The sequence below is a fragment of the Streptomyces sp. AC512_CC834 genome (genome assembly GCF_019049325.1).
Classification (GTDB): Bacteria; Actinomycetota; Actinomycetes; order Streptomycetales; family Streptomycetaceae; genus Streptomyces.
Map to the genome: position 1 here is coordinate 1 of NZ_JAGMUO010000029.1, position 56,001 is coordinate 56,001.

Annotated in this window: 53 protein-coding genes and 1 pseudogene (1 of these 54 only partly in view); 23 read left to right on the forward strand and 31 right to left on the reverse strand. The window is 71.1% G+C overall.

The features are described 5' to 3' along the window. Nucleotides 1-497: 497 nt before the first annotated feature. Nucleotides 498-1,559 carry an aldo/keto reductase gene (locus KUM40_RS11130; protein ID WP_217165630.1) on the reverse strand — a complete coding sequence of 354 codons (1,062 nt, stop codon included), beginning with the start codon at nt 1,557-1,559 and terminating at the stop codon, nt 498-500. Between the two features lie 11 nt (nt 1,560-1,570). Here KUM40_RS11130 and KUM40_RS11135 point away from each other — a divergent pair. Continuing rightward, nucleotides 1,571-2,394, forward strand: a pseudogene (locus tag KUM40_RS11135) (helix-turn-helix transcriptional regulator). Nucleotides 2,395-2,566: 172 nt separating this feature from the next. On the opposite strand, the gene glnA (KUM40_RS11140) reads toward KUM40_RS11135, so the two are convergent. Beyond that, complete coding sequence (gene glnA, locus KUM40_RS11140) at nt 2,567-3,928, reverse strand: type I glutamate--ammonia ligase (RefSeq protein WP_217165762.1); 1,362 nt, start codon at nt 3,926-3,928, stop codon at nt 2,567-2,569. A 290-nt stretch (nt 3,929-4,218) separates the two neighbouring features. Here glnA (KUM40_RS11140) and KUM40_RS11145 point away from each other — a divergent pair, with 290 nt between their 5' ends. The 3 genes from KUM40_RS11145 to KUM40_RS11155 all read left to right on the forward strand — a co-directional run bounded on the left by KUM40_RS11145 (nt 4,219) and on the right by KUM40_RS11155 (nt 7,441). Beyond that, on the forward strand, nt 4,219-4,887 hold the full coding sequence (locus KUM40_RS11145; RefSeq protein WP_217165631.1) for a DUF3105 domain-containing protein: 669 nt from the start codon (nt 4,219-4,221) through the stop codon (nt 4,885-4,887). Next, nucleotides 4,884-5,510 (forward strand): DUF305 domain-containing protein, encoded by a 627-nt coding sequence (locus KUM40_RS11150; RefSeq protein ID WP_217165632.1) that lies wholly within the window; start codon nt 4,884-4,886, stop codon nt 5,508-5,510. The genes KUM40_RS11145 and KUM40_RS11150 overlap by 4 nt, the downstream gene beginning before the upstream one ends. Nucleotides 5,511-5,620: 110 nt before the next feature. Next, complete coding sequence (locus KUM40_RS11155) at nt 5,621-7,441, forward strand: NAD+ synthase (protein WP_217165633.1); 1,821 nt, start codon at nt 5,621-5,623, stop codon at nt 7,439-7,441. 35 nt (nt 7,442-7,476) lie between these two features. On the opposite strand, the gene KUM40_RS11160 is transcribed toward KUM40_RS11155, so the two are convergent. Genes KUM40_RS11160 through KUM40_RS11170 form a run of 3 tightly spaced genes read right to left on the reverse strand, consistent with a single transcriptional unit; the run spans nt 7,477 to nt 8,447 of the window. Then, on the reverse strand, nt 7,477-7,917 hold the full coding sequence (locus KUM40_RS11160) for a VOC family protein (protein ID WP_217165634.1): 441 nt from the start codon (nt 7,915-7,917) through the stop codon (nt 7,477-7,479). A 15-nt stretch (nt 7,918-7,932) separates the two neighbouring features. Then, nucleotides 7,933-8,187, reverse strand: coding sequence for a Txe/YoeB family addiction module toxin (locus KUM40_RS11165; RefSeq protein ID WP_216720198.1), 255 nt, complete (start codon nt 8,185-8,187; stop codon nt 7,933-7,935). Beyond that, the gene (locus KUM40_RS11170; protein WP_217165635.1) at nt 8,184-8,447 is read right to left on the reverse strand and encodes a type II toxin-antitoxin system Phd/YefM family antitoxin; all 264 of its coding nucleotides are present in this window, start codon (nt 8,445-8,447) and stop codon (nt 8,184-8,186) included. Before KUM40_RS11170 ends, KUM40_RS11165 begins: the two co-directional genes overlap by 4 nt. Nucleotides 8,448-8,639: 192 nt before the next feature. Here KUM40_RS11170 and KUM40_RS11175 point away from each other — a divergent pair, with 192 nt between their 5' ends. Further along, on the forward strand, nt 8,640-11,651 hold the full coding sequence (locus KUM40_RS11175) for a bifunctional [glutamine synthetase] adenylyltransferase/[glutamine synthetase]-adenylyl-L-tyrosine phosphorylase (protein WP_217165636.1): 3,012 nt from the start codon (nt 8,640-8,642) through the stop codon (nt 11,649-11,651). 79 nt (nt 11,652-11,730) lie between these two features. On the opposite strand, the gene KUM40_RS11180 is transcribed toward KUM40_RS11175, so the two are convergent. Both KUM40_RS11180 and KUM40_RS11185 read right to left on the reverse strand, forming a co-directional pair. Next, the gene (locus KUM40_RS11180; RefSeq protein ID WP_374227365.1) at nt 11,731-12,615 is read right to left on the reverse strand and encodes a phosphatase PAP2 family protein; all 885 of its coding nucleotides are present in this window, start codon (nt 12,613-12,615) and stop codon (nt 11,731-11,733) included. 84 nt (nt 12,616-12,699) lie between these two features. Further along, nucleotides 12,700-13,734, reverse strand: a complete 1,035-nt coding sequence (locus KUM40_RS11185) for a LacI family DNA-binding transcriptional regulator (RefSeq protein WP_217165638.1) — start codon at nt 13,732-13,734, stop codon at nt 12,700-12,702. Between the two features lie 391 nt (nt 13,735-14,125). Here KUM40_RS11185 and KUM40_RS11190 point away from each other — a divergent pair, with 391 nt between their 5' ends. The 4 genes from KUM40_RS11190 (at nt 14,126) to KUM40_RS11205 (ending at nt 19,314) form a co-directional block, all read left to right on the forward strand. Further along, entirely contained in the window at nt 14,126-15,397 is a 1,272-nt protein-coding gene (locus KUM40_RS11190; RefSeq protein WP_217165639.1) for an extracellular solute-binding protein, read from the forward strand. 129 nt (nt 15,398-15,526) lie between these two features. Continuing rightward, nucleotides 15,527-16,531 (forward strand): carbohydrate ABC transporter permease, encoded by a 1,005-nt coding sequence (locus KUM40_RS11195; protein ID WP_217165640.1) that lies wholly within the window; start codon nt 15,527-15,529, stop codon nt 16,529-16,531. 13 nt (nt 16,532-16,544) lie between these two features. Then, a complete protein-coding gene (locus tag KUM40_RS11200) occupies nt 16,545-17,456 on the forward strand; it encodes a sugar ABC transporter permease (protein WP_217165641.1) in 912 nt (303 codons plus the stop codon). Between the two features lie 175 nt (nt 17,457-17,631). Beyond that, nucleotides 17,632-19,314 carry an alpha-amylase family glycosyl hydrolase gene (locus KUM40_RS11205; protein ID WP_217165642.1) on the forward strand — a complete coding sequence of 561 codons (1,683 nt, stop codon included), beginning with the start codon at nt 17,632-17,634 and terminating at the stop codon, nt 19,312-19,314. Between the two features lie 69 nt (nt 19,315-19,383). Here the strand turns inward: KUM40_RS11205 and KUM40_RS11210 are convergent, their stop codons facing one another. Continuing rightward, on the reverse strand, nt 19,384-19,671 hold the full coding sequence (locus KUM40_RS11210) for a hypothetical protein (RefSeq protein ID WP_217165643.1): 288 nt from the start codon (nt 19,669-19,671) through the stop codon (nt 19,384-19,386). A 121-nt stretch (nt 19,672-19,792) separates the two neighbouring features. On the opposite strand from KUM40_RS11210, the gene KUM40_RS41210 reads away from it, so the two are divergent. The 7 genes from KUM40_RS41210 to KUM40_RS11240 all read left to right on the forward strand — a co-directional run bounded on the left by KUM40_RS41210 (nt 19,793) and on the right by KUM40_RS11240 (nt 27,691). Continuing rightward, complete coding sequence (locus KUM40_RS41210; protein WP_254394937.1) at nt 19,793-20,023, forward strand: helix-turn-helix transcriptional regulator; 231 nt, start codon at nt 19,793-19,795, stop codon at nt 20,021-20,023. 4 nt (nt 20,024-20,027) lie between these two features. Next, entirely contained in the window at nt 20,028-20,504 is a 477-nt protein-coding gene (locus KUM40_RS11215) for a DUF5753 domain-containing protein (protein WP_254394946.1), read from the forward strand. Next, complete coding sequence (locus KUM40_RS11220; RefSeq protein ID WP_217165644.1) at nt 20,480-20,686, forward strand: DUF397 domain-containing protein; 207 nt, start codon at nt 20,480-20,482, stop codon at nt 20,684-20,686. Before KUM40_RS11215 ends, KUM40_RS11220 begins: the two co-directional genes overlap by 25 nt. A gap of 26 nt (nt 20,687-20,712) precedes the next feature. Then, on the forward strand, nt 20,713-21,213 hold the full coding sequence (locus KUM40_RS11225) for a DUF4499 domain-containing protein (RefSeq protein WP_217165645.1): 501 nt from the start codon (nt 20,713-20,715) through the stop codon (nt 21,211-21,213). An 87-nt stretch (nt 21,214-21,300) separates the two neighbouring features. After that, nucleotides 21,301-21,507 (forward strand): DUF397 domain-containing protein, encoded by a 207-nt coding sequence (locus KUM40_RS11230; RefSeq protein WP_217165646.1) that lies wholly within the window; start codon nt 21,301-21,303, stop codon nt 21,505-21,507. Nucleotides 21,508-21,813: 306 nt separating this feature from the next. Then, nucleotides 21,814-27,279, forward strand: coding sequence for a pullulanase-type alpha-1,6-glucosidase (gene pulA, locus KUM40_RS11235; RefSeq protein ID WP_217165647.1), 5,466 nt, complete (start codon nt 21,814-21,816; stop codon nt 27,277-27,279). A gap of 55 nt (nt 27,280-27,334) precedes the next feature. Next, nucleotides 27,335-27,691 carry a 5-carboxymethyl-2-hydroxymuconate Delta-isomerase gene (locus tag KUM40_RS11240; RefSeq protein ID WP_217165648.1) on the forward strand — a complete coding sequence of 119 codons (357 nt, stop codon included), beginning with the start codon at nt 27,335-27,337 and terminating at the stop codon, nt 27,689-27,691. 29 nt (nt 27,692-27,720) lie between these two features. On the opposite strand, the gene KUM40_RS11245 is transcribed toward KUM40_RS11240, so the two are convergent. The 3 genes from KUM40_RS11245 to KUM40_RS11255 form a co-directional block, all read right to left on the reverse strand. Next, nucleotides 27,721-28,410, reverse strand: a complete 690-nt coding sequence (locus KUM40_RS11245; protein WP_217165649.1) for a TetR/AcrR family transcriptional regulator — start codon at nt 28,408-28,410, stop codon at nt 27,721-27,723. 84 nt (nt 28,411-28,494) lie between these two features. After that, nucleotides 28,495-30,447 carry a hypothetical protein gene (locus tag KUM40_RS11250; RefSeq protein ID WP_217165650.1) on the reverse strand — a complete coding sequence of 651 codons (1,953 nt, stop codon included), beginning with the start codon at nt 30,445-30,447 and terminating at the stop codon, nt 28,495-28,497. A gap of 77 nt (nt 30,448-30,524) precedes the next feature. Continuing rightward, nucleotides 30,525-31,043, reverse strand: coding sequence for a tetratricopeptide repeat protein (locus KUM40_RS11255; protein ID WP_217165651.1), 519 nt, complete (start codon nt 31,041-31,043; stop codon nt 30,525-30,527). Between the two features lie 135 nt (nt 31,044-31,178). Here KUM40_RS11255 and KUM40_RS11260 point away from each other — a divergent pair, with 135 nt between their 5' ends. Continuing rightward, a complete protein-coding gene (locus KUM40_RS11260; protein ID WP_217165652.1) occupies nt 31,179-31,637 on the forward strand; it encodes a hypothetical protein in 459 nt (152 codons plus the stop codon). A gap of 76 nt (nt 31,638-31,713) precedes the next feature. Here KUM40_RS11260 and KUM40_RS11265 read toward each other — a convergent pair whose 3' ends face one another. From KUM40_RS11265 to KUM40_RS11295, 7 genes are all read right to left on the reverse strand, one after another. Then, nucleotides 31,714-33,249 (reverse strand): DUF1996 domain-containing protein, encoded by a 1,536-nt coding sequence (locus KUM40_RS11265; RefSeq protein ID WP_217165653.1) that lies wholly within the window; start codon nt 33,247-33,249, stop codon nt 31,714-31,716. A 144-nt stretch (nt 33,250-33,393) separates the two neighbouring features. After that, the gene (locus tag KUM40_RS11270) at nt 33,394-34,047 is read right to left on the reverse strand and encodes a response regulator transcription factor (protein WP_217165654.1); all 654 of its coding nucleotides are present in this window, start codon (nt 34,045-34,047) and stop codon (nt 33,394-33,396) included. Next, nucleotides 34,032-35,309, reverse strand: coding sequence for a sensor histidine kinase (locus KUM40_RS11275; protein WP_217165655.1), 1,278 nt, complete (start codon nt 35,307-35,309; stop codon nt 34,032-34,034). Before KUM40_RS11275 ends, KUM40_RS11270 begins: the two co-directional genes overlap by 16 nt. A 65-nt stretch (nt 35,310-35,374) precedes the next feature. Then, entirely contained in the window at nt 35,375-36,406 is a 1,032-nt protein-coding gene (locus KUM40_RS11280; protein ID WP_217165656.1) for an SDR family oxidoreductase, read from the reverse strand. A gap of 70 nt (nt 36,407-36,476) precedes the next feature. Further along, nucleotides 36,477-37,106, reverse strand: a complete 630-nt coding sequence (locus KUM40_RS11285) for a winged helix-turn-helix domain-containing protein (RefSeq protein ID WP_217165657.1) — start codon at nt 37,104-37,106, stop codon at nt 36,477-36,479. A 416-nt stretch (nt 37,107-37,522) separates the two neighbouring features. After that, nucleotides 37,523-38,563 (reverse strand): glutamine synthetase, encoded by a 1,041-nt coding sequence (gene glnII / locus KUM40_RS11290; protein ID WP_217165658.1) that lies wholly within the window; start codon nt 38,561-38,563, stop codon nt 37,523-37,525. A 135-nt stretch (nt 38,564-38,698) separates the two neighbouring features. Then, nucleotides 38,699-39,226 (reverse strand): MarR family transcriptional regulator, encoded by a 528-nt coding sequence (locus KUM40_RS11295; RefSeq protein ID WP_254394938.1) that lies wholly within the window; start codon nt 39,224-39,226, stop codon nt 38,699-38,701. Between the two features lie 115 nt (nt 39,227-39,341). Between KUM40_RS11295 and KUM40_RS11300 the strand changes: the two genes are divergently transcribed. Beyond that, nucleotides 39,342-40,244 carry an alpha/beta fold hydrolase gene (locus KUM40_RS11300; RefSeq protein WP_217165659.1) on the forward strand — a complete coding sequence of 301 codons (903 nt, stop codon included), beginning with the start codon at nt 39,342-39,344 and terminating at the stop codon, nt 40,242-40,244. A 3-nt stretch (nt 40,245-40,247) separates the two neighbouring features. On the opposite strand, the gene KUM40_RS11305 is transcribed toward KUM40_RS11300, so the two are convergent. Further along, nucleotides 40,248-40,868 (reverse strand): septal ring lytic transglycosylase RlpA family protein, encoded by a 621-nt coding sequence (locus KUM40_RS11305; protein WP_217165660.1) that lies wholly within the window; start codon nt 40,866-40,868, stop codon nt 40,248-40,250. A gap of 109 nt (nt 40,869-40,977) precedes the next feature. Beyond that, nucleotides 40,978-41,337 (reverse strand): arsenate reductase family protein, encoded by a 360-nt coding sequence (locus tag KUM40_RS11310; protein ID WP_217165661.1) that lies wholly within the window; start codon nt 41,335-41,337, stop codon nt 40,978-40,980. A gap of 175 nt (nt 41,338-41,512) precedes the next feature. Here KUM40_RS11310 and KUM40_RS11315 point away from each other — a divergent pair, with 175 nt between their 5' ends. Continuing rightward, on the forward strand, nt 41,513-41,827 hold the full coding sequence (locus KUM40_RS11315) for a hypothetical protein (protein WP_003976610.1): 315 nt from the start codon (nt 41,513-41,515) through the stop codon (nt 41,825-41,827). Nucleotides 41,828-41,929: 102 nt separating this feature from the next. Here the strand turns inward: KUM40_RS11315 and KUM40_RS11320 are convergent, their stop codons facing one another. The 4 genes from KUM40_RS11320 to glnA (KUM40_RS11335) form a co-directional block, all read right to left on the reverse strand. Continuing rightward, nucleotides 41,930-42,517: a hypothetical protein gene (locus KUM40_RS11320; RefSeq protein ID WP_217165662.1), complete on the reverse strand. Its 588-nt coding sequence runs from the start codon at nt 42,515-42,517 to the stop codon at nt 41,930-41,932. Nucleotides 42,518-42,534: 17 nt separating this feature from the next. Continuing rightward, nucleotides 42,535-43,455, reverse strand: a complete 921-nt coding sequence (gene htpX / locus KUM40_RS11325; protein WP_217165764.1) for a zinc metalloprotease HtpX — start codon at nt 43,453-43,455, stop codon at nt 42,535-42,537. Between the two features lie 69 nt (nt 43,456-43,524). Continuing rightward, nucleotides 43,525-43,785: a hypothetical protein gene (locus tag KUM40_RS11330; RefSeq protein WP_217165663.1), complete on the reverse strand. Its 261-nt coding sequence runs from the start codon at nt 43,783-43,785 to the stop codon at nt 43,525-43,527. Between the two features lie 183 nt (nt 43,786-43,968). Further along, nucleotides 43,969-45,378, reverse strand: a complete 1,410-nt coding sequence (gene glnA / locus KUM40_RS11335) for a type I glutamate--ammonia ligase (RefSeq protein WP_217165664.1) — start codon at nt 45,376-45,378, stop codon at nt 43,969-43,971. 220 nt (nt 45,379-45,598) lie between these two features. On the opposite strand from glnA (KUM40_RS11335), the gene KUM40_RS11340 reads away from it, so the two are divergent. After that, complete coding sequence (locus KUM40_RS11340) at nt 45,599-46,066, forward strand: RDD family protein (RefSeq protein WP_217165665.1); 468 nt, start codon at nt 45,599-45,601, stop codon at nt 46,064-46,066. Nucleotides 46,067-46,193: 127 nt separating this feature from the next. Here KUM40_RS11340 and KUM40_RS11345 read toward each other — a convergent pair whose 3' ends face one another. From KUM40_RS11345 to lipB, 4 genes are all read right to left on the reverse strand, one after another. Continuing rightward, nucleotides 46,194-46,898 carry a DUF4191 domain-containing protein gene (locus KUM40_RS11345; RefSeq protein ID WP_217165666.1) on the reverse strand — a complete coding sequence of 235 codons (705 nt, stop codon included), beginning with the start codon at nt 46,896-46,898 and terminating at the stop codon, nt 46,194-46,196. Between the two features lie 91 nt (nt 46,899-46,989). Then, nucleotides 46,990-47,220 (reverse strand): hypothetical protein, encoded by a 231-nt coding sequence (locus tag KUM40_RS11350; RefSeq protein ID WP_217165667.1) that lies wholly within the window; start codon nt 47,218-47,220, stop codon nt 46,990-46,992. A gap of 232 nt (nt 47,221-47,452) precedes the next feature. Next, nucleotides 47,453-48,406, reverse strand: coding sequence for a lipoyl synthase (lipA, locus tag KUM40_RS11355; protein WP_217165668.1), 954 nt, complete (start codon nt 48,404-48,406; stop codon nt 47,453-47,455). 154 nt (nt 48,407-48,560) lie between these two features. Then, nucleotides 48,561-49,370, reverse strand: a complete 810-nt coding sequence (gene lipB / locus KUM40_RS11360) for a lipoyl(octanoyl) transferase LipB (RefSeq protein ID WP_217165669.1) — start codon at nt 49,368-49,370, stop codon at nt 48,561-48,563. A 235-nt stretch (nt 49,371-49,605) separates the two neighbouring features. Between lipB and KUM40_RS11365 the strand changes: the two genes are divergently transcribed. After that, complete coding sequence (locus KUM40_RS11365) at nt 49,606-51,069, forward strand: regulator (protein WP_217165670.1); 1,464 nt, start codon at nt 49,606-49,608, stop codon at nt 51,067-51,069. Between the two features lie 88 nt (nt 51,070-51,157). Here KUM40_RS11365 and KUM40_RS11370 read toward each other — a convergent pair whose 3' ends face one another. Next, nucleotides 51,158-52,561, reverse strand: coding sequence for an NAD(P)/FAD-dependent oxidoreductase (locus tag KUM40_RS11370; RefSeq protein WP_217165671.1), 1,404 nt, complete (start codon nt 52,559-52,561; stop codon nt 51,158-51,160). A gap of 252 nt (nt 52,562-52,813) precedes the next feature. Continuing rightward, entirely contained in the window at nt 52,814-53,716 is a 903-nt protein-coding gene (locus KUM40_RS11375) for a TIGR01777 family oxidoreductase (RefSeq protein ID WP_254394939.1), read from the reverse strand. Nucleotides 53,717-53,788: 72 nt separating this feature from the next. On the opposite strand from KUM40_RS11375, the gene KUM40_RS11380 reads away from it, so the two are divergent. Next, on the forward strand, nt 53,789-54,277 hold the full coding sequence (locus KUM40_RS11380; protein WP_217165672.1) for a GNAT family N-acetyltransferase: 489 nt from the start codon (nt 53,789-53,791) through the stop codon (nt 54,275-54,277). A gap of 43 nt (nt 54,278-54,320) precedes the next feature. Here the strand turns inward: KUM40_RS11380 and KUM40_RS11385 are convergent, their stop codons facing one another. Then, nucleotides 54,321-55,505: a MarP family serine protease gene (locus tag KUM40_RS11385; RefSeq protein WP_217165673.1), complete on the reverse strand. Its 1,185-nt coding sequence runs from the start codon at nt 55,503-55,505 to the stop codon at nt 54,321-54,323. Nucleotides 55,506-55,666: 161 nt separating this feature from the next. On the opposite strand from KUM40_RS11385, the gene KUM40_RS11390 reads away from it, so the two are divergent. Then, nucleotides 55,667-56,001, forward strand: the beginning of a protein-coding gene (locus tag KUM40_RS11390; protein WP_217165674.1) for a peptidoglycan recognition protein. Its footprint extends 556 nt past the window's final position; the window shows 335 of its 891 coding nt (coding positions 1-335); its start codon is at nt 55,667-55,669; the stop codon falls past the right edge of the window.

Sequence of the window (56,001 nt, forward strand, 5' to 3'; positions counted from 1 at the left end):
AAGCGGATCCGCAACGCCGCCAGAACGAACCTCGCGCAGCCGGGCAACAACTGAGCTGCAAATCCAACCCATCCACAACTCTTGACTATTGCTCCCGGCGGCGCCGGGTTCACCAATGTGTGAATGCGGTCAGGGAAAGCGTCCAGACCTTCACGCCATCCCCCGGGGCGCGGGGTTGTTCGGCGCCGCGACGCGCGCAGCCCGTCCGGTGGGCCTCCACCGCGACCCGCCCGTGCGACCGGGCGATGAATGCTGTGGAGATTCACGGGTTCTCCTGGACCGGTACTCGGCACCCAGTCCGTCGGGGTCACGAAAGACCAGGACCCAACCGATGATGCCGCGCAGTACGCCGGAGTTCTCGACGCCGAGGGCGTTGAGGTGGTCGACCCACGCCGACAGGTCAGCCCGGGTCGCGGCCGCGTAAATGACCGGATCATTGTCGTGAGGCTGAGCAGTGTCTCGCTCTGGGCGATGCGCAGGGCCGGACGCGGCACACGTCAGCGGCGGGTTTCGATCTTCAGATCGCCGCGGGTCACCGCGCGGATGTGCTCGCCGGCGAGCATGGCGTGCGGGAATCCGAGATCGATCGCGCCGGCCTCGTCGAGGCGGGCCCGCTGGGAGGCGCTGAGGTCGACCGCCAGGGCGCCCAGATTGTCCTCGAGCTGTGCGGGGGTGCGGGCGCCGATGATCGGTGCCGTCACGCCCGGCTTCTGCAGGGCCCAGGCCAGCCCGACCTGGGCCGGAGTGTGGCCCAGGTCCGCGGCGACCTCCTTCACGACATCGGCGATGCCGAGGTTGCGCTCGGTGACCGTGCCCAAGGCGATGTTGGCGCTCTTGCGGCTGCCGTCGGCTCCGGCCTTCGACGCGACCAGGTCGTCGCGGCTGTACTTGCCGGTGAGCACCCCGCCGGCCAGCGGTGAGAACGGGACCACACCCAGCCCCATCCGGCGTGCCATGGGGATCAGGTCACGTTCCCCGGTGCGTTCGATCAGGTTGTACTCCATTTGCAGCGCGACCAGCGGCGACCAGCCGCGCAGGTTGGCGATCGCCTGCATGCGCGACACCTGCCAGGCCGGGGTGCTGCAGATAGCCAGGTAAAGGACCTTGCCCTGCCGGACCAGATCCTGCATACCTCGCAGAATCTCGTCGACCGACGTCGTGTCGTCCCACACGTGCAAGTAGAGCAGATCGATGTAGTCCGTGTTCAGCCGTCGCAGACTGGACTCCACCGACGCGAACAGGTTCTTGCGGTGCGCGCCCCCAGAATTCGGATCGCCGGGCCGACGCAGCGTCGAGTATTTCGTCGCCAGCACCAGGCTTTCGCGGTTGTCGCGGGCGAATTCGCCCAGCAGACGCTCGGAGCTGCCATTGGTGTACGAGACGGCGGTGTCGATGAAGTTGCCGCCGCGCTCGACGTAGAGTTCGAACAGCTTGCGTGCCTCGTCCGGTTCGGCGCCCCAGCCCCAGTCGGTGCCGAAGGTCGCCGCGCCCAGCGCCAGCGGTGAGACCCGCAGCCCGGAGCGGCCCAGTAGCCGGTAAGTGTCGAGGGTGAGCGACATCGCGTTCTCCTATGCTTGTGATCCGTTGTCGGGCACAAGTCTGTGACCGCGGCGAGCCGCGGATAAGGGAACGTCTGGACCCACAGGACTTCGGCCTGCCGTCGCGTCGGCAGGCCCGGCGGACCCCGGGACTGCGCCGCGAAGAGGTCGCTGAACTGGCCGGGGTCAGCATCGACTACATCGTGCGGCTGGAACAAGCCCGCGGGCTGCGGCCCTCAGGGGACGTGGTGGAGGCGCTGGCCCGGGCACTGCGCCTGGCACCCGACGAACGCGCCTACCTTTTCGACCTGGCCCAGCAGCGCCCCCGTAACGCCGACAAGCTCGCCACCACCGCGGCGCCGCCGTTGGCCCGGCTGGTCACCGACCTGTCGCCGTTGCCGTCCATGCTGATGAACCACCGCTACGACATCCTGGCCTGGAACAGCGAAATGGCGAGCCTGCTCCTGGATTTCGACACCCTGCCGCTCAGCGCAATTCGATGTGGCTGTGCCTGATGCATCCGCAGATACGCGAGTTCTATGTCGACCGCGAAAGCGTCGTGCGGGACGGGGTTGCCCACCTGCGCACTGCGTGGGCCGCGCATCCGGAGGACCAGGCGTTGACGGATCTTATCGCCGAATTCACTCGTGACGAGGAATTCGCGCGACTGTGGACCGAGCGAGACGCCAGGGTCAAGGGCCGCGGGCGCAAGGTGATGCGGCATCCGGACATCGGTGTGATCGCGTTGCACTTCGAAACGCTCACGCCACTTCAGGATCCGGACCAGCGGTTGGTGATCTACCGCGCCGCGGACGATGAGAGCCAGTCGGCATTGGACCGGTTGTGCGCCCGGTGATGTCGAACCGTCCAGTGGTGGCCTGAGCCGGACCGTCGTGGCGGCCGTGGTCGAAGCATCGTTCCGGCACCGGGATGCGGTAAGACCCGTCCGCGGCTCGCGCCGCCGGCAGGGGCGGCCCTACCCCCCCGCCAGGACGGTGCACACCAAGACTCTGCCCTCTGGCCTGTGCCTACAGCACCGGCAGCGACTTCCGCAGCTCGAACGCCGTCACCTGGGAGCGGTACTCCTCCCACTCCTGGCGCTTGTTGCGGAGGAAGAAGTCGAAGACGTGTTCGCCGAGGGTCTCGGCGACCAGGTCGCTGCGTTCCATCAGGGCGAGGGCCTCGCCGAGGTTCTGGGGGAGGGGCTCGATGCCCAGGGCGCGGCGTTCCCCGTCGGAGAGGGCCCAGACGTCGTCCTCGGCGCCCGGCGGGAGTTCGTAGCCCTCCTCGATGCCCTTGAGGCCGGCGGCCAGCAGGACGGCGTAGGTGAGGTACGGGTTGGCGCCGGAGTCGATGGAGCGGACCTCCACGCGGGCCGAGCCGGTCTTGCCGGGCTTGTACATGGGGACGCGGACCAGGGCGGAGCGGTTGTTGTGGCCCCAGCAGATGTAGGAGGGGGCCTCGCCGCCCGCTCCGGCCGTGCGCTCGCTGCCGCCCCAGATGCGCTTGTAGCTGTTCACCCACTGGTTGGTGACCGCCGAGATCTCCGCCGCGTGCCGCAGCAGGCCCGCGATGAAGGAGCGGCCGACCTTCGAGAGCTGGTACTCGGCGCCGGACTCGTAGAACGCGTTGCGGTCGCCCTCGAAGAGGGAGAGGTGGGAGTGCATGCCCGAGCCGGGATATTCGGAGAACGGCTTCGGCATGAAGGTGGCCTGGAGGCCCTGCTCCAGCGCGACCTGCTTCATGACCAGGCGGAAGGTCATGATGTTGTCGGCGGTGGAGAGCGCGTCCGCGTAGCGCAGGTCGATCTCCTGCTGGCCGGGGGCGCCCTCGTGGTGGGAGAACTCCACCGAGATGCCCATCGACTCCAGCATGGTGATCGCCTGGCGGCGGAAGTCCATGCCGATGTTCTGCGGGGTGTGGTCGAAGTAGCCGGAGTTGTCGGCGGGGGTGGGGATCGTGCCGTCGACCGGCTTGTCCTTCAGCAGGAAGAACTCGATCTCCGGGTGGGTGTAGAAGGTGAAGCCCAGGTCGGAGGTGCGGGCCAGGGCGCGCTTGAGGACGTAGCGCGGGTCCGCGAAGGACGGCGAGCCGTCCGGCATGAGGATGTCGCAGAACATGCGGGCCGTGCCGGGGGCCTCCGCGCGCCAGGGCAGCACCTGGAAGCTCGACGGGTCCGGCTTGGCGATCATGTCGGACTCGTAGACCCGGGCGAAGCCCTCGATCGCCGAGCCGTCGAAGCCGATGCCCTCGTCGAAGGCCTGCTCCAGCTCGGCCGGGGCCACGGCGACGGACTTGAGGAAGCCCAGAACGTCCGTGAACCACAGGCGTACGAACCGGATGTCGCGCTCCTCCAGCGTCCGGATCACGAACTCCTGCTGCTTGTCCATCTTCAGCTTCCCCATCCTTGCTGGTCAGACCGCCTGTCTCCGGTACGGCGGGAGGCCGCCCTGCACCCGAGCATCACACCACAGCGCCGTTACGTACGCGTTGCGGACCCCGGTCGGCCGACCCACCCCGTGACCGCAGCGTAGAGGCCACCTGTTCGATCGGGCCATTCCTGGGATCCGGGCGGGACGGATCCGGTGCCCGCCCTACGAAGGACCGGCCCCGCGCCATTACGATCAGCGGACCTCACGCTCCTCCGTCTCCCGAATACTTCCCAGAAGGGCAATACCCCATGGGTTCCGCCAAGAAGAGCAGCAACGGCGCGCGACAGGCCCGCATAGCCGAGATGCGGCGTGCCGAGGAGTCCCGCGAGCGCCGGAACCGGATCCTCGTGATCGCGGTCAGCACCGTGGTCGTCGCCGGTCTCGTCGTCGGCGGCGTCTTCCTCGTCCGGTCGCAGTCCGACGACTCCGCCGACGACACGGCGTCCGACGGCAAGACCTCCGGCAAGTTCGTCACCGGCGAGGACGGGGTGCGGACCTGGAAGGGCGACCTGGGGCGCAACCACGTCACCAAGGAGGTGACCTACCCGGTCGAGCCCCCGGTCGGCGGCGACCACAACCAGGTCTGGATGAACTGCAACGGCGACGTCTACACCGAGCCGCTGAACAACGAGAACGCCGTGCACTCGCTCGAGCACGGCGCCGTCTGGGTGACGTACACCGACAAGGCGCCGAAGGCCGACGTCGAGAAGCTGGCTGCCAAGGTCAAGAAGACGCCGTACTCGCTGATGAGCCCCGACGACAAGCAGAAGGACCCGATCATGCTGTCCGCCTGGGGCCACCAGCGCACGGTGACCGGCGCCGACGACCCGAACGTGGACAAGTTCTTCGAGAAGTTCGTCCAGGGCGAGCAGACCCCCGAGCCGGGGGCCGCGTGCACCAACGGGCTGTCCGAGTGACCCCGAAACGGGCCGGCTGGATCGCGGGGGCCACGGCCGCTGTGCTCGTCGGGGCCGGCGGGATCACCTACGCGGTCGCCGGGGACGACGGCGGCAGCCGGGTCCCGGCCGCCGACTCCGCGGACGCCGGGTTCGCCCGCGACATGTCGGTCCACCACCAGCAGGCCGTGGAGATGTCGTACATCGTGCGCGACCGCACCGACGACGAGGAGGTGCGGCGGCTCGCGTACGACATCGCGCAGACCCAGGCCAACCAGCGCGGCATGATGATCGGCTGGCTCGACCTGTGGGCGCTGCCGAAGGTGTCGTCCGACCCGCCCATGACCTGGATGGGCATGGGCGGCGCGCCCTCCGCCGGTGAGGGCTCGCTGATGCCGGGGATGGCCACCGACGCGGAGATGGAGAAGCTCGGGACGCTGAACGGCAGGCAGGCCGAGGTCTACTACCTCAAGCTGATGACCGAGCACCACAAGGGCGGCGTCCACATGGCCAAGGGGTGCGCCGAGAAGTGCTCGGTCGGCGTGGAGAAGCGGCTGGCCCGGGGCATGGTCGAGTCGCAGGAGTCGGAGATCCGGCTGATGGCCGACCTGCTGGCCGAGCGGGGCGCGAAGCCGCGGGCCTGAGCGGTCGGACGGAAGCGGTCGGACGTGAGCGGCCCGACGTGAGCGGTCGGACATGAGGTGGCAATCGGTGTGTCACCCCATTGCGTCGTTCTGACGATTACACTGGCCGCGTGCCTCGACTACGACTCGCCCTGAACCAGATCGACTCCACCGTCGGCGACATCGACGAGAACGCCGAGTCGGTCCTCCGCTGGACCCGGCACTCCGCCGGGCAGGGGGCCCACCTGGTGGCGTTCCCCGAGATGATGCTGACCGGGTATCCCGTCGAGGACCTGGCCCTCAGGTCGTCCTTCGTGGAGGCGTCCCGAGCCGCTCTGCGCACGCTCGCGGCGCGGCTCGCCGAGGAGGGCCTGGGCGGGGTGCCGGTGGTCGTCGGTTACCTCGACCGCTCGGCGACCGACCGGCCGAGGTACGGCCAGCCGGCCGGCGCCCCGCAGAACTCGGCGGCCGTGCTGTACGGCGGCGAGGTGGCGCTGAGCTTCGCCAAGCACCACCTGCCGAACTACGGCGTCTTCGACGAGTTCCGCTACTTCGTGCCCGGCGACACCATGCCCGTCGTACGCGTGCGCGGGGTCGACGTGGCGCTGGCCATCTGCGAGGACCTGTGGCAGGACGGCGGCCGGGTGCCCGCCGCCCGCTCGGCCCGGGCCGGACTCCTGCTCTCCGTCAACGCCTCCCCGTACGAGCGCGACAAGGACGACACCCGGCTGGAGCTGGTGCGCAGGCGGGCGCAGGAGGCCGGGTGCACGACCGCCTACCTCGCGATGGTCGGCGGGCAGGACGAGTTGGTCTTCGACGGCGACTCGATCGTGGTCGACCGGGACGGGAAGGTCGTGGCGCGGGCGCCGCAGTTCTCCGAGGGCTGCGTGGTGCTGGACCTCGACCTGCCCGCCGCCGAGGCCTGGGCGCAGGCGCCCACGGGCGTGGTGGACGACGGGCTGCGCATCGACCGGGTGGTGCTGTCCGAGGAGCCGGTGCCCGGGGAATCCGTGCCCGGGGAATCCGTGTCCGGGGAGTCGGTGTCCGGGGAGTCGGTGCCCGGCGACGGGCCCGCGCTGTCCGGCGGGCACGCCGAGCCGCTGGACGACGACGAGGAGGTCTACTCGGCCCTGGTCGTCGGACTGCGCGCGTACGTCGCGAAGAACGGCTTCCGCTCCGTGCTGGTCGGCCTCTCCGGCGGCATCGACTCCGCGCTGGTCGCGGCCATCGCCTGCGACGCGCTCGGCGCGCAGCACGTGTACGGCGTCTCCATGCCGTCCAAGTACTCCTCCGAGCACTCCAAGGACGACGCGGCCGAGATGGCCCGGCGCACCGGACTGAACTACCGCACCGTGGCCATCGAGCCGATGTTCGACGCGTACATGGGCGCGCTGGACCTGACCGGCCTCGCCGAGGAGAACCTCCAGTCACGGCTGCGCGGGACGCTGCTGATGGCGATCTCCAACCAGGAGGGCCACCTCGTGCTGGCGCCCGGCAACAAGTCGGAGCTGGCGGTCGGGTACTCGACGCTGTACGGCGACTCGGTGGGCGCGTACGGGCCCATCAAGGACGTGTACAAGACCTCCGTCTTCCGCCTCGCCGAATGGCGCAACCGCGCGGCTCTGGACCGGGGCCGGACCCCGCCGATCCCCGAGAACTCGATCACCAAGCCGCCGAGCGCCGAACTGCGGCCCGGCCAGGTCGACACGGACTCGCTGCCGGACTACCCGGTGCTCGACGCGATCCTCGCCCTGTACGTCGACCGGGACCGGGGCGCGGACGAGATCGTGGCCGCCGGGTACGACCGGGAGCTGGTGACGAAGACGCTGCGCATGGTCGACACCGCAGAGTACAAACGGCGGCAGTACCCGCCTGGCACCAAGATCTCGGCCAAGGGCTTCGGCAAGGACCGCCGCCTGCCGGTCACCAACCGCTGGCGGGAGACCGGCTGAGGCGGCGGCGGGCGCCCCGGAGGGGACGGCTAGCGCTACCGCTTCAGGTCCGCCAGCGCCTTGTGCAGCGGCTCCGCCTCGCGGCGCCGGTACTCCTGGATCGCCCAGCCGTTGCCGTCCGGGTCCTTGAAGTACATGAAGGTGGCGCCGTCGTCCGGCGCGTACTGGACCGGCTCCGAGACCTCCAGGCCGCGCGCGGTCAGCTCCGCGTGGGCCGCCTTGATGTCGGCGACGCAGAGCTGGAGGCCCTGGTACGCACCGGATTCCGGCCGGGTCTGGCCCTGCGCCATGTCCCAGATGGCCTCGCCGAGGGCGATCGAACAGCCGGAGCCCGGAGGCGTGAGCTGGACGATCCGCATCCCCGGCATGACCTCCTGGTCGATGTCGACGTGGAAGCCGACCTTGTCGCGGTAGAAGTCCCGCGCCCGGTCGATGTCGGTGACGGGCAGCGGGATCACTTCGAGGGTGAAGTCCATGGCATGACTCCTTCGTCAGTAGTGATAGCGGGCCTGCACGATGACCAGTACGCCGTCGGCGGGCTTGTACACAAGACGGTGCGTGTCGTCGATGCGCCGTGACCAGTAGCCCGACAGGTCGCCCTTGAGGGGCTCCGGCTTGCCGATGCCCTTGAACGGGTCACGGGTGATGTCGGTGATCAGTCTGTTGATCCGCTTGGTCACCTTCCGGTCGCTCTCGGCCCAGTGGACGTAGTCCTCCCAGCCGTGGGACGTGAAAGTGATTCTCACGCGCGCTCCGCGTCCGGATCGATCAGCTCGCGCCGCCTCGCCTCGCCCGCCTCGGCCTCCGCGATGGAGTCGAGCAGACGGCGGGCGTTCCTCGGCGAGCGCAGGAGATGCACCGTCTCCGTCCACGCCGTGAAGTCCTCCTCGGACATGAGCACGGCGTTTCCCTTGCGGGAGGTGATGTGCACCGGGGCGTGGTCCTCGTTGACCTGCTCTATCAGCGGGAACAGGTTCTGTCGGGCTTCGCTGGCGGTGATGGACATACCAGTGCCTCCCTTCCTCGGCTTGTACAAGATATCGTACGACTCTGGAGCGGTCCACCGGAGACCGGGAATGAGACCGGGACTGAAGCCCGGACTGAGGCCGGGACCGGTACGCCCCGGCGCCCGCGCGCGGCTCCCCGGTTACGCTCAGGCCGTAGACCTTGATCCCACAGGTCCGGACAGGAGGCCGAGATGACGGCGCCGGGGCGCAGGAGCAGTACCTTCACGCGGCTGCTGCGGCACGGTTTCACCGATCCCTCGGCCGCCGAACGGATGCTGGACGGCGTGGAGCTGGCCGAGCTGCGCGCCGACCCCGTCCTGCTGGAGGCGCTGGGCGCCACCGCCGACCCGGACCTCGCCCTGTTCGGACTGGTGCGGCTCCTGGAGGCGCAGCCCGCCCCCACCGCCCGCCAAGAGCTGCTGGACACCCTGATAGCGGCCAAGCCGCTGCGCGACCGCCTCCTCGGTGTGCTCGGCGCCTCCGAGGCGCTCGCCGACCACCTCGCCCGGCACTCCGGCGACTGGCAGGCCCTGGTGACGTACGAGCCGCGGGACCTGCACCCCGGCGTCGAGGAGTTCGAGCGGGGGCTGGCCGAGGCCACCGACCCGGTGTCCCTGCGCGTCGCCTACCGGCGCTGCCTGCTGTCCATCGCCGCCCGTGACGTGTGCGGCACCATCGACGTCGCCGAGACCGCCGCCGAGCTGGCCGACCTCGCCACCGCGACCCTGCGCGCCGCCCTGGCCCTCGCCGAGGCCGCCGCACCCGAGGACGCGGCGAGGTGCCGGCTGGCGGTGATCGCGATGGGCAAGTGCGGCGGCCACGAGCTGAACTACGTCTCCGACGTCGACGTCATCTTCGTGGCCGAGTCCGCGGAAGGCACGGCCGGGAGCCACGACGCCGACGAGACCAAGGCGCTGCGGGCCGCGACCTCGCTCGCCTCGCACATGATGCGGATCTGCTCCGAGACGACCGTCGAGGGCTCCATCTGGCCCGTCGACGCCAACCTCCGCCCCGAGGGCCGCAACGGCCCGCTGGTGCGCACCCTCAGCAGCCACGTCGCCTACTACCAGCGCTGGGCCAAGACCTGGGAGTTCCAGGCGCTGCTCAAGGCCCGTCCGGTGGCCGGCGACCCCGGCCTCGGCGCCGAGTACGTCGCCGCCCTCCAGCCCCTGGTGTGGCAGGTCGCCGACCGCGAGAACTTCGTCCCGGACGTGCAGAAGATGCGCCGCCGGGTGGTGGAGAACATCCCCGTCGCCGAGGTGGACCGGCAGCTCAAGCTGGGCCCCGGCGGCCTCAGGGACGTCGAGTTCGCCGTGCAGCTCCTCCAGCTCGTGCACGGGCGGGCGGACACCTCCCTGCACAGCGGCACGACGCTGGACGCGCTCGACGCCCTCGCCACCGGCGGCTACGTCGGCCGCGCCGACGCCGCCCAGCTCGACGAGGCGTACCGCTTCCTGCGCTCCATGGAGCATCGCATCCAGTTGCACCGGCTGCGCCGCACCCACCTCGTGCCCGAGGACGAGGCCGACCTGCGCCGCATGGGACGCTCCCTGGGCATGCGCACCGACCCGGTCACCGGGCTGCTGCGCGCGTGGAAGCGGCACTCCTCCGTCGTACGCCGGCTTCACGAGAAGCTCTTCTACCGGCCGCTGCTCGACGCCGTCGCCCAGCTCGCGCCCGGCGAGGTCCGGCTGAGCCCCGAGGCGGCGCGGGAGCGGCTGGTCGCCCTCGGGTACGCCGACCCGGCCGCCGCGCTCCGCCACCTGGAGGCGCTGGCGTCCGGTGTCACCCGCAAGGCGGCCATCCAGCGCACCCTGCTGCCCGTGCTGCTCGGCTGGTTCGCCGACTCCGCCGACCCGGACGCCGGGCTGCTGGGCTTCCGCAAGGTCTCCGACGCGCTCGGCAAGACCCCCTGGTACCTCAGGCTGCTGCGGGACGAGGGCGCCGCGGCCGAGAACCTGGCCCGCGTGCTCTCCGCCGGGCGGCTCGCCCCCGACCTCCTGATGCGGGCCCCCGAGGCCGTCGCCCTGCTCGGGGACGGCGTCGCCGGGGGACTGGCGCCACGCGGACGGGTCCAGCTCGAGCAGGAGATACTCGCCGCGGTCCGTCGCGCCGACGGCGCCGAACAGGCGGTCACCGCGGCACGCGGCGTACGGCGCCGGGAGCTGTTCCGTACGGCCGCCGCGGACATCGTCGGCTCCTACGGCACCGAGGCGCAGCCCGTCGAGGCCGACCAGGGCGCCCTGGTGGACCTGGTCGGCGGCGCGGTGTCCGACCTGACGGCGGCGACGCTGGCCGGGACGCTGCGGGCGGTCGTGCGGGAGAAGTGGGGCGACACCCTGCCGACCCGGTTCGCGGTCATCGGCATGGGCCGCTTCGGCGGACACGAGCTCGGCTACGGCTCGGACGCCGACGTGCTGTTCGTGCACGAGCCCCGCGACGGGGTGGGCGAGCGGGAGGCGGGGGACGCCGCCAACAAGGTCGTCTCCGAGATGCGGCGCCTGCTCCAGGTGTCCAGCGCCGACCCGCCGCTGCTCATCGACGCCGACCTGCGGCCCGAGGGCAGGTCGGGGCCGCTGGTGCGCACCCTGAAGTCGTACGAGGCCTACTACCGGCGCTGGTCGCTCGGGTGGGAGTCGCACGCGCTGCTGCGGGCCGAGTTCGTCGCCGGTGACCAGGACCTGGGGCGGCGGTTCATCGAGCTGGTCGATCCGCTGCGGTACCCGGCGGACGGGCTCGGCGAGGACGCCGTACGGGAGATCCGGCGGCTCAAGGCCCGGATGGAGTCCGAGCGGATGCCGCGCGGGGCGGACCCCAAGCTGCACGCCAAACTGGGTCCCGGCGGCCTCTCCGACGTGGAGTGGACCGTGCAACTGCTCCAGTTGCGGCACGGTCACGCGGAGGCCGGGCTGCGGACCACCCGGACGCGCGCGGCCCTGGCCGCCGCACGCGACGCCGGCCTCATCTCCGAGGAGCACACCGAGACCCTCGACGAGGCCTGGGTCCTGGCGACACGCGTCCGCAACGCCGTGATGCTGGTCCGCGGCCGCGCCGCCGACACCTTCCCCAGCGATCCGCGCGAGCTGGCGGCCGTGGGCCGCTACCTGGGCCACGGCCCCGGCCACGCGGGCGACATGCTCGACGAGTACCGCCGCACGGCCCGCAGGGCCCGGGCGGTGGTGGAGGAGCTGTTCTACGCGTAGTCGCAGCCTGCGGGCAACCCCAGCCTGCGGGCAATCTCAGCCTGCGGGCCGGATGCCGACGCCCGGGTGGGCCCAACGCCTACGCCCGCCCGGGCAACCGCACCCTCCGCCGCGCAGCGCCCGGCACCACCCGGGGCAACGCGTACGGCAGGCGGCCGTACCAGAGCAGAGCCACGCCGTACCCGAACGCCAGGCACATCAGGCCCCCCACCGCGTCCAGCCAGAAGTGGTTGGCGGTCGCCACGATCACCACCAGCGTGAGCGCCGGGTACACCAGACCCAGCACCCGCACCCACGGCACCGACGCCAGCGCGAAGATCGTCAGCCCGCACCACACGGACCAGCCGATGTGCATCGACGGCATCGCCGCGTACTGGTTGGACATGTTCTTCAGGTCCCCGGACGCCATCGAACCCCACGTCTGGTGCACCATCACCGTGTCGACGAAGTGCCCGCCGTTCATCAGCCGGGGCGGGGCCAGCGGATACAGGTAGTAGCCGACCAGGGCGACGCCGGTGGTGGCGAAGAGGACGAGCCGGGTCGCGGCGTAGCGGCCGGGATGGCTGCGGTAGAGCCACACCAGCACACCCAGCGTCACCACGAAGTGCAGCGTGGCGTAGTAGTAGTTCATGCCGACGACGAGCCAGGTCACCGAGTTCACGGCGTGGTTGACCGACTCCTCCACGGCGATGCCGAGTTGCTGCTCGACGCGCCAGATCCAGTCGGCGTTGCGCAGCGCCGCCGCCCGCTGTTCCGGTACCGCGTTGCGGACCAGGGAGTACGTCCAGTAACTGAGCCCGATCAGCAGGATCTCGAACCACAGACGTGGCCGGCGCGGGGCACGAAGCCGGGCCCGGAACCGGGCCCGGAGCCGACGCAGAGGGCCCCGCCCCGTCCGCTCGGTGACGGGGTGCGGAACGCGGTCCTGCAGGCGTTCCCGAGTCGTCACGGTCGCGTCACCCATAGGCATCAAGTCTGCCAGAAAAGCCCTCTTGTACCGATCATCCTCCCGTCTGCCGCGGCCCGCATCCGCCGGCCGGAGGGAGGTTCAGGAGCGCTTGCGCTCGCCCGGTGCCGACGCCGTCGAGCCGCGTACCACCAGCTCCGGCATGAACACGAACTCACTGTGCGGCGCGGGGGTTCCGCCGATCTCCTCGAGCAGCGTGCGTACCGCCGCCTGCCCCATCGCCGGGACCGGTTTGCGGACGGTCGTCAGCGGCGGGTCGGTGAACGCGATCAGCGGCGAGTCGTCGAAGCCGACGACCGAGATGTCCTTGGGCACGTCCAGGCCGCGCTGCCGCGCCGCGCGTATCGCGCCCAGCGCCATCATGTCGCTGGCGCAGACCACCGCAGTGCAGTCGCGGTCGATGAGCGCGGTGGCCGCCGCCTGGCCGCCCTCCAGGGTGTAGAGCGAGTGCTGGACCAGCTCCTTCTCCACGGTCTCGGCGCCGAGGCCGAGCTGGTCCTGGAGGGTGCGGACGAACCCCTCGATCTTGCGCTGCACCGGCACGAACCGCTTCGGCCCGAGGGCCAGCCCGATACGCGTGTGACCGAGCGAGACGAGGTGCGTGACCGCCAGGCTCATCGCGGCCCGGTCGTCGGGGGAGATGAACGGCGCCTGCACCTTCGACGAGAAGCCGTCGACCAGGACGAACGGCACGCCCTGCGCGCGCAGCCGCTCGTAGCGCTGCATGTCGGCGGTGGTGTCGGCGTGCAGCCCCGAGACGTAGATGATGCCGGCGACCCCGCGGTCGACCAGCATCTCGGTCAGCTCGTCCTCGGTGGAGCCGCCCGGGGTCTGGGTGGCGAGGACCGGCGTGTAGCCCTGGCGGGTCAGCGCCTGGCCGATGACCTGGGCCAGCGCAGGGAATATCGGGTTCTCCAGCTCCGGCGTGATCAGGCCCACCAGGCCCTCGCTGCGCTGTCGCAGCCGCACGGGCCGCTCGTAGCCCAGCACGTCGAGCGCGGCGAGTACGGACTGGCGGGTGGTGGCGGCGACGCCCGGCTTCCCGTTGAGGACGCGGCTGACGGTCGCTTCGCTCACCCCCGCCTGGGCGGCGATGTCGGCAAGCCGTGTGGTCACAGGGGTGGACTGTACCTGTCGGCCGCCGCCTTGCACACCGATCGGGCGCCGTGCACGGCCGGTTGGACGGCTCGGCGGACGGCCCGGCGCGGGCTGCTGCGTCATCGCGCTCCCTCAAGAAAGTGGCGGCAAGAGCTTGCAGAGTCTTGCACAACCGGCCCGATACCGCTCGAGCCCCGTAAACAAGCGTCTCATAGCGGTCGCCGAGAGGTCACGCCCGGATAACTTCGGAGATCTCTTGCACTTTTTTGCTGCAAGACCTTTCCGTCGAGCTTTCAACGCTGTTACGTTCACGTCGCTCGGCGGCGGCAACGACGCGGCCGACAGTGGCAGGAGCGGCGGACGGGCCCGCACCCTGCACCACACGGGCTTTCACCCTCAAGGAGAACTCATGCGGCGTGGCATAGCGGCCACCGCGCTGGTGGCGTCCCTCGCCCTGGCGGCGACGGCGTGCGGCGGGGACGGCGACAGCGACAGCGAGTCGGGCGGACCGGTCACCATCACGTACTGGGACACCTCGAACGCGACCAACGAGGCGCCGACCTACAAGGCCCTGGTCAAGGAGTTCGAGGCCGCCAACAAGGACGTCAAGGTCAACTACGTCAACGTCCCCTTCGACCAGGCGCAGAACAAGTTCGACACCGCCGCCGGTTCGTCGGGCGCCCCGGACGTGCTGCGCGCCGAGGTCGGCTGGACCCCCGCCTTCGCCAAGAAGGGCTTCTTCCTGCCGCTGGACGGCACCGAGGCCCTCGCCGAGCAGGACAAGTTCCAGCCCAACCTGATCGAGCAGGCCAAGTACGAGGGCAAGACCTACGGCGTCCCGCTGGTCACCGACACCCTCGCCTTCGTCTACAACAAGGCCCTGTTCAAGAAGGCCGGCGTCGAGGTCCCGGGGACCTGGGAGGACCTGAAGAAGGCCGCCGCCACCATCAAGGACAAGACCGGCACCGACGGCTACTGGGCCTCCACGGCCGGCTACTACGCGCAGCCGTTCCTGTACGGCGAGGGCACCGACACGGTCGACGCCGAGGCCGAGAAGGTCACCGTCAACTCGCCCGAGGCGAAGAAGGCGTACGGCACCTGGCTGAGCCTGTTCGACGGCAAGGGCCTGCACAAGGCCGACGTCACCGCCGACGCCTACGCCCACATCCAGGAGGCGTTCGTCAGCGGCAAGGTCGCCTCGATCATCCAGGGCCCGTGGGAGATCACCAACTTCTACAAGGGCTCGGCGTTCAAGGACAAGAACAACCTCGGCATCGCCACCGTCCCGGCCGGCTCCACCGGCAAGGCGGGCGCCCCGACCGGCGGCCACAACCTGTCGGTGTACGCCGGCTCGGACAAGGCCCACCAGGAGGCGTCGCTGAAGTTCGTGAAGTTCATGACCTCGGCGAAGTCCCAGGAGACCGTCGCCCTGAAGAACTCCACGCTGCCCACCCGCGACGACGCGTACACCGACAAGGTCAAGGCCGACCCGGGCATCGCCGGCTTCCAGACGGTCCTGCCCGCCGCCCAGCCGCGCCCGGCCCTGCCGGAGTACAGCTCCCTGTGGGGTCCGCTGGACGACGAGCTGCCCCAGATCGCCGGTGGCAAGAAGTCCCTGGACGAGGGCCTGGGCGACGCCGAGACCGCGATCGCCAAGCTGGTGCCGGACTTCAGCAAGTAGATCCACCCGACCGTCGGGTCCCCGCACTGGGGGAGGGACCCGGCGGTCACCGCCCGTACGCCGCACCCTGATCGTCCGGTCTTCCGATCGTCCGATCTTCCTTATGCTCGCTCCCGAAGGTGTCGAACCATGACAGTCGCCATCGACCGCGCGACCGGCAAGCGCCGCGGTGACCGCACCCCGCGGCCCGGCCTCGGCCGGCGTCTGAAAGACGGCTACCAGAAGCACTGGTACGCCTACGCCATGATCGCGCCGGTGGCCGTCGTGATCGGCGTCCTCGTGCTGTATCCGCTGGGGTACGGCTTCTACCTCACCCTCACCGACGCCAACAGCCTCAACACGGGCCGCACGATCGGCGTCAACGAGATCGAGGCCACCTACCAGTTCGTCGGCCTGGACAACTACGCCGACATCCTGTGGGGCCCGACGGCGTACGACCGCTTCTGGTCGCACTTCATCTGGACCATCGTGTGGACGGCGGTCTGCGTCGGACTGCACTTCTGCATCGGCCTCGGGCTCGCCCTGCTGCTCAACCAGAAGCTGCGCGGCCGCACCTTCTACCGGCTGATCCTGGTCCTGCCGTGGGCCGTGCCCACCTTCGTCACGGTCTTCGGCTGGCGCTTCATGCTCGCCGACGCCGGCATCGTCAACTCCGCCCTGGACTGGCTGCACCTGCCGACCCCCGCCTGGCTGGAGGACAGCTTCTGGCAGCGGTTCTCGGCGATCATGGTCAACACCTGGTGCGGTGTGCCGTTCATGATGGTCTCGCTCCTCGGCGGCCTGCAGTCCATCGACAACACCCTGTACGAGGCCTCCGAGATGGACGGCGCAAACGCCTGGCAGCGCTTCCGCTACGTCACGCTCCCCGGTCTGAGGTCGGTCAGCTCCACCGTCGTCCTGCTGGGCATCATCTGGACCTTCAACCAGTTCGCTGTGATCTTCCTGCTGTTCGGCAACACCGCCCCCGACGCGCAGATCCTCGTCACCTGGGCGTACCAGCTCGGCTTCGGACAGCAGCCGCGCGACTTCGCGCAGTCCGCCGCGTACGGCATCCTGCTGCTGGCCATCCTGATCGTCTTCACCTCCTTCTACCGCCGCTGGCTGAACCGCAACGAGCAGCAGCTCGCGAACTGAGGCAGGAGCCGCCATGAGTACAAGCACCGCGCCGACCAAGGCCCCTGCCGAGCAGGTCACCGCGTCCACCGCACCGCCGCGCAAGGTCCGCGGCCGCGGCGAACGCAGCCGCGCCGCCTCCCTCGCCTCCCACGGCATCCTGACCTTCGCGAGCCTCGTCGCGCTCTTCCCGGTCGCCTGGCTGGTCTTCCTCTCCCTCGGCCCGGACAAGAACGACTACCTGCATCCCGAGCGCATCTGGTCGAAGATGTCCTTCGACAACTACGCGTTCGTGCTCCAGCACACGAACTTCTTCGACTGGCTGAAGAGTTCGCTGATCGTCTCGCTGGGCACCACGGTCATCGGCGTCATGGTCGCCGCCACCACCGGCTACGCGGTCTCGCGGATGCGCTTCCCGGGCTACAAGAAGCTCATGTGGGTCCTGCTGGTCACCCAGATGTTCCCCATCGCGGTACTGATCGTGCCGATGTACCAGATCCTGTCGAAGCTCCAGCTCATCGACAACTACTTCGGCCTGGTCCTCGTCTACTGCTCCACCGCGGTGCCGTACTGCGCGTGGCTGCTCAAGGGCTACTTCGACACCATCCCGTTCGAGATCGACGAGGCCGGGCGCGTGGACGGGCTGAGCCCCTTCGGCACGTTCTTCCGGCTGATCCTGCCGCTCGCCCGGCCGGGCCTCGCGGTGGCCGGCTTCTACAGCTTCATCACCGCCTTCGGCGAGGTCGCCTTCGCCTCGACGTTCATGCTGAGCGACACGAAGTACACCTTCGCGGTCGGACTCCAGAGCTTCGTCAGTGAACACGACGCGCAGCGCAACCTGATGGCCGCCACCGCCGTGCTCGTCGCGATACCCGTCTCCGCGTTCTTCTACCTCGTGCAGAAGAACCTGGTGACCGGCCTCACCGCCGGCGGCACGAAGGGCTGACCGCCCGACCCGGGGAAACGTCCGGCCGCGGTGCCCATCCGACCCCGCTGCACCGCGGCCGGTCACCTCGTCGCCCCCATGCCCCCATGCCCCCATGCCCCCATGCCCCCAGGCCGCCACGCCGCCACGTCTCCACGCCTTCATGACCAGACTTCCGTTACGTACCAAGGACGCCATGAGCCAGCAGCACTCCGCCGCACCGGCCCCCACCTCCGCCGTCGCCACCGTCCCCAAGCGCCGTGACTGGTGGCGGGACGCGGTCATCTACCAGGTGTATCCGCGCAGCTTCGCCGACAGCAACGGCGACGGCATGGGCGACCTGGAGGGTGTCCGCACCCGCCTGCCGTACCTGCGCGACCTGGGCGTGGACGCCGTGTGGCTCAGCCCCTTCTACGCCTCCCCGCAGGCCGACGGCGGCTACGACGTCGCCGACTACCGGGCCGTCGACCCCATGTTCGGCACCCTCCTGGACGCCGACGCGCTGATCCGCGACGCCCACGCGCTGGACCTGCGCATCATCGTCGACCTGGTCCCGAACCACTCCTCCGACCAGTACGAGTGGTTCAAACGCGCCCTCGCCGAGGGCCCCGGCTCCCCCTCCAGGGACCGCTACCACTTCCGCCCCGGCAAGGGGAAGAACGGCGAACTGCCCCCCAACGACTGGGAGTCCATCTTCGGCGGCCCCGCCTGGACCCGCGTCACCGAGCCCGACGGCACGCCGGGGGAGTGGTACCTGCACCTGTTCGCCCCCGAGCAGCCCGACTTCAACTGGGAGCACCCGGCCGTCGGCGACGAGTTCCGCTCCATCCTGCGGTTCTGGCTGGACATGGGCGTGGACGGCTTCCGCATCGACGTCGCCCACGGCATGGTGAAGGCCGAGGGCCTGCCCGACCTCGGATCCCACGAACAGGTGAAGCTGCTGGGCAACGATGTCATGCCGTTCTTCGACCAGGACGGCGTCCACGCCATCTACCGCCAGTGGCGGCTCATCCTCGACGAGTACAGCGGCGAGCGCATCTTCGTCGCCGAGGCGTGGACCCCGACCGTCGAGCGCACCGCCAACTACGTCCGCCCCGACGAACTGCACCAGGCCTTCAACTTCCAGTACCTGGGCACCCACTGGGACGCGGAGGAGCTGCGCACGGTCATCGACCGCACGCTCGACGCCATGCGCCCGGTCGGCGCCCCCGCCACCTGGGTCCTCTCCAACCACGACGTCACCCGGCACGCCACCCGCTTCGCCAACCCGGCAGGGCTCGGCACCCAGATCCGCCTGGCGGGCGACCGCGCCCTCGGCCTGCGCCGCGCCCGCGCCGCGACCCTGCTGATGCTGGCCCTGCCCGGCTCGGCCTACGTCTACCAGGGCGAGGAGCTGGGCCTGCCGGACGTCGTCGACCTGCCCGACGAGGTGCGCCAGGACCCGGCCTACTTCCGCGGCGCCGGCCAGGACGGCTTCCGCGACGGCTGCCGCGTCCCGATCCCCTGGACCCGTGAGGGCTCCTCGTACGGCTTCGGCGACGGCGGTAGCTGGCTCCCGCAGCCGGCGGGCTGGAGCGAGCTGAGCGTCGAGGCCCAGACCGGCGAGCCCGACTCCACCCTGGAGCTGTACCGCGAGGCCCTGGCCGTCCGCCGCTCCACCGCCGACCTGGGCGCGGGCGACGCGATCGAGTGGCTGCGCGCCCCCGAGGGCGTCGTCGCCTTCCGGCGCGGGGAGTTCGTCTGCGTCGCCAACACCACCGGCGAGTCGGTGTCGATGCCCGCGTACGGACACGTCCTGCTGGCCACCGGCGAGATCACCGAGGCGTCCGGCGAGGCGAAGGTACCGGCCGACACGACGGTGTGGTGGACGCGAGCCTGACGCCCCGTCCCCTCCAGCGCCGAAGGGCCCGCCACTCCCGCTGGGGAGCGGCGGGCCCTTCACCCCGCGTCACGGCCGGTTCATACTCCGCCGGTTCACCTCCCGCACCCGGGCGTTGAGTTCACCGGAACGGCCGCCGCCTTCCCGCAGCGCCTCGGCCAGTTGTCGGGCCGTGCCCGGGTTGCAGCGTCCGAGGTCCACCAGGGGTGGCAGGTAGTCGCTGGCGAGCGAGACGCTGTCCAGCCCCAACGACGGCAGCCGTACGCCGACTTCGTCCAGCGCGAGGGAGAGTTCGTCCTGGGCGGCTCCGGCGTCCTGAATCGCGGCTGCCCGCCTTCTGCGTTCCTGTGCGGCCATGGTGCGGTGCCCTTCCTTCGCGATGATGATTCCGACTCTCCCCACGATCATCGGTGCGTGACGCTGCCCTCACCAGGGGTGATGGTTTTCGTTGCGCTCGATCGAAAACGGGGGACAGTCGATGCCCGCGCCGAAGGAACTCGACCCGTCCGCATCCCTGCCCGCGCTCTACGGAGTGAAGCTGCGCAAACTCCGCGTCCGCGCTGGGCTCACCCAACGAGGGCTCGGTGACCTGATCCCCATCGCCCACAGCCGCATCGCCCAGTTCGAACTCGGCAAGGAGACACCGCCCGAGGACGTCAACACCAAGCTGGACGCCCTCCTGGAGGCCGACCGAGGCGTACGCGCGTGAGCTGCTGCGCCAGGGGCAACCGTGGTGCACGGCAGAGGAGATCGAGGAGAAGGTGGCAGCGCGACTCAGTCGGCAGAGCCTCCTCGAGAAGTCGCGGCCCGCCCTGCTGTGGGTGGTGCTGGACGAGTCGGTGATTCGGCGCCCCGTCGGTGGGCCGGGGGTCATGCGCGAGCAGTTGGCCTTCGTGCTGCATGCAGCAGACACCCCATACATCGAGGTGCAGATGCTGCCTTTCGCGGCGGGGGCCCACTCGGCCATGGGTGACTCGCTCACCCTGCTCTCGTTCGGCAACGCGCCCGACGTGGCCTACCTGGAGGCCTGGCACTCCGGTGAGTTGGTGGAAGACCGGGTCATGGTGGCCCGGCACTCGCATCGTTACGATCTCGTTCACGCCCGCGCCCTGCCGCCAGAGGCATCCGCTGCCCTGATCCGGCGGGTCATGAAGGAGTACGAGACATGTGCAGCACCCGACCCGACCTGACTGCCGCAGCTTGGCGTAAGAGCACCTACAGCGATGGTGGCGGCGGCGACTGCCTGGAACTCGCCGACAACATTCCCGGCACCGTCCCCGTCCGTGACAGCAAGAACCCCACCGGCCCCGCGCTGCTGTTCCCGGCCTCCGCCTGGACCGCCTTCGTCGCCGGTATACGGCAAGCCGACTGAGGGGGCATGCCGTGGGGACAGTGAAAATGAACGCCGAGTTCGCATCGGCGTTGGTGACAGTGATCCCGATCATCCTGTTGGTGGCGTCCGTGGAGATCAACAACGTCACCAAGTCCAGGCAAGCACGCCTTTTGCGAGAGCTTGAGTTTCAACTGGAGGACGCGGAAGCAGCGATACTCGCTGGACAGCCGGTCAGCGATGGCAAGCCCCGCAAGTCCCGTACTGAGACGATCGCCTACGTATTCTGGGGCGTACTCATGGTCACCCACGTCGTTGCTGAGATGATACTCATACTTTGGCTGGCCAGCGCCAAGCGCCCCGAGGTGCCCTTCCTTGCAGAATACGTTCTGGACACTGCGCTATTCGGATTCATCAGCGTGTTCACGGGAGGGCTCTTGTCACACGATCTGACGAGGCGCGAGTACCTGGACCAACTTGAGGAGATCAAACGCCGGCGAACCCGAGCGTTCGTCGAAACGGCCACGGCCCAACTCGCGAGCGGCGACGACCCTGGGCGGTCGGACTGAATGGGGCAGCGGGGGCAGGAGTCGGTCAGTGTTGCCTCCGGACGAGTCCCTGGCCGTGATCCGTTCCGCGATGGAGGAGTTCAGTCAATGCGCCCCGCAGGAACCGACCTGAACAACGCCGCCTGGCGTAAGAGCACCTACAGCGATGGTGGCGGCGGCGACTGCCTGGAACTCGCCGACAACATTCCCGGCACCGTCCCCGTCCGTGACAGCAAGAACCCCACCGGCCCCGCGCTGCTGTTCCCGGCCTCCGCCTGGACCGCCTTCGTCGCCGGTATACGGCGAGCCGGGTGACCGGTCCGGCAGGCTACTCCATGTCCGAGACGTATTCCTGGCCGACTGCCGCCCCGCTGCGGGGGGCACGCGTGCAGTTGGAACCACTGGCGGTCGCACATGCCCGTGAAGCTGTGGCGCTCTGGCCGCGCAGCAGCCAGGGGGTGCGGCCGTAGGCGACCGTGCCGGTGCTGGGCGGCCTCCTGGGCAAGGGTCGTGAAAGTTCTTTCCGTTACTTTCATGGCTCTTGCTGCAAGCCTTGTGGCAGCGCTACGGTCTCGCCGGGGTCGGACCCGATCGAGCCGTCAGCACAAGGAGTTCACGTCCGTGATACCGAGATGGCCGGTGCCTGTCGCGCGCCGCACCGCACGAGTGAGACGGGTCGCGGCCGTCACCGTGACCGCGCTCGCAGCCGCCCTGCTTCCCCCGCTCGCCGCACGGGCCGACACCCCGCCCGCGCCTCCGTCCGACGCGAAGCTGGCGAAGGCCGCCGCACGCCACGACCTCACCCGGGAGCAGTTCTACTTCGTCCTGCCGGACCGTTTCGCCAACGGGGACGCCAAGAACGACCGAGGCGGTCTGACCGGCACCCGGCTCGCCACCGGCTACGACCCCACCGACAAGGGCTTCTACCAGGGCGGCGACCTCAAAGGCCTGACCGACCGGCTCGACTACATCAAGGGCCTGGGCACCACCTCCATCTGGATGGCGCCCATCTTCAAGAACCAGCCCGTCCAGGGCACCGGGGAGAACGCCTCCGCCGGCTACCACGGGTACTGGATCACCGACTTCACCCAGGTCGACCCGCACTTCGGCACCAACAAGGACCTCAAGAACCTCATCTCCAAGGCGCACGCCAAGGGCATGAAGGTCTTCTTCGACGTCATCACCAACCACACCGCCGACGTCGTCGACTATGAAGAGAAGTCGTACGACTACCTCTCCAAGGGCGCCTTCCCGTACCTGACCAAGGACGGCGAGCCCTTCGACGACGCCGATTACGCCGATCACGCCGACGGCGACCGCCGGTTCCCGCGCGTGGACAGCGGCTCCTTCCCGCGCACGCCCACCGTTCCCGCCGCGAAGAAGAAGCTCAAGGTTCCGTCCTGGCTCAACGACCCGGCGATGTACCACAACCGCGGCGACTCCACCTGGGCCGGCGAGTCCGCCACCTACGGCGACTTCTCCGGCCTCGACGACCTGTGGACCGAACGGCCCGAGGTCGTCCGGGGCATGGAGAAGATCTACCAGCGGTGGGTGAAGGACTTCGCCATCGACGGCTTCCGGATCGACACCGTGAAGCACGTCAACATGGAGTTCTGGACCCAGTGGGCGACCGCGCTGGACGCCTACGCCGCGAAGAAGGGTCGCGACGACTTCTTCATGTTCGGCGAGGTCTACTCCGCCGACACCTCCGTCACCGCGCCCTATGTCACCCAGGGCCGCCTGGACTCCACGCTGGACTTCCCCTTCCAGGACGCGGCCCGCGCGTACGCCTCCCAGGGCGGCAGCGCGCAGAAGCTCGCCTCCGTCTTCGGCGACGACTACAAGTACACGACCGACAAGGCCAACGCCTACGAGCAGGTCACCTTCCTCGGCAACCACGACATGGGCCGCATCGGCACCTTCCTCAAGCAGGACAACCCGAAGGCCACCGACGCCGAGCTGCTGAAGAAGGACCGGCTCGCCAACGAGCTGATGTTCCTCAGCCGCGGCAACCCGGTCGTCTACTACGGCGACGAACAGGGCTTCACCGGCGCGGGCGGCGACAAGGACGCCCGCCAGCCGATGTTCGCCTCCCGCGCCGCCGACTACCTGGACGACGACCAGCTCGGCACCGACCGCACCCACGCCGCCGACGCCTACGACACGCGAGCACCGCTCTACCGGCAGATCAGCGCCCTCGCCAAGCTCCGCAAGGCCAACCCCGCCCTCGCCGACGGCGTCCAGACCGAGCGCTACGCGGCCGACGGCGCCGGCGTCTACGCCGTCTCCCGCACCGACGCCAAGACCGGCACCGAGTACGTCGTCGCCTTCAACAACGCCGACGCCGCGAAGACGGTCACCTTCGCCACCGGCTCGGCGAACATGACCTTCCGCGGCCTCTACGGCACCGACGACGACGTGAAGTCCGGCGCCGACAAGAAGGTCACGGTCACCGTCCCGGCCCAGTCGGCCGTCGTCCTCAAGGCCGCGGGCCCGCTCGCCGAGCCCGCCACCGAGCCCACGGTCACCCTCACCGCCCCCGAGCCCGCCACCGAGCCCACGGTCACCCTCACCGCCCCCGAGCCCGGCGCCACCGGCACCGTCGAGCTGACCGCCGACGTCACGGGCGGACAGCTCAACCGCGTCGTCTTCGCCGCCCAGACCGGCGACGGCACATGGCGCACCCTCGGTACCGCCGACCACGCCCCCTACAAGGTCACCCACACCATCGGCGAGGACACCCCCGCCGGTACCGCGCTGCGCTACAAGGCGGTCGTCGTGGACTCGGCGGGCCGTACCGCGAGCGCCACGGCCGCGTCGACGACCGGCACCCCGCCCGTCGAGCAGCCGCCCACCGCCGCCTCCCGCGACTACGCGATCGTCCACTACAAGCGGGACGACGGAAACTACGAAGACTGGGGCCTGTACGCCTGGGGCGACCTCGCCGAAGGCGAGGCCACCACCTGGCCCGACAGCCACCCCTTCACCGGCCGGGACGCCTACGGCGCCTTCGCCTACGTCAAGCTCAAGCCCGGCGCGACCGACGTGGGCTTCCTCGTCGTCGACAAGGACGGCAACAAGGACGTCGCCGCCGACCGCACCATCGACGTCACACAGACCGGCGAGGTGTGGATCGAGCAGGGCAAGGAGCAGGTCGCCACGGAGCGGCCCGAGTATCCGGCCCAGGACACCACCAAGGCAGTGCTCCACTACCACCGCGCCGACGGCGACTACGACGGCTGGGGCCTGCACGTCTGGGGCGACGCCGCGAACCCCACCGACTGGGCGAAGCCGCTGATGCCGGTGAAGACCGACCCGTATGGCGCGGTCTTCGAGGTGCCCCTCACCGAGGGCGCCAGCAGCCTCAGCTACATCCTCCACAAGGGCGACGAGAAGGACCTGCCCACCGACCAGGCCCTGGACCTCAGGGCGAACGGCCACGAGGTGTGGCTGGTGAGCGGGGAGGAGCAGTACCTGCTGCCGCAGCCCGCGGGCTCGGCGGCGGCCGTCGACCTCACCACCTCCAAGGCCGTCTGGATCGACCGGAACACCGTCGCCTGGAACGGCTCGGAGGGCGCCGCCTCCACCCAGTTGCTCGCCTCCCGCACCGGCTCGATCAAGGCCGCGGATGGCACCCTGACCGGCGACGACGACACCACCTGGCTCCGCCTCACGAAGACCACCCTCACCGACGCCCAGAAGGCGAAGTTCCCGCACCTGAAGGAGTACACCGCCTGGTCGGTCGATCCACGCGACCGCGACCGGGTGCGCGAGGCCCTGCGCGGCCAGGTCGTCGCCTCCCAGCGCGCCGCCAACGGCGCGGTTCTCGCGGCGACCGGTGTGCAGATGGCCGGTGTCCTGGACGACCTGTACGCGGCCGACGCGACCAAGGCCGACCTCGGGCCCACCTTCCGCCACGGCCGTCCCACCCTCTCCGTGTGGGCGCCGACCGCGCAGAGCGTGAAGCTGGAGATCGGCGACCGCACGGTCCGCATGCGACGCGACGACGACACCGGCGTCTGGTCCGTCCGCGGCCCGCGCTCCTGGAAGGGCAAGCCCTACCGGTACGCCGTGAAGGTGTGGGCGCCCACCGCGGGCAAGGTCGTCACCAACAAGGTCACCGACCCCTACTCACTCGCCCTGACCACCGACTCCGAGCGCAGCCTCGTCGTCGACCTGGACGACCGGTCCCTCGCCCCGCGCGGCTGGGACCACTACCGCAAGCCCGAGGCGGTGCCGCTGAGGGACGCCCAGATCCAGGAGCTGCACATCCGCGACTTCTCCGTCGCGGACCCGACGGCGGACGCCGACCACCGGGGCACCTACCTCGCCTTCACCGACAAGGACAGCGACGGCTCCAAGCACCTGCGCGAGCTGGCCGAGGCCGGCACCTCCTACGTGCACCTGCTGCCCGCCTTCGACATCGCGACCATCCCCGAGAAGAAGTCCGACCGGCAGACACCCGACTGCGACCTCGCCTCCTACCCGGCCGACTCCGACAAGCAGCAGGAGTGCGTGACGAAGACGGCCGCCAAGGACGCCTTCAACTGGGGCTACGACCCGTACCACTACACGGTCCCCGAGGGCTCCTACGCCACCGACCCGGACGGCACCGAGCGCACCGTCGAGTTCCGCAAGATGGTCAAGGCCCTCAACGACGACGGCCTGCGCGTCGTCATGGACGTCGTCTACAACCACACGGCCGCGAGCGGCCAGGCGGACACCTCCGTCCTCGACCGGATCGTGCCCGGCTACTACCAGCGGCTCCTCGCCGACGGCTCGGTCGCGAACAGCACCTGCTGCGCCAACACCGCCACCGAGAACGCCATGATGGGCAAGCTGGTCGTCGACTCGATCGTCACCTGGGCCAAGGAGTACAAGGTCGACGGCTTCCGCTTCGACCTCATGGGCCACCACCCCAAGGCCAACATCCTCGCCGTCCGCAAGGCCCTCGACGCGCTGACCCTCAGGAAGGACGGCGTCGACGGCAAGAAGATCATCCTGTACGGCGAGGGCTGGAACTTCGGCGAGGTCGCCGACGACGCCCGCTTCACGCAGGCCACCCAGAAGAACATGGCCGGCACCGGCATCGCGACGTTCTCCGACCGGGCCCGCGACGCCGTGCGCGGCGGCGGCCCCTTCGACGAGGACCCCGGCGTCCAGGGCTTCGCCTCCGGCCTGTTCACCGACCCCAACTCCTCGACGGCCAACGGCACCGAGGCCGAGCAGAAGGCCCGTCTCCTGCACTACCAGGACCTGATCAAGGTCGGGCTCTCCGGCAGCCTCGCCGACTACGCCTTCACCGACACCGACGGCAACGAGGTCAAGGGCTCCGAGGTCGACTACAACGGCGCCCCCGCCGGATACGCGGAGGCACCCGGCGACGCCCTCGCCTACGCCGACGCCCACGACAACGAGTCCCTGTTCGACGCGCTCACCTTCAAGCTGCCGAAGGACACGTCCGCCGACGACCGGGCCCGCATGCAGGTCCTCGCCATGGCGACCGCCGCCCTCTCGCAGGGCCCGGCGCTCTCCCAGGCCGGCAGCGACCTGCTGCGCTCCAAGTCGCTGGACCGCAACTCCTACGACAGCGGCGACTGGTTCAACGCCATCCACTGGGACTGCACCGACGGCAACGGCTTCGGGCGGGGGCTGCCACCGGCCGCCGACAACCAGGACAAGTGGCCGTACGCCAAGCCGCTGCTGGACACCGTGAAGGTCGGCTGCCCGCAGATCACCGGCGCCTCGGCGGCGTACCGGGACCTGTTGAAGATCCGCACGGGCGAGCAGGACTTCTCCCTCGCCACCGCGGGCCAGGTGCAGTCCCGGCTCTCCTTCCCGCTCTCCGGCAAGGAAGAGACGCCCGGCGTGATCACCATGAAGCTCGGTGACCTCGTGGTCGTCTTCAACGCCACGCCCCAGCGGCAGCAGCAGCGGATCGAGACGGCGGCCGGCACCGGCTACCGGCTGCATCCGGTGCAGGCGGCGGGCGCGGACCCGGTGGTGAAGGAGTCCGCGTACGCGGCGGGGTCCGGCACGTTCACCGTGCCGGCCCGTACGGTCGCCGTGTTCGAGCGGGCCGGCTGACGGTCGCGGGGCTGCGGTTAGGGTGAGCCCTGCTGTTCAAGCAACGGGAGGGCTCATGCCGCAGATCATCGTGGAGTACTCCGCCGAGCTGGCGGACGACTTCGACCGGCCCGCCTTCGCGCGGGCCCTGCACGAGGCCGTCGTCGAGATCGCGGCGGCCAGGCCACCGGCGTGCAAGACGCAGTTCCGCCGGTCCGAGGACACCGTGGTCGGCCCGGACACCGAGGGGCACGCCGTCGTGCACGTCACCCTCGGGCTGCTCGCCGGCCGCACGGAGGAGACCAAGGTGCGCCTCACCGAGGCCGTCCTGGAACTGCTCCGGCAGTACGCCAAGCCCGGCGACGGCCTCGCCCTGCACGCCTCGGCCGAGGTCCGCGACCTCGACCCGTCGTACCGGAAGTTCGAGAGCTAGCCAGGAGCCGGCACGGAGCCTGCCCGGAGTCAGCCCGCGAGCGTGATGAGCCGGCCGACGAGGTCCGCGAACGGGCCGTCGGCCGGCTCGTCGGCGATGACGCGGCGCAGCAGGGCGCCCATCTCCTCGTCGTAGGCGGCGCTTACCGCCGCCAGCGCGGCGAAGTCGTGCACCAGTTGGGTCTCCAGCTCGGCGCGCGGGATACGGCGCCCGTCCAGCCAGATCAGCGCCGTCGACTCGGCGAGCGATATCCAGGAGCGGACGACCAGTTCCAGCCGTGCGGGCGGCTCCGTGACGTCCAGGTGCGAAAGGATCTGGACATACGCGGCCTGCCGTACGGAGTCCACGAGCGCGTTGGTCGTCGAAGAGCCGACGGCCGGGCCGCCGCGCATCAGGGCCGAGAAACCGGGCCCGTGCTCGTCGACGAAGTCGAAGTAGCGGCCCATCACCCGCAGCAGACGCGCCCCCAGCGGGCCCTCGGGCGGCTCCACGAACCGGGCCGCCAGATCGTCCGAGGCACGCTGCAACGCGGCCTCGTACAGGCTGAGTTTGCCGGGGAAGTAGTGGTAGACCAGCGGGCGCGATATGCCCGCCGCCGACGCTATCTCATCGATGGAGACCTCGTCGGGCGAGCGGCGGCTGAACAGATCGAGCGCGACGCCGATCAACTGCTGCCGCCGCTCCTCGACGCCCATTCTGCGGCGTACCCCGGTAGTCATACGAACACCTTACCGATCGAATCCGGCCCACGAACGAGCCGGATCTGGCATCGGTGTTCTGTTCCGTCGGACAGGGCAATACAACTAGCGCAGCCCGCTGATCGTCCGCCCGTTCTCCAGCGTGCCCTTCAGCTCGGCCTGTGCGCCCTGCTCGGCCTTCGCCGTCAGCAGGTTCCCGTCTGCGGCGTCGGTGATGCCGCCCGTCGCCTCGACCGACTCGGTGCCGCGGCTGCCGGCGGCGAGCAGATACCAGTGCCCGCCCTCCGACTTCCACAGCACCCCGGCCAGCACGTGCGGGTCGCGCTCGCCGCACGCCGGCACGTCCTGCGCCTTCGCCGCCACCGCGCCACGCGCCCCGCCAGGCGTCCGGAACTGCGCCAGCACCTTGGCCCCCTCGCCGCGCCAGGTCTCGGCCCGGGTGCACACCCACGCGCCCGACCCCGTCCCGTCGGGCAGCGGCTGGGACGCGAACTCCCAGGCGTTCACCGACCGCACCCCCTGCCCGCGCACCGCGCCCAGCGAGCAGGCGTACGGCGCCCACGCGCCCAGCGCCTTCTCGCCCGAGGCGTCCTTCACCGAACCGGGGTGCCCGGTGGTGAGGCGGGCCGGCACCAGCTCGCCGAGGTCGGTCACCACCCGGGTGTCCGAGCCGTCGGTCAGCTCCAGTACGTTCCAGGACGTGCACGCCCCCGACTGCTGCACCGGGCTCGCCACCGGCGAGGTCACCCCGTCGGTCAGCGTCAGGTCCCGGGCGTCGGCGTCCGGGTCGGCGAGGTCCCGCCCGGCCGCCTTCGTCACCCAGGGCGCCGTCAGATAGCGGACGTTCCCGTCGGCCCGGCCCAGCACCACCGCGGTCGCCCCGGCCCGCCCCGCACCGTCGGTCCGCGCGAAGTCCAGGGCGGCACCGGCCGAACCGTCCTTCGGCTCGGCGTACCGGACGACGCGCAGACCGTCGTGCAGGATCACCACCCGCGCGTTGTCGACGGCCCCGGCGTACAGCAACTGCGGCGGGCCGGCCGGTCCGCCCGTCGGGGTGCCCGGCGTCGCGGACACCCCCACGCTCTCGCCGGGCCGGGCCCACACGGCCAGGGCGCGGCGCAGCAGCTTCTCGTCGCCGGTGAGGTCACCCCGGGCCGGCCACACCGAGAAGTCGGTGCGCGCCGAGGTCTCCCACGCGGCGGGCGCGACCTTCGTCAGCCGGGCGGGGTCCAGGGCCGCCTCGGCCGCCGGGTTCTGCGCGTACGACGGGGCGGCGGCGCCGTCCGGCCCCCAGCCGTCACCGGGCAGGCCGAGCAGCGCCCCGCACACCACCAGCGCCGCCCCGGCGACCAGCGCCGCCTTCGTGTGCTGCCGCCGGCGCAGCAGGTCGGTCGGCCTGGCCTGCAGGGAACAGGGGTCGAACTCGGGGGAGCCGAGCAGCGCGTACTGGCCCGGCACCCCGTCGGCCTCCCGCAGCGCGGCGTCCACGTCGGCTACCCCGGCGGCGCCGAGCAACTGCCGTACGCCGTCGTCGGGGAGCCGCTCCAGACCGCGCAGCACGTACGCCGCCCGGCCGGGCCCCGAGAGCGCGGACAGCGCCTGGTCCAGGGCGAGTTCGTCGGCGCCGCCGGAGCGCGGGAAGAGCTTGAGACCCCGGACGTGCGGCAGCAGCGGTGGCAGTTGGGACCGCCTGGGCCACGCCCGCCGCCGCAGCGGAAGCCCCGCCTCCAGCGCCGTACGCACCACCCGCAGCCGCACCAGCGCGTAACCGGGATCCACCTCCCGGCCGGTGGACTGGGCGGGGATCACCGCGGTCGTCGTCCGGTTCCGGGGCAGCGCGCGCTGGGTGAGGGCGTGCGCGGCCAGGACGCGCCGGCCCCGGCCCGGCCCCGGCGGCAGCACCAGATAGGCCAGCCGGGCCAGGCGCGGATAGTGCTCGACGAGCGCGGCCTCGGCCTGCTCGACATCGACGGCCGGACCGACCGGACCGGCCGGGCCGGTCTGGGAGGCGGAGGCGGAGGACGGTGCGGGGCGCGGGGCGACATCCTGTGGCTGCACGTTCAGCAGAACGAGCGAAGCGGGCGATGGTCACCGTACGCCCCGTCACCCGGCGGGGACCGGGCCGCCGGAACCGGCTACTCCGGCGGCTCCGGCGACTCCACCAGCAGCCGCGCGTAGTTCGCCATCGACCGCTGATAGCGCGGCAGATGGGCCGCGAGCGCGCCGAGCACCAGGGACAGGCCCTCACGGTCGCGGCCCATGCTCGACAGGCACAGCGCGAGCGTCGCGCGTACGGCGTCGTCCAACTCGTCGGACGGAGCCAGCAGTTCCGGCGACAGGAGTTTCACGCCCTCCTCCGCATGTCCGGTGTTCCGCAGCGAGCTGGAGAGCTGGATCTTCGCCCGGCGCCCCTTGTAGGCGCCGGCCTCGCCGAGACCGCGCTCCAGCGCCTCGCGGTACAGCGGCACGGCCCGGTCGGAGTGGCCCGTGGAGTCCCAGGCACAGGCCCGCTCGAACAGGCCGAGGGGACTGTCCGCGGGCAACTCGTCGGCGAGGGCGTCGATCACCGCGCGGAAGTCGGCGGCATCCTCCTCGGCGTAGTCGTCGCATGCCGCCCAGGCGGCTGTCACACGGTCTTCCCAGTCCTGGTCCACGGCGCCACTCTCGCACGGTGTCCGCAGAAGGGCACCCGGGGTCCTGAGTACTTCGCGCGCCGCGCCCGTATCGATGACGAGAGCCCCTTGCCGGGGCTCCGTGCGGCATGTCGCCACAGCGGACCGGAGGAACACATGAGGCTGACCCGACCGATGCTCGCGCTGAGCGCCGCCGCGACGGCACTGGTGCTGGCGGGCTGCGGAACCGACGGGAACGGCGGAGACGGTGGGGACGACGGCGCCCCCGTCCCCGAGACGGCGACCGGCAGCCTGGAACACCTGGCCGCCGAAGCGAAGTGCGCCCCGAACATGCAGACCGACGCCGACACCATCCGCCAGGCCATCTGCGAGAAGGGCGAGGAGAAGTACATCCTCGCCACCTTCTCCACCGACCGCGGCCAGCGCGAGTGGATCAACACCGCCAAGGACTACGGCGGCTACTACCTCGTCGGCCGCAAATGGGTCGCCGTCGGCCACGAGGACGTGGTGGCGGACCTGCGCGGCCGACTCGGCGGAACCCTGGAACAGGGCGCGCAGCACGGCGGCGGTGAGCACGCGGCGGAGCACGGCGAACACGCCGGGCACAGCGGCTGACCGGGAACGCGAAGAGGGCCGGTGGCGGATCTCCGCCACCGGCCCTCTCGCTCTGCCGTGTCTGCCGACGGTGGGACTACTGGCAGTCCTCACCGCGGTTGATGCAGTCGACCACCTCGTTCATCAGGTCCTCGTCCATGACGTTGATGAAGTCGTTGTGATCGGTGATCGGCTTGTGCAACTGCTCCGGGAAGCTGTCCACGGCGTACGGGTTCTGCACCTGGCCGTTCTCGATGGTCGGGGTGGGGATGTCGTACGCGAGACGGACCTGCAACTGGGGGATGGCCTGGAAGCCGTCCGGGCAGCTTCCGTCCTGCTGGACGAAGGCCGTGTGGTCCCGGTGGTTGGCGCTGTCGATGTTCTGACCGTCCCAGCAGCTCTGGAAGTTGGTCGTCCGCAGCACCTGGCTGCCGTCGGGGCACAGCGGGTACTTGTCCGTCACCTGCCGGTCCTCGAAGCCGGAGCAGCTCCACGAGGTGTTGGCGTTCGCGTCGCCGTTGGTGAACGCCTTGGCGTCGCCGGTGATGATGCGCAGGAACTTCGGCATCGCGACCACGTCGCTCTGCTGGTTGCCGACGAACTTCAGCTCGGCCTGGGCCGGCTGGAGGATCTTGCCGATGTTGCCCTCGGCGCCACCGCCCTGGTCGTTCGCGTCGAACTCCTCGGTACCGTCCTGGAGCCGCAGCACCGGCCAGTAGTACGTCGACTTGTCGCCCTGGTTCTGGCAGGAGGTGTCGGCGTTGGCCAGGTCCTGGTCGCTGGAGAAGGCGTCGTTGTCCTGGTTGCCGACGTAGTCGTGCACGTGGTGCGCGCCGTTGTCGACACCCGGGGCGGCGATCAGGTTGTCGCTGTTGAACAGGTTGTTCTCGTTGACACCGCAGTCGCTGGTGAAGGTGCCGGTGGAACCGCCGTCGCCGTTCGCGGCCAGACCGTTCTGGCTGTCCCGGGAGTTCGGCTCGACGTCGTTGATGTCGATGAAGTCCTCGGCCACCGGACCCGCGACACCGTTGCCGTTGTCGTCCTGGTTCTGACCGTCGCCGTTCTGGCCATCTCCGTTCTGGTCGCCCCCGTTCTGGCCGTCGCCGTTCTGGCCGTCCCCGTCCTGACCGTCCCCGTACTGACCGTCGCCGTTCTGCTGCTGATCCGCGGGGCGTCCCTGGCATCCGGCCAGCTCGTCCAGGTTGTCGTCGGCCCTCCCGCCGGCCCGGTTGATCTCGAGCTGGATCCGGTCGATGATCGCCTTCCGCCGGTCCTTGAGCGGGCCGAGGATGGTGTTCTGGACGTACTGCGAGTCACCCGCCTGCGCCCGCCGTGTGGTGGCCAGGCGCTTGTAGGCGTTGGTGATCTGGCTGTCCATCGTGGCCAGTTCGCCGTCGACCTCCCCCCGCGCCCGCTCCGGCACTCCGGAGATCTTCTGGCCGATGTCGGGACAGTCGATCGTCGCGACCTGCGCGGCGGCCGACCTGGTCCGGTTGTGGCCCGGATGCTCCTCGTGCGCCGAAGCGTAGAAGTTGGCCCAGACCAGCCCGCCCCCGCCGACCGCCAGGGCCGCTGCCCCGGCTACGACCTTGGTGGCCAGTGGCGTACGGCGTTTTCTTGTGTTGCGTGTCATGGAACTCCTCTGACTTCCTTGCGGGGCATCGGGGGCGCCCGACAGGAGTGAAGCGGCTCCCATCCATACGGAAGCCGCTCCAGGGGTGTTCACCCGTCTCGGAAATCGCTGGGGCTCGTGGGACGCACGAGACCGGCGTCAGAGTCAGTGGCCGCGGTCCAGATACGCGAGAACCGCCAGTACACGGCGGTTGTCGTCGTCCGAAACCTCGAGGGTCAACTTCGCGAAGATATTCGCCGTGTGTTTCGCGATCGCCCGCTCCGTGACGACGAGCTTGCCGGCGATCGCCGCGTTGGTCCGGCCCTGCGCCATCAGCTCGAGCACCTCCCGCTCCCGGGGCGTCAGCCGCTCCAGCGGCCGGTCCTCCGCCGCACGCCGGTTGAGCAACTGCTGGATGACCTGCGGGTCCATCGCCGTACCGCCCGCCGCCACCCGCCGCAGGGCGTCCACGAACTGCTCCGCGTCGAACACCCGGTCCTTGAGCAGGTACCCGACCCCGCCGCTCCCGTCGGCCAGCAGCTCACGCGCGTACAACTGCTCCACGTGCTGCGAGAGGACGAGGACCGGCAGCCCCGGCCGGTTGCGGCGGGCCTCGAGGGCGCACTGCAGGCCCTCGTCGGTGAGCGTGGGCGGCAGGCGTACGTCGACCACGGCGACGTCAGGCTCGAGTTCGGCCAGGGCCCGGGACAGCTCGGGGCCGGTCTCGACGGCCGCGGCGATCTCGAAGTCGTGGGCCTCAAGAAGCCGGACCAGTCCGTCGCGCAGCAGGAACAGGTCTTCGGCTAGGACAACGCGCAAGGGATCTCCATGGTGACCATGGTGGGGCCGCCCGCGGGTGAGCTGACGGCCAGGACGCCGTCGAATGTACCCAGTCGCCGTTCCACCCCGGCCAGGCCCGACCCCGCTCCGATCGCCGCGCCGCCCTTGCCGTTGTCGGTGACGGAGACGCGCAGCCGGCCCTCCTCGTGGTGCATGTCGATCCAGATCCGGTCGGCGCCCGAGTGCTTCACGGCGTTGGTGAGGATCTCGCTGACCGCGAAGTACCCGGCGGCCTCCACCGGCGTGTCGGCACGGCCGGGCAGGTCCACGTCGACCTCGCTGGCGACGGGCAGCCGCAGCGCCAGGGCGCGCACCGCGTCGCCCAGTCCGCGTTCGGCGAGCACCGGGGGGTGGATGCCGCGGACGAGTTCGCGCAGCTCGGTCAGGGCGTCGGCGGAGGACTGGCGGGCCTGCGCGAGCAGTTCCCGGGCCTTCGCCGGGTTCTTCTCGAGGAGCGCTTCGATGGTGCCCAGGTCCATGCCCATGGCGACCAGCCGGGCCTGCGCCCCGTCGTGCAGGTCGCGCTCGATGCGGCGCAGTTCGGCGGCGGAGGTGTCGACGGCGTCGCGCCGGGTCTCGGTCAGTACACGCACCCGTTCGGCGAGTTCGCCCTGGCCGGAGCCGAGGACCGCGCCGGTGAGCCGGAAGTGGGCGTGCAGGAGGAGGGGGGTGAGTCGGAGGGCGGCGAGGAGGAGCACGGCGCCCAGGCCGGCGGCGTAGAGGGCGGAGGTCTGGTCGGTGACACGGACGAAGCCGTACCAGTAGCCGTCGGGCAGCACCCGCCACAGCCCGGCCGCGATGGCGAAGCCCTCCAGGGGGTAGAGCGGCAGTACGAAGGCCAGCAGCGCGGTGACGAAGCCCGCCGTCATGTCGACCGGCAGCCAGCGGAAGTCCCGCCAGGTCGCCGGGTCGGCGAGCATGCCGAAGGTCCGGGCCCACGGGTTGGCGCCCTCGGGCAGCGGCCGGTAGGCCCGCGGGATCCGCACCCCGCCCCACTCGGCGGCGAGCAGCCGCCGCCGGTCCGCGAACGCCCGTACCCCGGTCAGCACCCACGGTGTGGTGACGATGCCGACCCCGATCGGGATGAGGGCGATCGACACGAGGGTCAGGCAGAAGCACACCACCGCGCCGGGCAGGGAGATGAAGGTCAGTGCCAGTCCGCGCACGGCCGACAGTGCCACGCCCCGCGTCCGCGTCCCTGTGCGTGTCTGCCCCGTGCCGCTCTTCGTGTCGATGCTCATGACCTCAGTCTCCCGGAGGGCGCGGGGCGGGGCACTGGGCCGGGCACCCGGGTCAGGGGGTGGTGTCAGATACACCCACGCCCACGCCGTGCCCGTGCGAGGGCGAGGGCTTTCGCCTCCGTCTCCGGGTCCAGGCCGACCGGTGGGCGGTCCGGGCGCCGGGGCGCGGTGCCGCCGATGTCGCGCAACCAGGTCCAGGTGTCGGCCACGGTGTCCTCGACCGGGCGGCAGGTGAGGCCCGTCGCCAGGGCCCGGGAGACGTCCGCGCTCTGGAGGGCGTCGTGCAGGTCGCTGCCCGGGGGCGTCCACACCGGTAGCTGACCCCACGGCTCGATGCCGGCGGCGAGGACGGCCCGGGGGTCGGTCCAGCGCAGCTCCGCCGCGCCGCCCGTGGCCGTCGCGCAGGCGTCGAGCAGGCCGCCCATGGTGGTGTGCCCCGGCGGGGAGGCCAGGTTGTACGGTCCGCTCAGCTCCCGCTCCACCGCGCCGAGCACCCAGTCGGCGAGGTCACGGACGTCGATGTACTGCAGGGGCAGGTCCCGCGGGCCGGGCGCGAGGACCGGGCCGCCGCGGGCGACACGGTTCAGCCACCACGGAAGCCGGCCGATGTTCTCGTACGGGCCGAGGATCAGCCCGGCCCGCACGAGCACCGAGCGGTCCGCTCCGAAGGCGTCCGAGGCGTCCGAGGCGGCCAGCTCGGCGCCCCGCTTGTCCCGTGCGTAGTCGCTCTGCCCGGCGTCCGCCGAGGCACCCCCGACGAGCGGGGCGTCCTCGGTGTACCCGGCGGGCGGAGCCCAGGCGTACACCGAGCAGCTCGACACGTACACGTACCGGCCGACGCGGCCCCGCAGCAGCCGCGCCGCGTCCCGTACCGCGCGGGGCGCCGCCGACCAGGTGTCGACGACGGCGTCCCACGTGTCCTCGGCCAGGGCGGTGAGCCCGTCGGGCGCGGTGCGGTCGCCGTGCAGCGCCCGCACTCCGGGGGGCGGGGCGTGCCGTCCGCGGTGCAGGACGGTCACCTCCCAGCCCCGGCCGAGCGCCGCCTCGACCACGGCCCGCCCCACGAACTCCGTACCGCCCAGCACCAGTAGCCTCATGCCGGTCACTGTGCCCGGTGCCGGGGCCGGCGGGAACGTCCCTCTGCCGTCAGCAGAGAGGCGTGCGGGCTCAGCGTCCCGTGGGCGGCGTGTACTTGTAGCCGACGCGCCGCACGGTCTGGATCGTCTGCCTGTGCTCCGCGCCGAGCTTGCGGCGCAGCCGGGCCACGTGCACGTCGACGGTGCGGCCGTCGCCCACGTGCCCGTAGCCCCACACCGTGGTGACGAGCTGGTCGCGGGTGTGCACCCGGTGCGGATGGGCGACGAGGTGGGCGAGCAGTTCGAACTCCAGGTAGGTCAGGTCGAGTTCACGCCCGTCCACGGCGGCGGTGCGCCGCGCGGAGTCGATCCGGACGAGCGGGTCGCCCTCCCGGCCCCCGTCGCCGCCGTCCTTGTGCGACGGGCCGGCCACGCCCACCGGACGGAACGGCGTCTGCTGGTCGGCCGGGACGAGTACCAGGTAGCCGACCATCGGCGGGCGGCCCGGGAGCGCGGGCAGGGTGTGCTGGGGTGCGGGCAGCCAGGTGGCGCCCGGCGGCAGCAGGTCCGCGACGTCCGCCACCTCGTCCCGGTCCACGGCGCGCAGCCGGTGCCGGGGGCCGCCGGAGCCGGGGAGGGTGGTGGCGGTCAAGGCGGGTGAGGGGGTGGGGGTGGTGGGGGAGTCGAGGGGGACGGGGGACAGGGCACGTGTGGTCGCCATGGGACGTCAGCTCTTTCGCGCGAGAGGTTCGTCGGGAGGGGCGACGGGCGCGAGTTCGTGGTCGGGCACGTCGCGGGACGTACGTCGTGCGCACCGGCGGCAGGCGCAGAATGCCTGGGATGTGCGGCTTTCTAGCGGGCCGGCGCGATCGTCGCGCGGCAACACACCCGGTCGAAGTCGTCGTGCTGACGGGAGGGCCAGAAGGGCTCGAGGTCATGGCGACCCGTCGCTGCGTACTTCCGGAAGCTGGCCATGGGCCCATTGAAGCAGACGGCGGCGCGGGACAGGAGACTCCTCTCACTGCGTGGACGCCGACTGGCGCGAAGTAGTAGGTGTGGGCGGCCCGGTCACCGCCGCAGCGCGAAAGGGCGTCCACCGCGACGGTGGACGCCCCTTCGGAGCGGGGTGGGGCCGGGTCAGACCTGGCCGGCCTTCTCCAGCGCCGTGCAGCAGGTGTCGACGAGCAGGCCGGTCACCACGTAGGGGTCGACGTTGGCGTTCGGGCGGCGGTCCTCGATGTAGCCCTTGCCGTCCTTCTCGACCTGCCACGGGATGCGCACCGAGGCGCCGCGGTCGGAGACGCCGTAGGAGTACTCGCTCCACGGGGCGGTCTCGTGCAGGCCGGTGAGGCGGTCGTCGATGCCGGCGCCGTAGTGCTTGACGTGGTCCATCGGCTTGGAGCCCTCACCGAGCGACTCGCAGGCGGTGATGATCGCGGCGTACCCCTCGGGTCCTTCGCGCATCGTCTTGGTGGAGAAGTTGGTGTGCGCGCCCGCGCCGTTCCAGTCGCCCTTGACCGGCTTGGGGTCGAGGGTGGCGGAGACGTCGAAGTCCTCGGCGGTGCGGTAGAGCAGCCAGCGGGCCACCCAAAGCTGGTCGGAGACCTCCAGCGGGGACAGCGGGCCGACCTGGAACTCCCACTGGCCGGGCATGACCTCGGCGTTGATGCCGGAGATGCCGAGACCGGCCTTCAGGCAGTTCTCCAGGTGCGCCTCGACGACGTCGCGGCCGAAGATCTCGTCCGAGCCGACACCGCAGTAGTAGCCGCCCTGCGCGGCCGGGAAGCCGCCCTCGGGGAAGCCGAGCGGGCGGGCGCCCTTGAAGAAGGTGTACTCCTGCTCGATGCCGAAGATCGGCTCCTGCGCGGTGAACCGCTCCGACAGCTCGGCAAGCGCGGCGCGGGTGTTGGTCGGGTGCGGCGTCATGTCCGTGTCCAGGACGTCGCACAGCACCAGGATGTCGTCGCCGCCGCGGATCGGGTCGGGGCAGGAGAAGACCGGCCTGAGCACACAGTCCGAGGAACTGCCCTCGGCCTGGTTGGTGGAGGAGCCGTCGAAGCCCCAGATCGGCAGGGCGTCCAGACCGGCGGGGGCGGCCGTGATGATCTTCGTCTTGGAACGGAGCTTGGCCGTCGGCTCGGTGCCGTCGATCCAGATGTACTCGGCCTTGAAGGTCACGGGGGCCACATCCTTCGGGGTGGGTCTGGGCGCACTCGCGGGTGCTGCGGCGCTGGGCGGCTGGGGCGCCGCGTCTACGCCGTGCAGCGTGCCAACAGGCGATTTCCCGTCCGTTGCCCGTATGTGAACCCCGTGTTACCTGGGGTTGTTGTGGTGCGGCTCACCCGGGAGGGCGGGGTCCGGGTGCCCCGAGCCGTCCTCCTCGGCCGCCTCCCGCACCCCGGTCAAGAAGCCCCTGACCGCCGCCGTTTCCCGCTCGTCGTATCCGCGCAGCAGCTCCACCGCCCGCCCGATCAGCGGTCCGAAGGCGGACCAGCCGAGGGCGACCGCCCGCTCGTCCACCTCGACGGTGACCCTGCGCCGGTCCCGCTCGTCACGCACCCGCCGCACATGGCCGGCCCGCTCCAGCCGGTCGACCAGTGCCGTCGTCCCCGCGGAGTTCAGTCCGAGCGCGGCGCCCAGCCGCCCGGCGGTCATCTCCTCACCCGCCCGGGAGGCGTCCATCAGCGCGATCAGCGCGCGGACGTCGGTGGGATGCATGCCGTTGCGCTGCGCGAACCGGGCGGTGTGCGCGCCCAGTTCGACGGCGACCGCGCGCAGCAGATGGACGATTTCCATCTCCGGTTCCATCTCCGGTTCCATCTCCGGTCCCTGGTCGGGCATGCGGGGCGCCCCTTCCGGCTGTCGTCTCGCTCGACACGTATCTCGTTCGGCGAGATAATACCGGAGAAGCAGAGAGCGGAAGCAGGAGAACCGAGCGAAACAGGGGGCACCGTTCATGAGCGCTCGCGGTCCGTACGACGCCGGCCGTTTCCACGACGCCTACGACAAGGTCATGGCCAAGTGGCCGGCGCCGCGCGAGGCGCTGACCGTGCCCACCCCCTTCGGTGAGACGCACGTCAACGTGACCGGCCCGGCCGACGCCCCGCCGCTCGTCCTCCTGCCGGGCGGCGGCGCGGCGACCTCCGCCTCCTGGTACGCGCAGGCCGCCGAGCTGTCCCGCACCCGCCGCGTGTACGCCGTCGACCTGATCGGCGCCCCCGGCCGCAGCACGCCGGCCGGCGACCGCCACCCCCGTACGGTCGCCGACCTCACCGGCTGGCTCGACTCGCTCCTCGACGGACTCGGCATCGAGGCGACGGACCTCGGCGGGCACTCCTACGGTGCCTGGATCGCCCTGCACTACGCCCTGCACCACGCCCCGCACGCATCCGGCCGGGTACGCCGCCTGTTCCTCCTGGACCCGACCCAGTGCTTCGCCGGGTTCAAGGCGGCCTACCTGCTGCGCGCGCTGCCGATGCTGCTGCGGCCCACGCCCCGCCGGATCCGCGCCTTCCTGGACTGGGAGACGGGCCCGGCCCCGCTCGACGCCGACTGGCTCACCCTCCAGGAGGCCGCCGTCGGCTTCCCGGCCCGCAGGCCGGTGACCGGACCGCGCCCGGCCCCGGAGGCACTGCGCGGACTGGAGGTGCCGGTCCTGCTGCTCCTGGCCGGGAACAGCAGGACCCATGACCCCGCCGAGGTGGCGGCCAGGGCGAAGGCGCTGCTGCCGAACGTGGAGACGGCCGTCCTGCCGGACGTGTCCCATCACGCGCTGCCGCAGTCCGCGCCGCCCGGTCTGGGCCGCCGCCTCGGCGACTTCCTCGCCGGGCCGGGTGACCTCGCCGGGTCGGGTGACTGAGCCTCACCCGACCTTCTCGATCAGCGCCCGCCGGATCAGGAAGCTGCCCTCCTCCCTGACCTGTTCGAACGCCGCGTTGTTCAGCAGCGCGCAGCTTCCCGAGACCGAGTTCACCTCGACCGTCGTGGACTTGTTGTTGTCGAGGTTGGTCACCTTGAGCTTGGTCCCCACCGGGAACTGGTTGCTGGAGGCGGCGGGCGCGCCGCCCTCGCCGGAGAGGGTGACGGTGGAGCCGTCGCAGACCTGCTCCCCGGCCTGCGCGGCGCCTCCGGCAGGGGGCTGCGTGGCCTGGGAGTCCTGAGCCGACTCCCCGACCGCGCACCCGGACGCCTCCTGCTTGCGCTCGATCTCCGCGACGACGGCCTCGCGGTTCGCGATCCTGGCCTCGGACTGTGCGTCGGGATTGGCCCGCTGGCCCTCGATGAACCGCTGGTTGTTGCCGAGCGCGGTGGCCAGGCCCTGGCAGACGCCCGAGTCCTGGGCGGCCTTCGTCTGCGCGTTCTGGGTGGTCTGCGCGGCGTTCGAGGCGTTCGCCATGACGAAGGCCCCGCCGCCCGCCACCGTCGCCGCGCCGGCCAGCAGCGCGATCTTCTTCTTCGTGCCGAGACTTCTCCTGCGCGACATGCGCGCCTCCTGAAGAGGTAGGGGAGCGTACGGCGCTATGTACGAGATACCGAACGGAGTTGCTCAGCGGTCGCCTCGACGTGCGCACGTAACCTGCGTCACACCGCCTCTACCGGGACAGAGCGTCCCGGACCGCCTCGTCGGTGCGGCCCACGACGGCCGTTCCGTCGTCCGCCGTGATGATCGGGCGCTGGATCAGCTTGGGGTGTCCGGCGAGCGCGTCGACCCAGCGCTCGCGTGACGCCTCGTCACGCGGCCAGTTCTTCATACCCAGTTCCCTGGCGGCCGCCTCCTGGGTGCGGGTGATGTCCCACGGTTCGAGGCCGAGACGGGTGAGCACCTCGCGGATCTCGTCCGCGCTCGGTACGTCCTCCAGGTAGCGGCGGACGGTGTAGTCGGCGCCCTCGGCGTCGAGCAGACCGACCGCGCTGCGGCACTTCGAACAGGCCGGATTGATCCAGATCTCCATGGCGCACACGGTAGCCCGAGGCTCGCGAAAACCCGTTCTCCCCATGCGTCACAACCACCCCGAAAGCCCTTGTGGCCAGGGGCTTTTGTCAGTGGGGGGCGGTAAAATAGAAGCAGTGTTCGAGGGTGTCGCCGGGAGGTCCGGACGGCGCCCTGACCGCGACAGGAGGATGCCCGTGCCCGCTGCCGCACTGAAGCCGAAGCCGTTGCCCACCCAGTCAACCGCCAAGCGGCCCGTCCTGCTCGACCTGCCGTACGAACCCGTGGAGAAGCGTCCGCTGCCGGCGGGCCGCCCCCGCGAGTGGTACGTCACGCACAACCGCCGGCTCAAGGCGATGCGGCTTGCCATCGCCCTGCTCGACTCCGGCGTCTACCTGCCCAACCAGGCGCGCAACGAGAGGATACGGAGCGCCGCGCTGACGATCGGCGTGCACCCGCCGTCGGACACCACGTGCCACATGGTGCGGGCGTTGATGCGGTACTCGCGGTGAGCGGAGCGCAGGGCGCCGTTCGTTTCGCGGCGCCCTGCGCTCGTCTCGCCGTGGCTGGGAATGCCGACCGGCGACCGGTCCGACCGGCGACCGGTCAGACGCTCACAGCCCGGGCGCGCCCCACACGGGGAACCAGCGGCCCAGGTCGCCCTCCACCGGCAGTTCGTCGGCGAGCACCGCCCGTATCCGCAGCTCCAGCGTGTTGTCCCGCTGCTGCCGGTCTCCGGGCAGGGGCGCGAAGGGGTAGAACGTGCCGCGCTTGTAGAGGTAGACCAGTGCCAGCCGGCGCCCGTCGTCGGCCGCGAAACCGGCCAGGGAGCAGAGCAGCCGCGGGCCGAAACCGCCCGACTCCAGGGTGCTGTTGACCGCGTGCAGGTCGTTCACCAGCACCGGCAGCTCGCCCGGGGAGCGGTGCGAGACCAGCCAGGAGTAGCCGTAGGAGTCGTGGGTCAGCTCCACCGGGGTGCGGCCGGTGCGGCCGGCGTCCGCGTCCAGCAGGTCGCGGACCTCGCGGTGCGTGCGCTCGAAGGCGGCGCCCTCGACCGTCGCGAAGCACACCGCCCCCTGCCCGGTCGGCGTGAAACCGGCCGCGGCCTCCAGGCTCACCGCCGCCGAGGGCAGCGTGAAGAGCCGGTCGAGGTCGGGTGCGACGGCCCTGGTCCGGCCGAGCAGGATGTCCAGCAGCCCCATGTCCGCCCCTCCCGCCCTCAGGCCTTACCGGGGGCCCCGGGGGCGGTCGCCTCACCCAGCTCGGCGGAGATCCGCCCCAGTTGGTCGAGCCGCTGCTCCAGGCTGGGGTGGGTGGCGAAGAACCGTCCGAGGCCCGGCTCGGCGCCGAAGGCGGGGGTGAAGTAGAACGCGTTGAAGGCCTGGGCCGTGCGCAGGTCCTTGGTCGGGATGCGGGCGATGTCGCCGGTGACCTTGGTGAGGGCCGCCGCCAGGGCCGAGGGACGCCCGGTGAGCAGGGCCGCGGCCCGGTCGGCCGCCAGCTCCCGGTACCGGGACAGGGCCCGGATCAGCAGGAAGCTGAGCGCGTACACGGCCGCGGAGACGCCCATCACGACCGCGAGGACGGCCATGGTGTTCTGGTCCCGCCGGCCGAAGAGCTGGGAGTAGAAGGCGAACCGCACGATCAGCCCCGCGATCACGCCGAGGAACGACGCGATCGTGATCACCGCGACGTCCTTGTGCGCCACGTGCGACAGCTCGTGCGCGAGCACACCCTCCAGCTCCGCGGGATCCAGCCGCCGCAGCAGCCCCGTGGTGACGCAGACCACCGCGTTGTCCGGATTCCGACCGGTCGCGAAGGCGTTCGGCATCTCCATCTCCGAGACGGCCACCACCGGCTTCGGCATGTCGGCCATCGCCGCCAGCCGGTCCACCACCCCGTGCAGCTCCGGATACTCGTCCCGCTCCACGACCCGGCCGCGCATCGCGAACAGCGCGATCCGGTCGGAGAACCAGTACTGCACCCCGAGCACCGCCGCCACGATCACCACGACCAGCACCCAGGACTTCAGCACCACGATCAGCGCGGCGACGAACCCCACGTACAACAGGCCGAGCAGGAACAGCGTGATCCCCATGCGCACGGTCAACCGCCGGTCACTCCGGAAGCGGCTCTGCATCTGCATCACCTCACAGTCGGGCACTCGTCCCGATGTCCAGTGTGCACCCGGCGCAGGCGCTGGCAGGCCCTAGTAGGGCGCCCGGAAGTTGATGTACCCCAGCAGAACGATTACCGCGGCCACGCAGCCGAGCACCACGACGGTGGACACCCACGACGACCGGCGTCCGGAGCCCACGTGCTCGGGGTCGGGGCGGAAGGGGACCGGCCCGGGAGGGTTCTCCTTCCAGCGCGCGGCGAGCATCCGGGCACGTGCGGACGGCTCCTTGTGCTCGGCGCCGTCCGCCCACCTCAGGTCGTACTCGCGCTCCTCGTCGTCCCGCTCCGGCATCTCCGGCACTCTCCCCGTCCCCCTGGACTCGAACAACCGTGTCAGTGGACATCATTCCGGCACGTGTACGTCCTGTGAAGGGTTTTCGGCCACGCACGGCGGTAGCCACGCACGATGGCGCCCCCGCCCCCTGGGAAGAGGGGACGGGGGCGCCGGATGGCTCAGGCGTCGATCACGCGTCGGTCACACGTCGAAGTACATCTCGAACTCGTGCGGGTGCGGACGGAGCTGAAGCGGGGCGATCTCGTTGGTGCGCTTGAAGTCGATCCACGTCTCGATCAGGTCCGGCGTGAAGACGTCGCCCTGGAGGAGGAACTCGTGGTCGGACTCGAGACGGTCGAGGACCGCGCCGAGGGAGGTCGGGACCTGCGCCACGTTCGCGTGCTCCTCGGGAGCCAGCTCGTAGAGGTCCTTGTCGATCGGCTCGGCCGGCTCGATCTTGTTCTTGATGCCGTCCAGGCCCGCGAGCAGCAGGGCCGAGAAGGCCAGGTACGGGTTGCCGGAGGAGTCCGGGGCGCGGAACTCGACGCGCTTGGCCTTCGGGTTCGAGCCGGTGATCGGGATACGCATCGCGGCCGAGCGGTTGCGCTGCGAGTACACCAGGTTGATCGGCGCCTCGAAGCCCGGCACCAGGCGGTGGTAGGAGTTCACCGTCGGGTTGGTGAAGGCCAGCAGCGACGGGGCGTGGCGCAGGATGCCGCCGATGTAGTAGCGGGCGGTGTCCGACAGGCCGGCGTAGCCCTGCTCGTCGTAGAAGAGCGGCTCGCCGCCCGACCACAGCGACTGGTGGACGTGCATGCCCGAGCCGTTGTCACCGAAGATCGGCTTCGGCATGAAGGTCGCCGTCTTGCCGTTCTTCCACGCCACGTTCTTCACGATGTACTTGAAGAGCTGGAGGTCGTCGGCCGCGGCGAGCAGCGTGTTGAACTTGTAGTTGATCTCGGCCTGGCCGGCGGTGCCCACCTCGTGGTGCTGGCGCTCGACCTGCAGGCCGGACCGCTCCAGCTCCAGGGAGATCTCGGCGCGCAGGTCGGCGAAGTGGTCGACCGGCGGGACCGGGAAGTAGCCGCCCTTGTAGCGGACCTTGTAACCGCGGTTGTCCTCGATGGCGCCGGTGTTCCAGGCGCCGGCCTCGGAGTCGATGTGGTAGAAGGACTCGTTCTCGCGGGTGGCGAAGCGGACGGAGTCGAAGACGTAGAACTCCGCCTCCGGACCGAAGAACGCCGTGTCGGCGATGCCCGTGGAGGCCAGGTACGCCTCGGCCTTCTTCGCCACGTTCCGCGGGTCGCGGGAGTACTGCTCGCCCGTGATCGGGTCGTGGATGAAGAAGTTGATGTTGAGGGTCTTGTCCCGGCGGAACGGGTCGACGCGCGCGGTCGACAGGTCGGGGCGCAGGGACATGTCCGACTCGTGGATGGCCTGGAAGCCGCGGATCGAGGATCCGTCGAAGGCCTGCTCGGCGTCGGGGTCGAACGCCGTGGCGGGCAACGTGAAGTGCTGCATGACGCCCGGCAGGTCGCAGAACCGGACGTCGACGAACTTGACGTCCTCGTCCGCGATGAACTTCTTGACGTCGTCGGCGTTCTGGAACATCCAGCTCCTCCTACTCCCGACCGTCCCGCCGGGGTGGTAGATCGTTTGTGCGACCAGTGCGGGTGGCACACGCTTCGACGACCCTAGGGACGGGTGATTTCTCTGGCGTGACCCATTTGTTTCGCAGAAGTTAACCGGCTCCCTCCTCAGCCTAGGCCGGATCAGGGGCCCGCACACCCCGCCGTTCTCGGTACGTATACGGGCGCAGTACCGTGGTCGGGTGGACAACAGGCAAGCAATCGGATCGTGGCTTTCCGGCCCGCGCGCGGCCATCGAAGAGTCCGGCGCCGATCTCGGACACCGGGGCGAGCAGCTCGGTCTGCCCGCGGAGGGGCCGGGTTCGATCGCCCGTCCGGGCCGCCGGATCGGCGCCCTGGCCGTGGACTGGGCCCTGTGCCTCCTGATCGCATACGGCCTGCTCACGGACGGCTACAACCAGGCGACCGGCAACTGGGCGCTGCTGATCTTCTTCGTGCTGAGCGCGCTCACCGTCGGCACGGTCGGTTTCACCCCCGGCAAGCGCCTCTTCGGCCTGCGGGTCGTGGACCTCGCCACGGGCCGCCCCAACGCGCTGCGCACCCTGCTGCGCTCGGTGCTGCTCTGCCTCGCCCTCCCGGCGCTGATCTGGGACCGCGACGGCCGGGGCCTGCACGACCGGCTGGCCCGCACCGTGGAAGTCCGGATCTGACGCGTCTCGCGTTCTACGACTCTTGTGACGCCGGTACGGCCAGAGGTGTCGGGTACGGCCAGAGGGGGCGGCCCGAGTGATCGGGCCGCCCCCTCTCGCCGTACCGACGTCGCGGAGTCCTACGGGGTCAGCGCTGCCTGGGGTTGCCGCCCCGGGGCATGCGCATGCCCTTGGGCATCGGGCCCTTGGGCAGCGGCATGTTGCTCATCAGGTCGCCCAGGGCGCGCAGCCGGTCGTTGGTCACGGTGACCTGCGGGCCGCTGAGGACGCGGGGGAGCTTGAGCATGGTCGTGCGCAGCTTCTTCAGCTCGACCTGGCCCTCGCCGGTGCCCACGAGCAGATCGTGCACGGGCACGTCGGACACGATGCGGTTCATCTTCTTCTTCTCGGCCGCGAGCAGGGACTTCACCCGGTTCGGGTTGCCCTCCGCGACCAGCACGATGCCGGCCTTGCCGACCGCGCGGTGCACCACGTCCTGACTGCGGTTCATCGCCACCGCGGGTGTCGTCGTCCAGCCCCGGCCGATGTTGTCCAGCACGGCCGCCGCGGCGCCCGGCTGTCCCTCCATCTGACCGAAGGCCGCCCGCTCGGCCCGGCGCCCGAACACGATCGCCGACGCGAGGAAGGCGAGCAGCAGGCCCAGGATGCCGAGATAGATGGGGTGACCGATCAAGAAACCGATCGCGAGGAGGACACCGAAGACGACGATGCCGACACCCGCGAGCACAAGACCGATCTTCTTGTCGGCCTTGCGGGTCATCTTGTAGGTCAGAGCGATCTGCTTCAGTCGCCCGGGATTCGCAGCGTCCGCTGCAGGTTCCTTCCTCGCCATGGCACGAAGTCTACGTGCCCCCGAAAGCGCCGACGACGGCAGTGTCCGGCCGTCGGGGGCGGGAGCGAGGCCGCGGTGGCGCGGGGCGGGGTCAGGGGCGGCCGGCGACGGACTGCCGCAGCGCGTGCTCCGTCTCGACCCGGTCCTTGGCGCGGCGGCGGTCCTCGAGCACGGAGGTCCAGGCGTTGCGCCGGGCGGTGCGCTGGCCGCTGCTCATCAGCAGCGACTCGACGGCCCGCAGGGCGGTGGTGAACGACGGGATGGCGGTGGCGCGGACGGTCGTGGCGCGGACTGCGGTGGCGCGGACGGGCGCGGCCTGCATCGTGGAGGTCCCCCCTCGGTACGGCTCCGGGCACGGAGACGGGTGTACGTGGCGTGATACCAGGGTCACTGACTGGTGTTACCAGGGCGTGACCCGCCGGTCAAACGGACATGAAGCCGCGATGCCGGGGCCCACGACGGGCTCGCGGCCCCGACCGGTGCCCTCAACTGCGAGGACGGTCGGGGCCGCGGAGTATCGGCCATTACTGGCCAGTAGTGACTTGTGCGTGAATTCACACGGTGGCGGAGCGGCGCTGCTCCATGGCCATCCCGTAGAGCCGTCCGGCGCGGTACGAGGACCGCACCAGCGGACCCGACATCACGCCGGAGAAACCGATCTGCTCGGCCTCCTCCTTCAGCTCCACGAACTCCTGCGGCTTGACCCAGCGCTCCACGGGGTGGTGGCGCACGGACGGGCGCAGGTACTGCGTGATGGTGATCAGCTCGCAGCCGGCCCCGTGCAACTGCTGCAGCGCCTCGCTGATCTCCTCGCGGGTCTCGCCCATGCCGAGGATGAGGTTCGACTTGGTGATCAGACCGTAGTCGCGGGCGTCGGTGATGACCTGCAGCGAGCGGTCGTAGCGGAAGCCGGGGCGGATGCGCTTGAAGATCCGCGGGACCGTCTCGACGTTGTGCGCGAAGACCTCGGGGCGGGAGTCGAAGACCTCCCGGAGCAGCTCCGGCACCGCGTTGAAGTCCGGGGCCAGCAGCTCGACCTTGGTGCGGCCGGTCTCGCGGTCGGCCGTCTGCTCGTGGATCTGGCGCACAGTCTCCGCGTACAGCCAGGCGCCGCCGTCCGGGAGGTCGTCGCGGGCGACGCCGGTGATGGTGGCGTAGTTCAGGTCCATGGTGACCACGGACTCGCCGACGCGGCGCGGCTCGTCGCGGTCGAGCGCCTCGGGCTTGCCGGTGTCGATCTGGCAGAAGTCACAGCGCCGGGTGCACTGGTCGCCGCCGATGAGGAAGGTCGCCTCGCGGTCCTCCCAGCACTCGTAGATGTTGGGACAGCCGGCTTCCTGGCAGACCGTGTGCAGGCCCTCGCTCTTCACGAGGTTCTGCATCTTCGTGTACTCGGGGCCCATTTTCGCCCGGGTCTTGATCCACTCGGGCTTGCGCTCGATGGGGGTCTGGCTGTTGCGGACCTCGAGGCGCAGCATCTTGCGTCCGTCGGGTGCGACTGCGGACACGACCGGCTCCCTAGCGTTTGATTCTTCGGCGTTCTTCAGGGTACGCCCGTTGATTTGTTGGTCGGCGTTGGTGCTGGCCTTGCTGGGGGCTGCCGCCCCCAGGCCCCCGCTTCGGCCTGAACGGCCTCGTCCTCAAACGCCGGACGGGCTGGATTTATGCCACCGGTGTCTTCTCGATCACCCGGGGCTTCAGGTCCGCGTTCTCCAGGACGGCGCGCAGGTGGCGTTCCGCCACCGGGAGTACCTCGTCGATGGTGACGTCGCGGCCGAGTTCGTTCGCCAGGGAGGCGACGCCCGCGTCGCGGATGCCGCACGGGATGATCCGGTCGAACCACTTGTTGTCCGGGTTCACGTTCAGCGCGAAGCCGTGCATGGTGACGCCCTTGGCGACCCGGATGCCGATCGCGGCGATCTTGCGGTCCTCGCGGCGCTGCCCGGCGTTGGACGGGGCGTACTCGGGTCCGTTCATGCGGGGGTCGAACTCGTCGTCGGTCAGGCGGGGGTCGAAGTCCAGGGAGAGTCCGCCGAGAGCCGGGCGCTGTGCCGTCTCCTGTTTGGGTTCACCGAGGACCCAGACGCCACTGCGGCCCTCGACCCGGCTGGTCTCGAGGCCGAACTCCGCACAGGTGCGGATCAGGGCCTCCTCCAGCCGCCGTACGTGGGCCACCACGTCCACCGGGCGGGGCAGCTTCTGGATGGGGTAGCCCACCAACTGGCCGGGACCGTGCCAGGTGATCTTGCCGCCGCGGTCCACGTCGACGACCGGGGTCCCGTCGAGCGGACGCTCGCTGTCCTCGGTGCGCCGGCCGGCGGTGTAGACCGGCGGGTGTTCGAGGAGCAGCACGGTGTCGGAAACCTCGTCGGCGAACCGCGCGGCGTGCACCCGGCGCTGCTCGTCCCACGCCTCCTGGTACTCGACGCGATCGGCACCGAACCCCATTCGGACGAACCGCAGCTCACTCACGGCAAGTGCCTCCCTGGAAGGTCGTAAGGCACGAACCGTGCCCACGCCACTGTACGACCGCCCGCTCGCCGTCAGCCGGGCGGGCAATCCTCACACGATCGGATGAATGCCGGGCGAACTGTGCGATCGGACGCTTACTCTCCGCTACATTCACGCCGTTCACGAGGCCATAAGGGCTGCTCACAGGCGCTCCGGGCACATCGAACGCCCGGAAGGCAGGAGACCGCACCGCACCATGACGGAACGACCCGCGCAGCGCACCCCAAACCGCCAGCTCACCGCGCTCATCGCCGAAGCGGGGTTCTCCAACGCGGGTCTCGCGCGTCGCGTCGACCAGCTCGGACTCGAACACGGCCTGGACCTGAGATACGACAAGACGTCCGTCACCCGGTGGCTGCGCGGACAGCAGCCCCGCGGCACCACCCCGGCCCTGATCGCCGAGGTCTTCACCCGGCGTCTGGGCCGCCGCCTGACCGCCCAGGACCTCGGCCTGGACGCCTGCGCGCCCGTCTACGCGGGGCTGGAGTTCGCCGGGAGCCCTCAGGAGGCGATCGACATCGTCGGCGGTCTGTGGCGCAAGGACTCCGGCAGCCACGCCGAACTGCGGAAGATCGCCTTCACCTCGGCAGGGCTCGTCGTGCCCAGCCGCGACTGGCTGATCGGCCGCGCCGACGAGAAGGTCGCCCGCACCGAGGTGCCCGTCCGCATCCCCGCGCAGGGCCGCCCCGCGCCCCCCGGGCTCGCCGTGCCGCTCGACCCCTCCCGGCGCCGGGCACCGGCCGAGCGCGGCCCCGGCCAGCGGGTCGGCGGCGGCGACCTCGCCGCGCTCCGCTCCGTCGGCGAGCTGTTCCGCAGCCTCGACGACCGGTACGGCGGCGGCCACGCCCGCCAGGCCCTCGTGCGCTACCTGGAGCACGAGCTGGAGCCGATGCTGCGCGGCACCTACGGCGAGCAGACCGGCCGCCGGCTGTTCGCCGCCGCCGCCGACCTGACCCGGCTCGCCGGCTGGACGTCGTACGACATCGCCGCGCACGGACTCGCCCAGCGCTACTTCGTGCAGGCGCTGCGGCTGTCGCAGGCGGCGGCGGACCGGGCGTACGGCTCGTACGTGCTGGTCACCATGAGCCGCCAGGCCGTCTATCTGGGGCACGGACGCGAGGCCGTGCAGCTCGCGCGGGTCGCGCAGCAGGGCGTGGGCACCTCCGCGCCGCCGGTCGTGCAGACGCTGCTGCACGCCGCCGAGGCGCGGGCGCACGGCCTGCTCGGCGAGGTGCGGGCCTGCACCGCGGCCCTGGTGCGGGCCGAGCGGGCGCTGGAGACCGCCCGGCCGGGCGACGAGGTGCCGCACTGGGCGCGGTTCTTCGACGAGGCGCAGCTCGCCGACGAGTTCGGGCACTGCCACCGCGACCTGCAGCAGTTCCGCGCCGCCGCCCAGCACGCGGAACGCTCGCTGCAACTGCGCGCCCCCGTCTACGCCCGCAGCCGGCTGTTCTGCCGGGTGGTCCTCGCCACCGCCCGCCTCGGCCTCGGCGAACTCGACCAGGCCTGCCAACTGGCCGCCGAAGCGGCCGGTCAGGCGGCCGAGATGCGCTCGGTACGGGCCACCGAGTACGTCCGCGACTTCGAACGACGCCTGGAGCCCTACCGGGACGCCCCTCCGGTTCGGGGGTACCGGGACAAGGTGGCGGCACTGGGGTAGCGACAGACCGCAACAGACCGCAACAGACCGCAACAAAGCGTGGCAGAGCGTGGCAGAGCGCGGCAGGCCGCGACGGGCCGCGACCCCCCTAGGCCGCGTGGGCCGTCGTCACCGGCTCCGCGGTGTGCATCGGCCGGCCCGCCCCCAGGTCCGTCAGGATCGCCGCCGAGGCCCGGTGGCCCGAATACAGCGCGCCCTGGGCGGTACTGGTGTCGCGGTGGTCGCCGCACACGTACAGGCCGGCCAGGAGGCGGACCGGGCGGCGCGGGTCGTGCGGTGGGCGCATCGCGGGCACCGCCTCGGGCGTGTGGTGCACGGCGAGGGTCTCCCAGCGGGTGGTCGGGGTGCCGTACAGGCGCGAGAGGTGGATGCGTACGGCGGTGTCGACGTCGGACGGGGGAGGGCCGAGGACCGTCGACGAGACGAGGGCGCGACCGGCCGGCGCGCGGGACGGGTCCACCCGGCTGACCACCGCCGTGTGGGCGACCGGGCCGCCGCGGTCCGCGTCGAGCAGCAGGGAAGCGCCGGTCGTCGGCGGTTCGTCGGTCGTGTGGTGCACCACCGTCACCGGGTGGAAGTCCGGCACCCGCAGCCCCGGCAGCAGCTCGGCCGCCGCCCGGGCGTCGGTCGCCACCAGGACGGCCCGGCACCGGATGACACCGTGCTCCGCGGTGGTCACGGCGTTGGTCGCGACCGAGGTGACGCGGACGCCGGTGTGCACGGTGCCCGGCGGCAGCGTCCGCGCGAGCTGCTCCGGCAGGGCCTCGGCGCCGCCCTCGGGCAGGGCGAGCCGCCCGCCGGCGAAGGCGCGCAGCGCGAGGTCCGCGCACCGGCTTGAGGTCGTCAGGTCCGGGTCGCACAGCAGGGCGGCGAGCAGCGGACGCAGGAAGCCGTCGATCGTGCGGGCCGGCAGTCCGCGGGCCGCCAGCGCCCGGGCGGCGGGCAACTCCGGGCGGGCCAGCAGCCGTTCGGCCGGAGTATTCGCGAGCCGGGTCAGCGCGGCACCGAGCCGGGCCTGGTCGACCGCGGTGCCGAGCGGGGCGCCCGCGCGGGTGCGGGGCGTGGTGGCGGGCCGTCCGGACGCGCCGGGCACGTGGATCGTGCGCCGGGGCGTGGGTATCGACCGAGGGGCGCTCGTGAGGGCGCGCACTGCGTGAAGTGCGCCCCTTGCGCTCCGTACGCCCACCGGGGCGCCCGCACGGTGGTGACGGCCCTCGCTGTGCAGCAGGACCCCGGGCGCGAAGGGCAGCAGCGCGAGGCCGTCGAGCCCGGGGGTGCGGCGCAGTTCGGGGTACGCCGTGGACAGCAGTTGTGCGATTCTGTCGAGCCGGAAACCGTCGACCTTCTCGGTGGCCATCCTGCCGCCCACCGTGTGGGCGGCCTCGAGGACCGTTGTCGTCACTCCTGCGCCGGTCAGCCGATGCGCCGCGGCGAGTCCGGCGATCCCGGCTCCCACGACGACGACGTCCGCCTGGTACGCGGGCTCAAGCACGTGCCCCTCCTAGAGGTTGCGCGGCCGCTGGAGACGTCATGCCCCCAACCGGCTTGAGGGATACCCGAGTTCGAGACGAGGTTAGGACCCAGAACGGCCAACGGAAGTCGCACGGAGACAGAGCACGGTCGCACGGCGGTCGCATACGGTCGGAATGCGGACGGAATGCGGTCAGGAGGCAACCGAAGGCGTCGCTCCCGCAGGCGCCACATCGCCCCGCCCCGCCCCATCCCGCCCCACCCTCACCTCACCTCACAGCGCCGCCCGGATCGCCCCGTCGATCTCCGGGAACGCGAAGCGGAAACCCGACTCCAGCAGGCGGGCCGGGAGGACCCGGGCACTGCCGAGGACGTCGCCCGCCATCTCGCCGAGCGCGGCACGCAGCACCGGCGCGGGCACCGCGAAGGGCGTCGGCCGGTGCAGCACCCGCCCCATCGCCACGGTGATCTCACGGTTCGTCAGCGGGCGCGGGGCGGTCAGATTGAACGGGCCGGACAGGTCCTCGCGGTCCATCAGGTGCCGGATCGCCGCCACCTCGTCGTGCAGCGCCACGAAGGACCAGTACTGCGACCCGTCGCCCAGCCGTCCGCCGAGCCCCGCCCGGAACAGCGGGAAGAGCCGGCCCCAGGCGCCGCCCCCGCGCGCGACGACGAGCCCGGTCCGGGTGAACACGGTCCGCACGCCCGCCTCCAGGGCGGGCGCCGCCGCGGCCTCCCACTCCACGCACAGGGACGGCAGGAAGCCCTCTCCCGCGGGCGCGCTCTCGTCCACGGCCCGGTCGCCGGTCTCCCCGTAGAAGCCCATCGCGCTGCCGTTCACGAAGACCCGCGGCGGCCGCTCCAGCGAGGCGACGGCCTCCGCGAGCGCCGTCGTGCCGTGCACCCGGCTGCTGCGCATACGTGTCTTGTACGCGTCGGTCCAGCGGCGGTCGCCCACCCCGGCCCCGGCCAGATTCACCACGGCGTCGCAGCCGGCGAGTCCGGCCGCGTCCACCCGCCCGTTCTCCGGGTCCCACCGGACCTCGTCCGCGCCCTGGGGCGCGCGCCGCACCAGGCGCACCACCTCGTGCCCGTCCGCGGTCAGGGACCGCACCAGTGCGCTGCCGATGAGACCGGAGGCGCCGGCCACCGCGATGCGGGAACGTTCCAAGTCCATGCGCCCATCCTGCCGGGTGGCCGCGGAAAAACCCCGGACCGGCCCCCGCCACCGCGTCGTACAGTGATCGTCATGCCAGCCCCGCACATACGCCCTGCCAGGTCCGAAGACGAGGAACCGCTGCGCCGGCTCGACCGCGACACCTGGTCCCACCTGCACGCCGTCGACCCCCCGCCCGGGCCCGACGCGCCCTTCTTCCGCGAGCATTCGGGTCCCGGCGACCACCTCGTCGCCGAACTCGACGGCACGCTCGTCGGCTACGTCCGCCTCGGCTTCCCCACCGAACTGGCCTCCAACGCCCACGTACGCCAGATCCGCGGCCTCGCCGTCGCCGACGCGGCCCGCGGGCACGGCGCCGGGCGCGCCCTGGTCCGCGCCGCCGTCGAGGAGGCCCGGCGCCTGGGTGCCCGGCGCATCACCCTGCGCGTCCTCGGCCACAACACCGCCGCACGGAAGCTCTACGAGTCCGAGGGCTTCGTCGTCGAGGGCGTGCAGCCGGAGGAGTTCCACCTCGGCGGCGCGTCCGTCGACGACGTACTGATGGGCCGGTTCCTGACGTGACCGGCCGGGCCCGCGCCCAGGGCGTGAGTGGCCGCGCCCGCGCTCAGGACGTGACCGGGTCGCCCGTGTCCACCGGCTGCGTCGCGTCCGCCGCGCTCCGCGCGTCGGCGGCCACCTCGGCCGCCGTCAGCACGTAGCCGGTCTCCGCGTCGGAGGTGGAACGGGCGAACACCACGCCGTACACCCGGCCGTCGGTGGTCAGCAGCGGTCCGCCCGAGTTGCCGGGGCGGACCGTGGAACGGATCGAGTAGATCTCGCGGGTGACGTTCTCGTCGTTGTAGATGTTCTGTCCGGTGGCGCGGATCCGGTTCGCCACCGTCGCCGCCCGCAGATCCAGGTCGCCGTCCTGCGGATAGCCCGCGACCACCGCCGCGTCGCCGCGCGCGGCGTCCTCGTCGAAGCGCAGCACCGGCGCGGTCAGGTCCGGGACGTACAGCACGGCCACGTCCTTGTCCGGGTCGAAGAGCACCACCCGCGCCCGGTGCTCGGGACCCACCCCGCCGACCCGCACACCCGGGTCGTCGATGCCGGCCACCACATGGGCGTTGGTCATCACGTGCTCCGGCGCGTACACGAAGCCGCTGCCCTCCCGGCCCTGGGTGCCGGCGACGCCCTCCACCTTCACCGTGCTGAGCTTGGCCGCCCTGGTGGCCGCCGCCGTGACACTGTCCCCCGAGGGTTCGGCGACCTCGGCGGCCGACTCGTTCTCGAACGGGTTGAAGACCTGCGGGAACCCCGCGTCGGCCAGCGCGGACGTCGCCCCCGAGAACCACGCCGGGGTGGTGTCCGGCATCACCCGCTGCACGGCGCCCAGCAGCGTCGAGTCCCGGATCGCCGAGGTGAGCAGCGAGGACGAGGAGGCCGCCAGGACGCTCGCCGCCACCCACGCCACGATCAGCGCCGCCGCCGAGTTCGCCACCGCCCCGCCGACGCCGTCGGCCACCCTGAGCGGACCGGCGTCCAGTTCCCGGCGCAGGCGCAGCGCGAGACGCCCCGCCAGCTCGTGGCCCACCATCGCCGGCAGCAGCACCGTGACCACCGCGGTCACCGTCGCCGCCGTCGAGCCCGCCGCCACCAGATCCATCACCCACGGCAGGATCCACACGCCGAGCACCGCGCCGCCCACGAAGCCCGCCAGCGAGACACAGCCGGCCACCAGTCCGCGCCGGTAGCCGGAGACCGCGTAGACCAGCACCACCAGCGCCAGCACGATGTCGAGCAGGTCCACGCGAACCGCCTTTCTACCGGACCCCGGGACCCTCAGTACGTGCCGTACCGGCTCGGTGATCAGCCTTGGGCGCACGATTGTCCGAAAAGCGGCCACCGCCGCGGTCGGGCTCGTGCGAGCGGGTGTGTGCGGTCACCTCTGAAACGCCGTGGACCAGGACGATGGTTCCACCGGGTGGCACACCCCACATCGCGGACAGACCGGATCCGCCGGACAGTGGGTCCATGCGAGTCTTCCGAGGACCGCGCGGAGCCCGGGAGCGACGTGCCGCCCGCATACCCGGCGCCCACCGGGCACCGGTGGCGGTACGGGCGCTGCTCGGCGCTCTGCCCGGGCTGGCCGCCGTCGCCGCGCTGGCGCTGTGCGCGAGAGGTGTGGAGCAGGCGGCCGAGACACAGGCCGCCGAGGCCGCCCCGGCCGCCGCCGCCGACCCGTACGCAGCGCCCCGGCCGCCGATCGTGCCCCGGTCGGACTGGCTGGGCGACGCCGCCCGCGC

Coding starts and splice junctions, on each gene's coding strand:
- KUM40_RS11130 (WP_217165630.1), bottom strand. CDS start 1,559: ATGTCGCTCACCCTCGACACTTACCGGCTACTGGGCCGCTCCGGGCTG.
- glnA (WP_217165762.1), bottom strand. CDS start 3,928: ATGGACAAGCAGCAGGAGTTCGTGATCCGGACGCTGGAGGAGCGCGAC.
- KUM40_RS11145 (WP_217165631.1), top strand. CDS start 4,219: ATGGGTTCCGCCAAGAAGAGCAGCAACGGCGCGCGACAGGCCCGCATA.
- KUM40_RS11160 (WP_217165634.1), bottom strand. CDS start 7,917: ATGGACTTCACCCTCGAAGTGATCCCGCTGCCCGTCACCGACATCGAC.
- KUM40_RS11170 (WP_217165635.1), bottom strand. CDS start 8,447: ATGTCCATCACCGCCAGCGAAGCCCGACAGAACCTGTTCCCGCTGATA.
- KUM40_RS11175 (WP_217165636.1), top strand. CDS start 8,640: ATGACGGCGCCGGGGCGCAGGAGCAGTACCTTCACGCGGCTGCTGCGG.
- KUM40_RS11180 (WP_374227365.1), bottom strand. CDS start 12,615: ATGGGTGACGCGACCGTGACGACTCGGGAACGCCTGCAGGACCGCGTT.
- KUM40_RS11190 (WP_217165639.1), top strand. CDS start 14,126: ATGCGGCGTGGCATAGCGGCCACCGCGCTGGTGGCGTCCCTCGCCCTG.
- KUM40_RS11195 (WP_217165640.1), top strand. CDS start 15,527: ATGACAGTCGCCATCGACCGCGCGACCGGCAAGCGCCGCGGTGACCGC.
- KUM40_RS11200 (WP_217165641.1), top strand. CDS start 16,545: ATGAGTACAAGCACCGCGCCGACCAAGGCCCCTGCCGAGCAGGTCACC.
- KUM40_RS11205 (WP_217165642.1), top strand. CDS start 17,632: ATGAGCCAGCAGCACTCCGCCGCACCGGCCCCCACCTCCGCCGTCGCC.
- KUM40_RS11210 (WP_217165643.1), bottom strand. CDS start 19,671: ATGGCCGCACAGGAACGCAGAAGGCGGGCAGCCGCGATTCAGGACGCC.
- KUM40_RS41210 (WP_254394937.1), top strand. CDS start 19,793: ATGCCCGCGCCGAAGGAACTCGACCCGTCCGCATCCCTGCCCGCGCTC.
- KUM40_RS11220 (WP_217165644.1), top strand. CDS start 20,480: ATGTGCAGCACCCGACCCGACCTGACTGCCGCAGCTTGGCGTAAGAGC.
- KUM40_RS11225 (WP_217165645.1), top strand. CDS start 20,713: ATGAACGCCGAGTTCGCATCGGCGTTGGTGACAGTGATCCCGATCATC.
- KUM40_RS11230 (WP_217165646.1), top strand. CDS start 21,301: ATGCGCCCCGCAGGAACCGACCTGAACAACGCCGCCTGGCGTAAGAGC.
- KUM40_RS11240 (WP_217165648.1), top strand. CDS start 27,335: ATGCCGCAGATCATCGTGGAGTACTCCGCCGAGCTGGCGGACGACTTC.
- KUM40_RS11245 (WP_217165649.1), bottom strand. CDS start 28,410: ATGACTACCGGGGTACGCCGCAGAATGGGCGTCGAGGAGCGGCGGCAG.
- KUM40_RS11260 (WP_217165652.1), top strand. CDS start 31,179: ATGAGGCTGACCCGACCGATGCTCGCGCTGAGCGCCGCCGCGACGGCA.
- KUM40_RS11265 (WP_217165653.1), bottom strand. CDS start 33,249: ATGACACGCAACACAAGAAAACGCCGTACGCCACTGGCCACCAAGGTC.
- KUM40_RS11275 (WP_217165655.1), bottom strand. CDS start 35,309: ATGAGCATCGACACGAAGAGCGGCACGGGGCAGACACGCACAGGGACG.
- KUM40_RS11280 (WP_217165656.1), bottom strand. CDS start 36,406: ATGAGGCTACTGGTGCTGGGCGGTACGGAGTTCGTGGGGCGGGCCGTG.
- KUM40_RS11285 (WP_217165657.1), bottom strand. CDS start 37,106: ATGGCGACCACACGTGCCCTGTCCCCCGTCCCCCTCGACTCCCCCACC.
- KUM40_RS11295 (WP_254394938.1), bottom strand. CDS start 39,226: ATGCCCGACCAGGGACCGGAGATGGAACCGGAGATGGAACCGGAGATG.
- KUM40_RS11300 (WP_217165659.1), top strand. CDS start 39,342: ATGAGCGCTCGCGGTCCGTACGACGCCGGCCGTTTCCACGACGCCTAC.
- KUM40_RS11305 (WP_217165660.1), bottom strand. CDS start 40,868: ATGTCGCGCAGGAGAAGTCTCGGCACGAAGAAGAAGATCGCGCTGCTG.
- KUM40_RS11310 (WP_217165661.1), bottom strand. CDS start 41,337: ATGGAGATCTGGATCAATCCGGCCTGTTCGAAGTGCCGCAGCGCGGTC.
- KUM40_RS11320 (WP_217165662.1), bottom strand. CDS start 42,517: ATGGGGCTGCTGGACATCCTGCTCGGCCGGACCAGGGCCGTCGCACCC.
- htpX (WP_217165764.1), bottom strand. CDS start 43,455: ATGCAGAGCCGCTTCCGGAGTGACCGGCGGTTGACCGTGCGCATGGGG.
- KUM40_RS11330 (WP_217165663.1), bottom strand. CDS start 43,785: ATGCCGGAGCGGGACGACGAGGAGCGCGAGTACGACCTGAGGTGGGCG.
- glnA (WP_217165664.1), bottom strand. CDS start 45,378: ATGTTCCAGAACGCCGACGACGTCAAGAAGTTCATCGCGGACGAGGAC.
- KUM40_RS11345 (WP_217165666.1), bottom strand. CDS start 46,898: ATGGCGAGGAAGGAACCTGCAGCGGACGCTGCGAATCCCGGGCGACTG.
- KUM40_RS11350 (WP_217165667.1), bottom strand. CDS start 47,220: ATGCAGGCCGCGCCCGTCCGCGCCACCGCAGTCCGCGCCACGACCGTC.
- KUM40_RS11365 (WP_217165670.1), top strand. CDS start 49,606: ATGACGGAACGACCCGCGCAGCGCACCCCAAACCGCCAGCTCACCGCG.
- KUM40_RS11375 (WP_254394939.1), bottom strand. CDS start 53,716: ATGGACTTGGAACGTTCCCGCATCGCGGTGGCCGGCGCCTCCGGTCTC.
- KUM40_RS11380 (WP_217165672.1), top strand. CDS start 53,789: ATGCCAGCCCCGCACATACGCCCTGCCAGGTCCGAAGACGAGGAACCG.